This window comes from Thermotalea metallivorans (genome assembly GCF_001562415.1).
GTDB classification, from domain to species: Bacteria; Bacillota; Clostridia; order Peptostreptococcales; family Thermotaleaceae; genus Thermotalea; species Thermotalea metallivorans.
This window is the reverse complement of the sequence record NZ_LOEE01000041.1, coordinates 1-57,671: the sequence shown is the minus strand read 5'-3', so window position 1 is coordinate 57,671 and position 57,671 is coordinate 1. Positions and strand designations below refer to the sequence as shown.

Annotated in this window: 53 protein-coding genes and 1 riboswitch; of the genes, 47 read left to right on the top strand and 6 right to left on the bottom strand. The window is 42.8% G+C overall.

Annotated elements, in window-relative coordinates:
- Window positions 1–8 precede the first annotated feature (8 nt).
- Window positions 9–1,118, top strand: a complete 1,110-nt coding sequence (locus AN619_RS09630; protein WP_068556495.1) for an aminopeptidase — start codon at window positions 9–11, stop codon at window positions 1,116–1,118.
- 136 nt (window positions 1,119–1,254) lie between these two features.
- Here AN619_RS09630 and AN619_RS09625 read toward each other — a convergent pair whose 3' ends face one another.
- Window positions 1,255–2,472 (bottom strand): 2,3-bisphosphoglycerate-independent phosphoglycerate mutase, encoded by a 1,218-nt coding sequence (locus AN619_RS09625; protein ID WP_068556494.1) that lies wholly within the window; start codon window positions 2,470–2,472, stop codon window positions 1,255–1,257.
- Between the two features lie 353 nt (window positions 2,473–2,825).
- Here AN619_RS09625 and AN619_RS09620 point away from each other — a divergent pair, with 353 nt between their 5' ends.
- Window positions 2,826–4,412: a methyl-accepting chemotaxis protein gene (locus AN619_RS09620; protein WP_068556493.1), complete on the top strand. Its 1,587-nt coding sequence runs from the start codon at window positions 2,826–2,828 to the stop codon at window positions 4,410–4,412.
- Window positions 4,413–4,738: 326 nt separating this feature from the next.
- Here the strand turns inward: AN619_RS09620 and AN619_RS09615 are convergent, their stop codons facing one another.
- A complete protein-coding gene (locus tag AN619_RS09615; protein WP_068556492.1) occupies window positions 4,739–6,109 on the bottom strand; it encodes a nucleobase:cation symporter-2 family protein in 1,371 nt (456 codons plus the stop codon).
- Between the two features lie 422 nt (window positions 6,110–6,531).
- Here AN619_RS09615 and AN619_RS09610 point away from each other — a divergent pair, with 422 nt between their 5' ends.
- The gene (locus tag AN619_RS09610; RefSeq protein ID WP_068556491.1) at window positions 6,532–8,220 is read left to right on the top strand and encodes a PucR family transcriptional regulator; all 1,689 of its coding nucleotides are present in this window, start codon (window positions 6,532–6,534) and stop codon (window positions 8,218–8,220) included.
- 20 nt (window positions 8,221–8,240) lie between these two features.
- Here the strand turns inward: AN619_RS09610 and AN619_RS09605 are convergent, their stop codons facing one another.
- A complete protein-coding gene (locus AN619_RS09605; protein ID WP_068556490.1) occupies window positions 8,241–8,933 on the bottom strand; it encodes a cyclase family protein in 693 nt (230 codons plus the stop codon).
- 363 nt (window positions 8,934–9,296) lie between these two features.
- Between AN619_RS09605 and ftcD the strand changes: the two genes are divergently transcribed.
- The 19 genes from ftcD (at window position 9,297) to ade (AN619_RS09510) (ending at window position 27,215) form a co-directional block, all read left to right on the top strand.
- The gene (gene ftcD, locus AN619_RS09600) at window positions 9,297–10,202 is read left to right on the top strand and encodes a glutamate formimidoyltransferase (protein ID WP_068556489.1); all 906 of its coding nucleotides are present in this window, start codon (window positions 9,297–9,299) and stop codon (window positions 10,200–10,202) included.
- A 73-nt stretch (window positions 10,203–10,275) separates the two neighbouring features.
- Window positions 10,276–11,691 carry an allantoinase AllB gene (gene allB, locus AN619_RS09595; RefSeq protein WP_068556488.1) on the top strand — a complete coding sequence of 472 codons (1,416 nt, stop codon included), beginning with the start codon at window positions 10,276–10,278 and terminating at the stop codon, window positions 11,689–11,691.
- Window positions 11,692–11,883: 192 nt separating this feature from the next.
- Window positions 11,884–12,486, top strand: a complete 603-nt coding sequence (locus tag AN619_RS09590; protein WP_068556487.1) for a cysteine hydrolase family protein — start codon at window positions 11,884–11,886, stop codon at window positions 12,484–12,486.
- Window positions 12,487–13,071: a UbiX family flavin prenyltransferase gene (locus tag AN619_RS09585; protein WP_330382066.1), complete on the top strand. Its 585-nt coding sequence runs from the start codon at window positions 12,487–12,489 to the stop codon at window positions 13,069–13,071.
- Window positions 13,072–13,090: 19 nt separating this feature from the next.
- Entirely contained in the window at window positions 13,091–14,443 is a 1,353-nt protein-coding gene (locus tag AN619_RS09580) for a UbiD family decarboxylase (protein ID WP_068556486.1), read from the top strand.
- Window positions 14,444–14,538: 95 nt separating this feature from the next.
- Complete coding sequence (locus AN619_RS09575; RefSeq protein WP_068556485.1) at window positions 14,539–14,805, top strand: BMC domain-containing protein; 267 nt, start codon at window positions 14,539–14,541, stop codon at window positions 14,803–14,805.
- A 17-nt stretch (window positions 14,806–14,822) separates the two neighbouring features.
- Entirely contained in the window at window positions 14,823–15,134 is a 312-nt protein-coding gene (locus tag AN619_RS09570) for a hypothetical protein (RefSeq protein ID WP_068556484.1), read from the top strand.
- A gap of 56 nt (window positions 15,135–15,190) precedes the next feature.
- The gene (locus AN619_RS09565) at window positions 15,191–15,514 is read left to right on the top strand and encodes a BMC domain-containing protein (protein ID WP_068556483.1); all 324 of its coding nucleotides are present in this window, start codon (window positions 15,191–15,193) and stop codon (window positions 15,512–15,514) included.
- Between the two features lie 2 nt (window positions 15,515–15,516).
- A complete protein-coding gene (locus AN619_RS09560; protein ID WP_068556482.1) occupies window positions 15,517–15,792 on the top strand; it encodes a BMC domain-containing protein in 276 nt (91 codons plus the stop codon).
- Window positions 15,793–15,873: 81 nt separating this feature from the next.
- Complete coding sequence (locus tag AN619_RS09555; protein ID WP_068556481.1) at window positions 15,874–16,680, top strand: hypothetical protein; 807 nt, start codon at window positions 15,874–15,876, stop codon at window positions 16,678–16,680.
- A gap of 22 nt (window positions 16,681–16,702) precedes the next feature.
- Complete coding sequence (locus AN619_RS09550) at window positions 16,703–16,993, top strand: EutN/CcmL family microcompartment protein (RefSeq protein ID WP_068556480.1); 291 nt, start codon at window positions 16,703–16,705, stop codon at window positions 16,991–16,993.
- A 25-nt stretch (window positions 16,994–17,018) separates the two neighbouring features.
- A complete protein-coding gene (gene ade / locus AN619_RS09545) occupies window positions 17,019–18,830 on the top strand; it encodes an adenine deaminase (protein ID WP_068556479.1) in 1,812 nt (603 codons plus the stop codon).
- Window positions 18,831–18,937: 107 nt separating this feature from the next.
- Window positions 18,938–20,263: an NCS2 family permease gene (locus tag AN619_RS09540; RefSeq protein ID WP_068556478.1), complete on the top strand. Its 1,326-nt coding sequence runs from the start codon at window positions 18,938–18,940 to the stop codon at window positions 20,261–20,263.
- Window positions 20,264–20,532: 269 nt separating this feature from the next.
- Entirely contained in the window at window positions 20,533–21,876 is a 1,344-nt protein-coding gene (locus AN619_RS09535) for a 5'-deoxyadenosine deaminase (protein WP_068556498.1), read from the top strand.
- A gap of 34 nt (window positions 21,877–21,910) precedes the next feature.
- On the top strand, window positions 21,911–22,804 hold the full coding sequence (locus AN619_RS09530) for an FAD binding domain-containing protein (RefSeq protein WP_068556477.1): 894 nt from the start codon (window positions 21,911–21,913) through the stop codon (window positions 22,802–22,804).
- Window positions 22,773–23,261, top strand: a complete 489-nt coding sequence (locus AN619_RS09525) for a (2Fe-2S)-binding protein (protein WP_068556476.1) — start codon at window positions 22,773–22,775, stop codon at window positions 23,259–23,261. The genes AN619_RS09530 and AN619_RS09525 overlap by 32 nt, the downstream gene beginning before the upstream one ends.
- Window positions 23,248–24,504 (top strand): xanthine dehydrogenase family protein molybdopterin-binding subunit, encoded by a 1,257-nt coding sequence (locus AN619_RS16485; RefSeq protein WP_068556475.1) that lies wholly within the window; start codon window positions 23,248–23,250, stop codon window positions 24,502–24,504. Before AN619_RS09525 ends, AN619_RS16485 begins: the two co-directional genes overlap by 14 nt.
- A gap of 4 nt (window positions 24,505–24,508) precedes the next feature.
- Window positions 24,509–25,516 (top strand): xanthine dehydrogenase family protein molybdopterin-binding subunit, encoded by a 1,008-nt coding sequence (locus tag AN619_RS16480; RefSeq protein WP_068556474.1) that lies wholly within the window; start codon window positions 24,509–24,511, stop codon window positions 25,514–25,516.
- Complete coding sequence (gene ade / locus AN619_RS09510; RefSeq protein WP_157064973.1) at window positions 25,500–27,215, top strand: adenine deaminase; 1,716 nt, start codon at window positions 25,500–25,502, stop codon at window positions 27,213–27,215. The genes AN619_RS16480 and ade (AN619_RS09510) overlap by 17 nt, the downstream gene beginning before the upstream one ends.
- A 74-nt stretch (window positions 27,216–27,289) precedes the next feature.
- On the opposite strand, the gene AN619_RS09505 is transcribed toward ade (AN619_RS09510), so the two are convergent.
- From AN619_RS09505 to AN619_RS09495, 3 genes are all read right to left on the bottom strand, one after another.
- Window positions 27,290–27,472 (bottom strand): aspartyl-phosphate phosphatase Spo0E family protein, encoded by a 183-nt coding sequence (locus AN619_RS09505; protein WP_068556472.1) that lies wholly within the window; start codon window positions 27,470–27,472, stop codon window positions 27,290–27,292.
- Between the two features lie 457 nt (window positions 27,473–27,929).
- Window positions 27,930–28,169, bottom strand: coding sequence for a hypothetical protein (locus AN619_RS09500; RefSeq protein ID WP_068556471.1), 240 nt, complete (start codon window positions 28,167–28,169; stop codon window positions 27,930–27,932).
- 420 nt (window positions 28,170–28,589) lie between these two features.
- Window positions 28,590–29,291, bottom strand: a complete 702-nt coding sequence (locus tag AN619_RS09495; protein ID WP_068556470.1) for a BON domain-containing protein — start codon at window positions 29,289–29,291, stop codon at window positions 28,590–28,592.
- 294 nt (window positions 29,292–29,585) lie between these two features.
- Window positions 29,586–29,673: riboswitch (cyclic di-GMP riboswitch) on the top strand.
- Window positions 29,674–29,879: 206 nt separating this feature from the next.
- Between AN619_RS09495 and AN619_RS09485 the strand changes: the two genes are divergently transcribed.
- The 25 genes from AN619_RS09485 to AN619_RS15965 all read left to right on the top strand — a co-directional run bounded on the left by AN619_RS09485 (window position 29,880) and on the right by AN619_RS15965 (window position 57,391).
- The gene (locus tag AN619_RS09485; RefSeq protein WP_068556468.1) at window positions 29,880–31,931 is read left to right on the top strand and encodes a methyl-accepting chemotaxis protein; all 2,052 of its coding nucleotides are present in this window, start codon (window positions 29,880–29,882) and stop codon (window positions 31,929–31,931) included.
- A 31-nt stretch (window positions 31,932–31,962) separates the two neighbouring features.
- Window positions 31,963–34,668, top strand: a complete 2,706-nt coding sequence (gene hpdB, locus AN619_RS09480; protein ID WP_068556467.1) for a 4-hydroxyphenylacetate decarboxylase large subunit — start codon at window positions 31,963–31,965, stop codon at window positions 34,666–34,668.
- Between the two features lie 4 nt (window positions 34,669–34,672).
- Window positions 34,673–34,939: a 4-hydroxyphenylacetate decarboxylase small subunit gene (hpdC, locus tag AN619_RS09475; protein WP_068556466.1), complete on the top strand. Its 267-nt coding sequence runs from the start codon at window positions 34,673–34,675 to the stop codon at window positions 34,937–34,939.
- A gap of 145 nt (window positions 34,940–35,084) precedes the next feature.
- Window positions 35,085–36,029, top strand: a complete 945-nt coding sequence (gene hpdA / locus AN619_RS09470; protein ID WP_242867375.1) for a 4-hydroxyphenylacetate decarboxylase activase — start codon at window positions 35,085–35,087, stop codon at window positions 36,027–36,029.
- A gap of 223 nt (window positions 36,030–36,252) precedes the next feature.
- Window positions 36,253–37,074, top strand: coding sequence for a diadenylate cyclase CdaA (gene cdaA, locus AN619_RS09465; RefSeq protein ID WP_198153277.1), 822 nt, complete (start codon window positions 36,253–36,255; stop codon window positions 37,072–37,074).
- The gene (locus tag AN619_RS09460; protein ID WP_068556465.1) at window positions 37,067–38,329 is read left to right on the top strand and encodes a CdaR family protein; all 1,263 of its coding nucleotides are present in this window, start codon (window positions 37,067–37,069) and stop codon (window positions 38,327–38,329) included. The genes cdaA and AN619_RS09460 overlap by 8 nt, the downstream gene beginning before the upstream one ends.
- A gap of 81 nt (window positions 38,330–38,410) precedes the next feature.
- Entirely contained in the window at window positions 38,411–40,129 is a 1,719-nt protein-coding gene (locus tag AN619_RS09455) for a sigma-54 interaction domain-containing protein (RefSeq protein WP_068556464.1), read from the top strand.
- Window positions 40,130–40,321, top strand: a complete 192-nt coding sequence (locus AN619_RS09450; RefSeq protein WP_068556463.1) for a hypothetical protein — start codon at window positions 40,130–40,132, stop codon at window positions 40,319–40,321.
- A 144-nt stretch (window positions 40,322–40,465) separates the two neighbouring features.
- On the top strand, window positions 40,466–41,548 hold the full coding sequence (buk, locus tag AN619_RS09445; RefSeq protein WP_068556462.1) for a butyrate kinase: 1,083 nt from the start codon (window positions 40,466–40,468) through the stop codon (window positions 41,546–41,548).
- Complete coding sequence (ptb, locus tag AN619_RS09440) at window positions 41,549–42,460, top strand: phosphate butyryltransferase (RefSeq protein WP_068556461.1); 912 nt, start codon at window positions 41,549–41,551, stop codon at window positions 42,458–42,460. It begins immediately after the preceding gene.
- A 22-nt stretch (window positions 42,461–42,482) separates the two neighbouring features.
- On the top strand, window positions 42,483–43,559 hold the full coding sequence (gene buk / locus AN619_RS09435; protein ID WP_068556460.1) for a butyrate kinase: 1,077 nt from the start codon (window positions 42,483–42,485) through the stop codon (window positions 43,557–43,559).
- 100 nt (window positions 43,560–43,659) lie between these two features.
- Window positions 43,660–44,334, top strand: a complete 675-nt coding sequence (locus AN619_RS09430; protein WP_068556459.1) for a nucleotide-binding protein — start codon at window positions 43,660–43,662, stop codon at window positions 44,332–44,334.
- Window positions 44,335–44,448: 114 nt separating this feature from the next.
- Window positions 44,449–44,679 carry a 4Fe-4S binding protein gene (locus tag AN619_RS09425; RefSeq protein ID WP_068556458.1) on the top strand — a complete coding sequence of 77 codons (231 nt, stop codon included), beginning with the start codon at window positions 44,449–44,451 and terminating at the stop codon, window positions 44,677–44,679.
- 13 nt (window positions 44,680–44,692) lie between these two features.
- Entirely contained in the window at window positions 44,693–45,754 is a 1,062-nt protein-coding gene (locus AN619_RS09420) for a 3-methyl-2-oxobutanoate dehydrogenase subunit VorB (protein ID WP_068556457.1), read from the top strand.
- On the top strand, window positions 45,754–46,500 hold the full coding sequence (locus AN619_RS09415; RefSeq protein ID WP_068556456.1) for a thiamine pyrophosphate-dependent enzyme: 747 nt from the start codon (window positions 45,754–45,756) through the stop codon (window positions 46,498–46,500). Before AN619_RS09420 ends, AN619_RS09415 begins: the two co-directional genes overlap by 1 nt.
- Window position 46,501: 1 nt before the next feature.
- Complete coding sequence (locus AN619_RS09410; protein ID WP_068556455.1) at window positions 46,502–47,044, top strand: 2-oxoacid:acceptor oxidoreductase family protein; 543 nt, start codon at window positions 46,502–46,504, stop codon at window positions 47,042–47,044.
- A 217-nt stretch (window positions 47,045–47,261) separates the two neighbouring features.
- Entirely contained in the window at window positions 47,262–47,759 is a 498-nt protein-coding gene (locus AN619_RS09405; RefSeq protein WP_068556454.1) for a hypothetical protein, read from the top strand.
- A gap of 24 nt (window positions 47,760–47,783) precedes the next feature.
- Entirely contained in the window at window positions 47,784–49,403 is a 1,620-nt protein-coding gene (locus AN619_RS09400; protein WP_068556453.1) for a carbon starvation CstA family protein, read from the top strand.
- Between the two features lie 360 nt (window positions 49,404–49,763).
- Window positions 49,764–51,110, top strand: a complete 1,347-nt coding sequence (gene glmM / locus AN619_RS09395; protein ID WP_068556452.1) for a phosphoglucosamine mutase — start codon at window positions 49,764–49,766, stop codon at window positions 51,108–51,110.
- Window positions 51,111–51,695: 585 nt separating this feature from the next.
- Entirely contained in the window at window positions 51,696–53,525 is a 1,830-nt protein-coding gene (gene glmS, locus AN619_RS09390; protein ID WP_068556451.1) for a glutamine--fructose-6-phosphate transaminase (isomerizing), read from the top strand.
- Between the two features lie 980 nt (window positions 53,526–54,505).
- On the top strand, window positions 54,506–54,787 hold the full coding sequence (locus AN619_RS09385; protein WP_077713001.1) for a metal-sensing transcriptional repressor: 282 nt from the start codon (window positions 54,506–54,508) through the stop codon (window positions 54,785–54,787).
- 18 nt (window positions 54,788–54,805) lie between these two features.
- Window positions 54,806–55,852, top strand: coding sequence for a DMT family transporter (locus AN619_RS09380; RefSeq protein WP_068556449.1), 1,047 nt, complete (start codon window positions 54,806–54,808; stop codon window positions 55,850–55,852).
- 123 nt (window positions 55,853–55,975) lie between these two features.
- Window positions 55,976–56,482, top strand: coding sequence for a LysE family transporter (locus AN619_RS09375; protein WP_083525068.1), 507 nt, complete (start codon window positions 55,976–55,978; stop codon window positions 56,480–56,482).
- Between the two features lie 68 nt (window positions 56,483–56,550).
- Window positions 56,551–57,042: a Csac_0668 family 2Fe-2S cluster-binding (seleno)protein gene (locus AN619_RS09370; protein ID WP_068556448.1), complete on the top strand. Its 492-nt coding sequence runs from the start codon at window positions 56,551–56,553 to the stop codon at window positions 57,040–57,042.
- A 205-nt stretch (window positions 57,043–57,247) separates the two neighbouring features.
- Entirely contained in the window at window positions 57,248–57,391 is a 144-nt protein-coding gene (locus AN619_RS15965) for a hypothetical protein (protein ID WP_157064972.1), read from the top strand.
- Window positions 57,392–57,671 lie beyond the last annotated feature (280 nt).

The following is a 57,671-nucleotide window of genomic DNA, read 5'->3' as shown; positions in this document are numbered from 1 at the left end:
ATGGCATTATGGTAGATATAAGAATACAGAAATTAGCTCATCTTTTGGTGCATTATTCTCTAAGATTGAGGGAAGGGGATCGATTTTGTATAGAAGCTTCAGATCTTGCACTGCCCTTGGTGCAGGAGGTGTATGGAGAAGCATTGAAGGCTGGTGCCTATCCGGAAGTACAAGTTTCCCTACCTGGAATCAAAGAACAGCTTCTCAAATACGGAAACCAGGCACAGCTGACGTATGTATCTCCGGTGGATAAATTGATTTTAGGTGAGTATGATGCGCTGCTGACCATATGGGGAAACTATAATACAAAATTTTTATCAGGAATTGACCCAAAAAGGATCTCTGCCCATAGAGCTGCTAAAAAAGATATCTTAATGACTTTTTACAAACGGATAGCTGAGGGGAAAGCAAGATGGTGCGGTACTCAATTTCCTACCCATTCCGATGCCCAAGAGGCGGCCATGTCTTTGCGTGAGTACGAAGATTTTGTCTATGGAGCAGGATTGTTAAATGAAGATAATCCTACGGAGAAATGGAAAGCAATTTCAGAAAAGCAACAAAAAATATGCGATTATCTGAATACCAAAAAGAGTTTGCATATTTTATCAAAGGATACGGATTTAACAATGAGCATTGAGGGAAGGAAATGGATTAACTGTGATGGAAGAGAAAATTTTCCCGATGGAGAAGTATTTACAACGCCGATTCGCGACAGTGTAGACGGAACCATTCGATTTACTTTTCCTGCCATCTACTCTGGCAGGGAGGTAGAGGATATTACGTTAACCTTTTCAAAAGGGAAGGTTGTTGAAGCAAAAGCGGCAAAGGGAGAAGATTTCCTACAGGCAATTTTGGATACAGATGAAGGGGCAAGGTATGTAGGTGAGATTGCTATTGGAACGAATTATGGAATACAACAATTTACAAAGAATATTCTGTTTGATGAGAAAATCGGAGGGACTGTACATTTGGCTGTGGGTGCAGGCATAGAGGAAACCGGCGGAACAAATGAATCCGGTATACATTGGGATATGATCTGTGATATGCGGGATGGCGGGAAAATTTATGCGGATGATGAGTTAATCTATGAAAATGGGCAGTTTATCATAGCCTTTTAAGTGTTAAAGTCAGGTGGTAACCTGACTCAGTCTGGAAATTATGTCCTTTCCTAAATTGTAGATAGATCATAATTTCCCTCATGTGTTTCAACAAAGTCTTCCTTTAAATCTTCTAACGGAAGACTTTGTTATTTTTTTATGCACCAAATTTATCTAGGCGTTTTGCATTGGATAGCAGTAGTCCCATGAGATACTTGCTTTCAAAGAAGCCCAATCCCCCTGTATTGCATGCGTTTTCATGAAAGACCTGTACGTCGTCCACACCGCAAAACTGACTGTGGATCAATACCGGCACCGGATGCCAACTGTGGGAGCGCATGGCACAAGGAGAAGAATGATCTCCCGTAATCGCTAAGACTTCAGGTTTATGCTCCAATAAAATAGGCAGGGCTTGGTCGACCTTTTCAATGCAGCTTACTTTTGATTCAAAGTCCCCGTCTTCTCCTGCCTGATCCGTACCTTTAATATGAATGAAAAAAAAGTCATATTTTTGCCGATATTTTACATAAGTCTGAAATAGGTTTTCTATGGAATCAGGGGCAGGGAGCAAATGCATGCCCAGCAGGGAAGCGATTCCACGGTACATGGGATAAGACGCAATGGCGGCAGATTCCAAAAGATATTTATCTCTCATAGAGGGAACTTTTGGTTTTGCAGAAAAACCCCGCATCAAAAAAGCATTGGCAGGCTTTTTATCTTTTAAGCGTTTATGGCCTTCTTTTATAAACTTATTTACAATTCCGGCCAGAAACTGGGAAGGAGGATTCTGTCCTTTTGCTTCAAGGGGAGCCTTTCCTTCCCTGAAAGGATCTGTATCATTAATGAAGGCACCTAATTCTTTTTTCTTGCTTCTGAAAACTGTTACAAAGCGATGGCCTTTACCGGGTTCGATGATGATTTCCACACCGTCAATTTCCTGGATTTCTTTCAATAGGTTACATAGTTCTACAGTCGTTTCTGTAGGGATTCTCCCGGCCCGTCTATCACTGATAAGTCCGTTTTCATCCATGGATGCAAAATTGCATCTTGCCGCTATATCGCCGGGTTTTATTTCAAAGCCTAATCCTATGGCTTCCAATACTCCTCGACCAATTGTACAGGTTAGGGGATCATAACCGAACAGGCTAAGATGCCCGGGACCGCTGCCAGGTGTGATGCCGGGGAGAATAGGGATACAACGGCCTACGGCAGAGGCTGCGGCCAATTTGTCCAGATTAGGGGTTTTGGCATATTCCAAGGGTGTTTTGTTTTCAAACTTTGGACTTCGAATATCCCCCAATCCATCCATTACAACGAGTACAATGGTAGAATTATTTTTTTTAACGGTATTAGCAATGATCTGATCATAATTCACAGGAATCACCTCATCATTTATCAGTATTTTCTCTTTGCTATTGTCTTGTGTAGTATATGGAATCTATAGATTATCTTTGTAAAAGTATAAGAAAACTATACCTAGCAAAGAAAAATTTCAGAAATAAAAAATAAGAAATTTTTAACCAGCTTCCAGTGATCCGTCGGCAGTCATTACCACTGGAGTTACCAGTACTGACGGCCGGCAACTGGCAGCTGCCAACAAGGCATTTGCTGCACAAAAAAATTATCCAGATAAAGACACAAATCAAATTTTTAGCGTTGTATCTCTATAAAAGGAGATTTTCGATTTTTATCGAATAAGTAAAAAAAATATACATAAGGGGGATGACCATGATCCGTAGAATAATGGGGTTGTTTCTGGTTTTTATCGCCGTATTGAATGGATATTATTTTTATTTATCCAAAAGTATTCTAGGTGTATCCATTGGTATTGTTTTGAGTGTGGGGGCAGGGATATTGTTTTATAGTCTATTGATGCCTATAAAACAGATATTGGAAGACAGCAAAAAAATACTGGACATCCATGTGCATCAAAAAATTTCATCGAAGTATGAAAAAAGTGCTTTAGGCCCTGTCATTCAAGCGCTAAAAAAATTACAGATGAACAATCGGGCTTTGATTGGAAAATTGCTGACAGCTTCCGACAAAATCTATACTTATTCCAATGATATTCGGAGCTATTCTAAGGAAACAGAAGAAGGATCCAAGGAGGTCAATCAGGCTGTATTAAAGATAGCAGAACAAATGGAAAGACAAGCCACAGATGCGGGAAAGACAAAAGAGGACATATCGGTGATTTACAAAGATATGCAGGAAATATCAGCCTTTGCCAATACTTCAAAGGAAGAAGCAAAAAATATGGAATATGTCATCAAGGAAAGTTTATCTATCTTTGAAGACATAACGGAAAGATTGCAGAATGGCTCCAATACCAGCAGATCTTTGGCCCTCGATATCAAACAATTAGAAAATCAAGCGAATCGAATTGTAGATATTGTAGATGTGGTTACCAACATCAGCAAGCAGACAAGCCTGCTAGCATTGAATGCAGCCATAGAAGCTGCCAGAGCCGGGGAAGAAGGAAGGGGCTTTGCTGTGGTAGCAGATGAGGTAAAGAAATTGGCCAATGAATCCACCACATCGATTGAGGGAATCAAAGGACTGATTGAGGACATCATAGCACAGATTAAAATCATTGTAGAGAAGATGAACCATGAATTGGTTGTGGTAGATGAAAATATACAATTGGCTTCCCAGGCAAAGAAGAAATTTGGTGATATTCAGACAGCAACAGATACGACGGCAAAAGCCATCGATCATATTATCGCATTGACGGAGAAGGAGGTACAAAAAATAAAAAATATAGACTCTTTCATGAAAAATGTTGCAGATGCAGCCCTTGAATATAGCGCTACGGCGGAGGAAACAACGGCTGTAGCCCAGCATCAGGCGAAGGTTGTCCAAGAAATCCATCAATCCATTGAGAAATTCAGCAATATGGCCAAAGAACTAAAAACCCTGATTATGGCCTATGCCCAAGAACTTCGACTGGATGAAGCAAGCAGCAAGCATGTAGAAAATGCGCGAAGGGCATTGGAGGAAATCGCGAAGAAAAACAAATTGGGACAGCTGACAAGGCAAAGATTGCGGGAGATACAGGAACGATATCCCTACTTGGAGCTGTTGGCGGTAACGGGGGCAGACGGCATTGTCAGAACGGCTACTGTCCAGCTTGATGACAATGTGAAGGATGTGAGACATAGAGAGTTTTATATGGACGCTGTTAGAGGAAAAGTTTATATATCAAAGCCCTATATTTCTTCCATAACCGACGACTATTGTGTCACCATTGCCTTGCCCATAAGGAATGAGAATGGCAGCATTGAGGGAACGTTAATAGGGGATGTGACTTTGTAGAATACCCAATTTTAAAGTTTCATTTATACTTTCATGGAAATTAGCTTTTTTATAGCACATAGGGAATTATGTACTTTTATAAATTGTGGATAAGCCATAATTTCTATCATGTGCTTTAACAAAGTCTTCCTTGCAATTTTCCAACGGAAGATTTTGTTCTATCGCAGCTATTTTCAGTTGCCGGTGGCTGGTGTCGGGCAGCTACAATAAAAATGTATTGAATAAAGCAGCAGTATAAAACTTCAAAATTTCATACCTATAAGATAAGCATATAAAAAGCTAGGACAACAAATCTTTGGCCTAGCTTTTTCCTTTTGCAAAAGAAATTATTCTTCTACAATAACAGGAGGTATTTCTATGGATTTTTCTTCAGATCCGTAAGCAAGTTTAGATTCTTCTTTTAGAAGGATATTCAATACCAAAGCAGAGATGGTACCGGCACTGATTCCGGAGGAGAAAAGACTTTTCAGTGCACCGGGAAGATGGGCGATAAAATCGGGCCTGACGGTGACACCGAGGCCTAAACCGATGGATACGGCCAGGATCAATAAATTTCGATTGTTCATTTCTACTTCCTTTAAGGTTTTGATACCTGATGCAGCTACCACGCCAAACATGATGATTCCCGCACCACCCAGCACAGGGTTGGGCATGATGGCAATCAAAGCACCAAATTTAGGAAATATACCCAACAGCATGAGGATAATGCCTGCTACCACCACAACAAATCGGCTGGCAACTTTTGTTAAAGGAATTAGTCCTACATTTTGACTGAAAGATGTATTGGGGCCGGCACCAAAGAAGCCTGCAATCAAGCTGCCTACACCATCTGCCAAGATGCCCGCTTCAATTTCTTCACTGGTCAGTTCCCGTTCGGAGGCTTCACCAATAGCCATGAGAACGCCGACGGTTTCTATGGTGGTGACCAGATAGGCAGTGATGAAGGGGATAAAGGCAGCCAAACTGAAGGTTACGCCGTATCTAAAGATGGTGGGCAAGGCAACCCAACCTGCTTCCCGAATGGGGGCAAAATTGAGCATACCCAAAGGATAGCTGATCACATAGCCGAAGATAAGGCCGATGATGACAGCGGCAGAGCTGATGATGCCTTTGCCATACCGGTTTAAAAACATGGTGACAACCATCACGGCCATGGCCACAGCAACGTTTTTGAGGCTGCCGTAATCAGGAGCACCGTATCCGCCTGCAGCCCAGTCAATGGATACCGGAAGAAGAGTTAAACCGATGAGTGTAACGACGGTTCCGGTAACAATGGGTGGGAAAAATTTTCTTAAGGGCTTGATGAATCTGCTGAGTATAATTTCTATAAAGGAGCCCAGTATGGTTGCGCCGAATATGGCCGGCAACCCTCCGGCCATTCCTACAGCAATAGAAGGTCCTACAAAGGTAAAATCGGTACCCATGACACAGGCAACCCTTGCACCGCATTTTCCAATACCTTTTGCTTGAATGAAAGTAGCAACGCCTGCCATAAACAACGCTGCACTGACCAGGTAAGCCAAGTCGGCTACAGGTAAACCCAGTACGCCCCCTACTACCAGGGGAACTGCCACAATGCCGCCAAAGGCGGCCATAATGTGCTGAAAAGCCAGGAGAATACTTACTTGCAGGGGTGGAACATCCTCAATGCGATAGAGAATTGTTGCACCACTCTTTGCGATTCGGTTTTTGTCCATAGAAATCACCCTCCAATTCGATAATAAAGTTAAACAGAAACAATAAATTGAAACGATACCCCCTTTTGTTTCAATTTCATGAAGGAAGAGAAGAAGAGGACATTAGTATAAACATATGAAAGATACAAAAATATTTTCAGAATATTTTTCAAATACCTTCGTAAAAAATTCATAATTTTCCAAACGAAGGGATAGAAAAATTCCTATAAAAAATGAGGGAAGGACAGCCGCAGTTTCCTAGAAAACAAGAAAAGAAACCTTTGTGGAAAAAGCATAAAAGGCATAGGGGGAAAATGGATTCAAAATGAAAGCGTTGCATATGATGGAAATTCACAAACAAAGAAGGGATTTTGGAATATATCCAGAAAATTAATATAAATCATCAGATTTCAATAAGGGTATATGGGTTAGGGGTGTGAAACATGATATTAAAAGAAAGTGGGATTACCATCAGACAGGCTATGGAAATGGAGTGCATGGACAAGTGCAAAATCATTGCCGGTCACAGTGGTATCGATAATATTATTACGAGGGTAAATATCATGGCAGACCCAGATATTCTCCATTGGGTGAGCGAGGGGGAACTGCTGCTTACGACGGCCTACTCCTTTAGGAAAGATGATATTGAACTACAGAAAAAATTGATTACGGAATCCAGTAAAAAAAAGTTGGCGGGGATGGGCATCAAGATCTATCCTTATATTGACGGCCTTTCAAGGGAAGTAATTGATCTTGCCGACCACTTGGGTTTTCCTATTATTGATCTTTATTATGCAACTGCCTTTACGGATATTATGACACCTATATTTAAAGAAATTTTTAACAAGCAGGCTGCTTTGCTACAGAAAGTTGAAAATGTTCATAATGATTTGATGGGTGTTGTTCTCAAAGGGGGAAGTGTGAAGGAAATCATAAAAACTCTCAAGCAGACAATCAAGAATCCCATTCTTGTCAGGGACCATTATTTTGATGAATATATCTATCACATGGATAGACAGGACGGCTGCGATTATGGAAAACTGATAGAAAGAAGTAATATATTTTTTGAAAGCAATCCTGAAAATAAAAAAATTGATGCAAAGACAGAAAAATGGGACCAGGTGGAAGATCGCGCCATGCGAAAGGTCATAATTCCAATTATCGTCAAGGGAAATGTGCAAGGACACATTCTGGTCTGGGAAGCCTATAGGGAAATCAGTAATTTTGACAAAGTGGCACTGGAATCGGCTTCTCCCATTATTGCATTGGAATTTCTCAAAAAAAGCTCCGTCTATGAGGTAGAACACCGATATAAGGTAGAATTTTTTGAAAGCTTGATTTCTAATGATGAGAAGAGAAAAACGGCTGCGGTCAGCAGGGCGAATATTTATAAACTGGACAGCAACGGGTATTATACGGTCATCCAGATTTGTCTCCTAAAAATCTGGGGACAGGAAAAAAGAAAAAAGCAAGAAACGGCTGATGATTTAAAGGCAAGACTGATACTAAATCTAGAAAAGGCTCTGATCCATGAACAATGGCATGGGATGATCATTGGAAGGGAAGATAAAATTTCTATTCTTACCCTGTGGCATGGGGAAAAGGACGCCCAACAAAAAATAAGGCAATATGGAAACAAGATCTGCCGGTTGGCAAAGGAATTGTTTCCTGAGAATAATTTTGTCATGGGCATTGGCAGGCCGTATAAGGGTTTGGAGCAGGTCTACAAGAGCGTAAGAGATGCGGAGCGGGCCATAGAAGCGGGAATGCTTTTGGGGAAGGAGCAAATCGTTTATTTCGAAGATCTGGGAGTATACAAGATTCTATGTCAGGAAAGTCTCAGGGAGGAACTTTGCAGTTTTTATCAACAGACATTGCTGCCCTTGGTGGAATATGATCAAAATAAAAATACAGAGCTTGTAAAAACATTGCAAATTTATTTTGAAACCAACGGAAATCTAAAAAAAATGTCAGAATTGCTTTTTACTCACTATAATACGATTCTTTATCGAATTCAGCGAATTAAGCAGATTACGGGCAGAGATATAGATAACGCTGAAGACCGGTTCAATCTTGAAACAGCTCTAAAAATCATGAAAATATTAAGATGTTCTTCGCAGGCTCCCTTTTGAAAAAGGGAGGTCCTGCTCTTTTATTCTTCCACAAGGGCAACAGCACGGATGGGAGAGCCAGATCCATCCCTTATTTTCAGAGGCAGCCCAAAATATAGAAATCTCCGGTTCACCACCTTATCCAGGTTGCAAAGATTTTCCGTATTGGTGATGTCGTATTCGCCGCAAACCAAGTGTCCTGAAAAGTCCAGGTCTTCCGGGTGATCAATGGCGGGGGCATCCACGCCAATATTGACGACTCCTTGTTCGGCTAGCCATTTTGCTCCGGCGTAGCTTAGTCCTGTGTAGGTAGTTTGCCATTTGTCTGTCTGGAAGTGGTGATCGTAGTGGCCGGTGTATAAAAGGACGATATCTCCCTGTTGGATGGTCTGACCGGATTTTGCCACGGCTTTTTGCAGGTCCTCCGGTTCAATATACCGGGTTGGAGGCACATGGGACACATCAATGCAGATGGCGCTTCCCCAAAAATAATGCAAAGGCATTTTGTCGATGGTCAATCCCGAGGGTTTATATTCCCATACAGCATCACAATGGGTCCCTCCGTGCTCGCTGATAAGAAGGTTTCTCGCAGAAAAGCCGAGTTTTGTGCTGCCTGTTGTCCGCATATTTTCTTCATGGGTCATATTGGTCATGATGAATGTCTTTTGATGCATCGGGAAAACGGACATTCCTTGATAGATTTCTTGAGAAAGATCAATTAATTTTAATCCCATAGGTCTTCTCCTTTCTTTTTATTTCTGTTTCCGTACTCCATGTACTATAAAGTATTAGATATGGTGAAATAAATTCCTGCTTTCCAGTTTTTTTGCTGTTTTGTGATGCTGGAAAAGAAATAGGAAGACGGGGGCAGTGGAGGGATTGGAATCCTCTGACTTCAACTGTCAAAAACAAAAGAAAATCATAGGAAAATTCCGAAAAAATTATAGAAAAAAAACAAAATGATCTGTATATGTACTCCTAGAAGTCTTTGTCTTTTATAGAAAGACTACAAAGGGTTTTGAGTATATTTTGAGAATTCAATCAATATATAAAATTATGAAAATGACAAAGACAGAAACAAAAGGAGGATCAGGATCATGAATGACAAGCAATACATATTGGCTGTGCCCAATTTCAGCGAGGGAAGAAGAAAAGAAGTCATAGAGGCCATCGTAGATACAGTTCGAAATGTGGAGGGTGTCAAACTGGTAAGCTATGAACCGGAGTACGATTTTAATCGGACCGTTGTCACCTTGATCGGAGAACCTCAGCCATTAAAAGAAGTACTCCTTGCCATGGCGGGGAAAAGTTATGAATTGATCAATATGGAGGAACAACAAGGAACTCATCCGAGGATCGGAGCCCAAGATACGATTCCAATTTTCCCTTTTAAAAATATCACGTTGGATGCTTGTCGCTCCCTGGCGGAAGAAATCGGAGAAGAAATCTATAAAAGATATCAGGTACCGGTGTATTTTTCGGGGGTCAATGCAAGGAATGAAGATAGAAAAGCCCTTTCTTTCATCCGTAAGGGACAGTATGAAGGTTTAAAATTGGTAGTACATACCGACGAACGCAAGCCCGATATCGGACCTGCAGCCCTCCATCCCACGGCAGGAGCCACCATTGTCAGTGCAGATACGGAAGGATTGACCGCCTATAATGTATTCCTGGCTACCGAAAATTTAGACATTGCCAAGGCTATTGCAAAAGGTGTCAGGGGACCCAGCGGGGGATTCTCTACAGTCCGAGCCGTAGGAATTAAATTTCCGGAAAGGGAGGGTACTGTTGTATCTATGAATATGTTTGATTGTGGTGCTACTCCACTGTATAGGGTGTATAACTTTATCAAGCAGGAGGCTGCAAGGTATGGAGTAGCCGTAACGGGATCAGAGATTGTGGGGCCGGTGAAATTGGATTATCTGTTAAATTCATTAGAGTATTTCCTAGGGCTTGAAAACTTCAGAAAAGATCAAATCCTGGAAACTCATTTGATGGGATAGAGGGATCTGTAAGAAAAGGTTTTCAAACAAAAATTTCATAAAATATTTCTATGGAAAAAGAGGGGGATTTCAAATGCAAGTGGATGTAATGATTAAAAATGCAAGAATACCGCAAGGGAATGACACAATTTTGACCAATATCTTGATCGTAGATGAAAAGATTACAGGGTTTGTACCGAACACGGAGGGAATCGAAGCGGCATCGGTTATTGATGCAGAAGGGCACTTAACCATACCGGGGTGTATTGATTCCCATACGCATATCAACGACCCGGGCTTTACCCACAGAGAAAATTTTTTAACGGGAACTTCAGCGGCAGCCAGCGGTGGTGTGACTACCATCATTGATATGCCCTGCTGTTCTGTACCCTCCGTTAGAAGCATCGAAAATCTTGAGCATAAACTGAATGCCATCAAGGATAAAGCTATCATCGATTATGCCATGTGGGGAGGCGTGACGGGAGAAGACGTCAGAGAAGGGTGGCTGCATCATGTAAAAGAACAGGCAGACTACGGCGTAGTTGCTTTCAAGGTATATATGACACCGTCGGTACCCACCTATCCGAGGGTAACAGATCCGGAAATGTTGGAGGCTTTTAGGGCTGTGGCAGAGACAGGGTTGCCTATTGGTATCCATGCAGAAAATTTTGCCATGTGCGATTACTATGTAAAGAAGTTCCAAAACGAAGGCCGAATGGATGGTCCGGCTTGGGCAGAGGCCAGAAGTCACCTGGCTGAAAAGGTAGCCATTGAACTGGGAATTAGTTTTGCTGAGGAAACGGGAGCCAGACTTCACATCGTGCATATGAGTACAGGAATCGGAGCAAAACTGGTTGGAGAAGCAAAAAAGAGGGGTGTAGATGTAACAGCAGAAACATGTCCCCACTACCTGACTTTAAATTATAAAGATGCCATGACGGAATTCAAGCAGTTTGCAAAGATTGCACCGCCCCTCCGGTGCAAAGAGGACAATGAAATCCACTGGGAAGCACTAAGGGATGGAAGAATTGACTTTGTGGCTACAGACCATGCACCTTATGAGATTCCTACAGAAAAGGAAGCGGAAGGAATGAATATCTGGACTGCTTTCCCAGGGATTCCGGGGGTAGAAACCATGGTACCGGTGATCGTTAGCGAAGGTTACAACAAAGGAAGGCTTTCTTTAAGCAGGATGGTAGAAGTTTTAAGCACTGCCCCCGCCAAGCATTACGGCATATATCCCAAGAAGGGGGCCATGCATATCGGTTCTGATGCAGATTTTACAATCATCGATCTGGAGAAGGAATGGGTCATTGATAAAGACAAGATGTACACCATGGCCAAGTACACACCCTTCCATGGGTTTAAGTTGAAGGGCAAACCTGTGAAGACCGTAGTTCGAGGAAAACTAGTATATGATGATAAGGTGGGCATTGTCGGCCGTGAAGGGCACGGGCAATTCATCAGGAGACAGAGCATTCAGAAATTAGATAGAATTCTTAAGTTCTAGGCCGGCTGCCATACAATGCTAAAGCGGAATCTATGTTTTATGAGGATGATCTTTTTTGTGCAGTAAATGCCCTGTTCCCAGTTACCAGTTGCAGACTACCAAATACTGGTAACTGGTGACGGGCAGCTTCAACAAAAAACATACGGAAGGATTTGTTAAACATCCAATCAGAATAAAAGGGGGAAGTTGAAAATGGCTAGACACGCAATTTTGGTCATAGATATGTTGAATGATTTTATTGGGGAAAAAGCGCCATTACGATGTCCCGGCGGAGATGCCATCATTCCCAATCTGCAAAAGCTCTTTGGGTGGGTAAGAAGCCGCAGGGATGACAATGTGCAGCTGGTGCACATTCAAGAAGCTCACCGGAAAAATGATGCCGATTTTCGTGTAAGACCTGTCCATGCAGTGAAGGGAACATGGGGTTCGGACTTTATACCGGAACTTTATCCCCAAGGAGATGAGTATATTGTTCAAAAGAGGAGACACAGTGGCTTTGCCTATACGGATTTAGACTTGTATTTAAGAGAAGAAAATATCGATACCGTTGTGGTGACAGGGGTCTGGACCAATGTATGCGTAAGAAGCACAGCCTCCGATGCTCTTTATCATGCCTATAAGGTGATTACATTAAGTGATGGATGTGCCTCTAAAACAGAGGAAATGCATGAATACGGCTTAAAGGATTTAAGCATATTTACGAAGGTGATGACCATTGATGAATATATCGAAGCATGGGAAAAAGGAGAAGATCCATGGATCGGTGGAGGAGACAGAGAAAACAGGGTGGAATAGTTGCAGAAGAAAAGAGGGATTGACAGCATGAGATTTATCGTAGGAATTACCGGCGGTAGCTGTGCAATCTATGGGGTTGCACTGCTGAAGGCGCTGGAACAATTGAAGATAGAGACACACTTGGTTGTATCCAGAATGGGTGAATATGTTGTGGAACATGAATGCGGGATCCGGTTGGAAGAATTGAAAAGCCTGGCGGCTTACCACCATGATAATTACGATTTGGCGGCACCCATTGCTAGCGGTTCTTTCAAGGCAGATGGCATGATTATCGTCCCCTGTTCTATGAATACCTTGGGGGCAATCGCCAACGGCATATCCAATAATCTGGTTACCAGAGCAGCGGATGTTACCATAAAGGAGGGCAGAAAGCTTATCCTTTTACCGCGGGAGACACCCCTCAGTGTCATTCATCTGGAAAATATGCTGAAATTGGCAAGAATCGGGGTAAAAATTATGCCTGCTGCCCCTGGCTTTTATCACCAGCCTCAAACCATTGGAGATCTTGTCCATATAATGGTGGGGCGGATGCTGGATCAAATGGGCATAGACCATCACTTATGCAAAAGATGGGGTGAAGATTAAGGAAGAAAGGAGGGGGGAGATGGAGCGTCAAATGCTTAGGGCCAGTTTGGAAAAACTGGAACAAAAGGGATACCTGATGGTTTGCAATGTACCGGTGGATCCTAAATTTGAATTGGGGGCAGTGCTGAAGTATTTTAAAAATGAGCAGCCCATATTATTCAACAAAGTGAAAGGGAGCAAAATCCCTATCGTAGGGGGATTATTCGGCAATCGGCAGATTTATTATGAAATGCTTCAAATGGAACATCAAGAGAGGTTCCAGCGGATTGCCGATGCCATTGCCCGTCCGAAGCCTGCCAGGCTTTTAAAGGGCGGTCCTGTAACGGAAAATCTTATTACGAGGAATATTGATCTGCCAAGCCTGATGCCGATCCCTACTTTTCATGAAAAGGATTCTTCCAGCTTTATCACGGCGGGCATCATGGTGGTAAAAGACCCAGAGAACGGAAAAAGATATATTTCCGTACGGAGATTTCAGATCAACGGAGGAAACAAAATCAGCGCTTTGATTGCATCGCCCATGCTGACAAGGCAGTTTGAAAGTTTGGAAAAGCAAGATAAAGCTTTGGAAGTGGCTATTGTCCTAGGTTATGATTATTCCCTCTTATTAGCCTCACAAATCAGTAGTGAAACCTATGGTGTTGATAAATACGAGGTTGACAGTGCCTTGCGTGGGGAGCCCTTGGAACTGGTGAAATGCCATAGTGTTGATTTGGAAGTACCTGCCCATGCGGAGTTTGTACTTGAGGGGGTTATGTCGCCCCATCAACGGGAATGGGAAGGACCTTTCGGAGAATTGATGGGCTATTACGGACCCAGGGGAAGTCATCCTATCATTGAAATAAAGACCGTGATGCATCGAAACAATCCTATCTTTCAAACGACTTTTCCCTGTAGGGAGGAACACCTTTCCAACGGCATGATTAGGGAACTGGAGTTGTACAGTGATGTGAAAAGAATGGCAGATGTAAGGGACGTAAATGTTACCATAGGAGGAGGTTGTCGTTTTCATGCTGTGGTTTCTATTCACAAAACAGCGGAGGGCGACGGGAAGAGTGCCCTGATCGGAGCCCTCAGCAGCAGCAAAGACCTCAAACATGTGGTGGTGGTGGATGAAGACATTGACATCTTTGATCGAGATGACGTGGAATTGGCCGTAGCCACCAGAGTTCAGGCTTCTAGGGATGTGATCATTATCCCGGGGGCATTGGGATCAGGATTAGATCCCTCCCATCATATCCGGGGTGTAACGGACAAAATGGGCATGGATGCCACCAAGCCTTTAGGAGAAGAAGGATTGCGGTTTCAACGGGCACGAATTCCTCAGTATGAGAACATAGATATCAAAAAATATTTCCCCCATGGGGGATGATGATAGGGAACAACGGGAAAGCTGTACCATGGGAAAAAGTGGTTGGGTAGGATCGATGCAAGGACAAATTAGAAATGGAAAAGGTGGTCCAAGGTATGAAACAAGCCTTAGGGATATTTGAAGTAAGGAGTATGTTGGCGGCCGTCCAAGCAGCCGATGCCATGGTGAAGGCGGCCAGCGTAAAAATTGTAGATTTTCATTTTGTGGGTTCGGGAATTGTTTCCGTAGTGGTAGAAGGAGAGGTGGCAGCTGTAAAGGCAGCTGTTGAAAATGCCATGGCTTCAGCAGGACACTTGGCTGAAGTGATTTCTACTAATGTAATTCCCCGGCCCCATGATGAGGTATCAAAAATTCTTAAATAGCTGAACGGGGTGTTGCTATGGCAAATCCATTGGCAAAGTCAATCCTAGGGAATATTGCCAACAAAATGGAGAAGAAATCAGGAGGAAATGGCGATCATTCTGTAATTCTTGACGGAAAATATGAAACCCTCCTTAAAGAATTGATTCATAAAGAAATGAAGGGCAGGGATGCCCATGGGAACACGAGTGCAAAACCTTTACAATGGGAGGAGTATCTGGGCTACTTCCAGGGGGAAAACAAAAGGACGGAAGTTCGGGAAAAAATAAGGAAAAAGGGTCTGATGACTTTGCAGGAGTACGGCAGTCTGTATCTGAAAAACCGGAAGTGAGGAAGAGGTGGCTTCCGTAGGGCAAATGACAGGTACTATTGGGCAGGAGGTGTGAAATGAAAGGCACAGCTTTGGGGCTTATTGAAACGGTAGGGCTGACGGCGGCGGTTACTGCCTTGGATGCGGCATGCAAGACTGCCGACGTGACTCTTGTGGGGTATGAGAAGGTAATCGGGGCAGGAAAGGCTGTCAGTGTGGCGATACAGGTTGTGGGGGAAGTGGCTGCCGTACAGGCTGCAGTCAATGCAGGTGCTGCGGCCGGGGGAAGAGTAGGAAAAGTTCTGGCTGCCAGAGTTATTCCACGACCCCATGAGGAAGTAGATCAATTGATCAAAAAGTTTGAAAAAAATTTGAAGAAGGAAGAAAAAAAGGAGGAATAAGGATGAGTCAAGCATTAGGTATGATTGAAACAAAAGGTTTGGTGGGAGCTATCGAAGCGGCCGATGCCATGGTAAAGGCAGCCAATGTAACCCTGGTGGGCTATGAAAAGATTGGTTATGGGTTGGTGACGGTGATGGTAAGGGGAGATGTGGGAGCAGTAAAGGCTGCTACCGACGCAGGTGCAGAGGCAGCAAGGAGCGTGGGGGAGCTTCATTCCGTCCATGTTATTCCAAGGCCCCATGCAGAGGTGGAAAGGGTTATTTTAAAGTCGGAGTAACGGCTGTATTTTGCCTAAGGAATGGAGAAGAGCTATGGGACAGTGCTGTATGAACCGTATCCTGTATGAAGGGGTGTTGCCATGAAAGAAAATTCTCTAGTGAGAGAAATCCTGGCGGGTATATCCGATCGTATGACGATAGAAGAAAATAAGGGAGTTGACCGGGGGAGCAGCCGAAGTGGAAAAGGCAGACGGGTTTTTGTGATTTTTGTGGGATACAGCCAAGATATAGAGCAAACATTTTATACCTTAAGGCAGCTAAAACGATACGGGTACCAACTGATGATCGCACTGTCCAAAGAGGTAGAAAGAAAATTGGGAAAAGAGAAATTTCAAAGAGCTTTGTATCCCCAGGTTATTTTTACGGAAGAGGAAAAGGACCGGTGCTTGGAACAGGCAGCGTCTATGGACATTCTTCTTGTACTGAACCTGAATCAGCTTACAGTGGCAAAGTTAAGGGCAGGGCTTCAGGATACGATGGAAACATGTTTCATCTGGCAGGCATTGTGGGAAGGAAAACCAGTACTGGCAAGGGAGAAGGATGTAACCTTATTCCAAGGAAAACCTTCAAAAAATGACAGACTCCTGAGGATAGCAGAAGAAAATCTAGTATTTCTGAAAGAAGCCGGTATCAGAATGGTAGAGGACCCGTGCAGCCTGAAGGCAATCACAGAGGCGGGGATCTATGAAAATTTTGATGTAGGGGAAAAAGGGGAACAGGAATTACATTTTTCAGGAGATTTAAAAAAAAGACAAGTGATTACAGAAAAGGATATATTGGCGATGGTAGGAAAAACAAATCGGATATACCTGTCCCCCAATAGTGTTGTTACGCCCTTGGCACTGGATACGGCAAAACAAAAAAATATTGCATTGATCAGACCTTAGGGCTCCATAGGGAGGAAAAACTATGAAAATCGGAAAAATCATCGGAACGGTGGTAGCTACCAGAAAAGATGAAAGATTGACAGGATATAAGCTGATGATTACCCAGGCCCTGGATGTCAAGGGCCAGCCGGAAGGGGATGCAATCATTGCTGTGGACACGGTGGGAGCGGGCATGGGAGAGCTTGTGATATTTACAACAGGTACGGCAGCCCGGTATGCCGCAGACAAGCCCCAGTCCCCCATCGATGCAGCTATTGTAGGGATTATAGACAATATAGATCTTGATGAGGATCTCCTGAGGAGAAGAGAATAAACATAGAAAAGGAGGGGGATCGATATTGGATGCGTTCCATATAAAAAAGGCCATGGAGTATAAGGGACTGATCGATGTTCTCATGGGAGGCAATGGATATGCGGATATAGTCTTAAGGGGAGGCAATGTCATCAATGTTCTGACTAGAGAAGTTTATGTGGCGGATGTGGCTATCAAAGGAAAATATATTTTGATGGTAGGGGATGCAGAGGAATTGATTGGGGAGGATACAATACTTCTAGACATGAAGGGAAAGTATATCTCTCCCGGCTTTATTGATTCCCATATGCATTTTGAAAGTAGCATGCTGACAATTTCTGAGTTTTCCAGGTTGTCTATCCCTTCCGGCACAACTACTTTAATCGCCGATCCCCATGAAATCGGAAATGCCTTAGGACCCATAGGAATTCGTGCGATGGCAGAGGAGGCCAGTATTGTACCCAATCATGTACATCTGGTAGTGCCTGCCTTGACTCCAGATTGTCCCAGCCTCGAGACAGCAGGCTATGACATTACTTCCAAGGACATGGAGGAAATTTTGAATTATCCTAATGTCATCGGCATTGGTGAACTCCAAGGTTTCAGCAATGCAAAGCATGTTTACACCCATTCCCCCGAAATTATCACAGATCTTGTGGCATCCACCATGTATGGGAGGAGTATAGGAAAGATAGTGGATGGAAATGCTCCAGAACTGTTTGGGCGTGAACTGGCGGCCCATATCATTGCTGCGGGGGGAAGATGTTCCTGCCATGAAACTACTACCAAGGAAGAATGTGTAGAAAAATTGCGACAGGGAGTTTATGTATTCATGCGGGAGGGTTCTACTCAAAAAAATATGGCAGAGTGTATACGGGCCGTTACGGAGGAAGGATTGGATTCAAGACGTTGCATTCTGGCAACGGATGATATGGTGGCAGAGGATTTGGAGAAATTGGGACATATGAATGAAATCGTACGAAGAACCATTGCTCAGGGCGTAGACCCTATAGAAGCCATACAAATGGTGACTATCAATCCGGCGACCTATTTTGGCTTAGAGGACAGAGGATGTCTGGCACCGGCAAAGCTGGCGGATATTGCTGTTATTAGCGATCTAAACCATATGGTGGTGGAAGGTGTTTTTCTGGAAGGAAAACTGGCAGCCTTTCAAGGGAAACTGCTGCTGGATATTCCCAAATATACCTATCCTGATGCAGTGAAACAATCGGTGAAAAGGAAGCCCCTATCAGAGGAAGCGTTGTATATTCAAGGGGATGGGACAAAGGCTGTTGTCCGGTGCATTGAATTAATCCCGGATCAAAATCTTTCGGAATGTCTGGAAGTGGAGGTCAATGTACAGAAGGGAATCGTACAGCCGGATCTGGGCAAGGATATATTGTATATCGCTTGTGTAGAAAGATATGGAAGAAACGGCAACATAGGAAAAGCTTTTGTCAAAGGTTTCGGATTAAAATCCGGTGCTTTCGCCGAGAGTGTGGCCCATGATACCCATAATATTATTGTGGTAGGAACAAATATCAAAGATATGGTTGCTGCCGTAAATCATGTAATTCAAATGGGAGGAGGAATCGCCGTAGCAAAAAATGGGAGGATTATTCATGATTTAAGACTTCCCGTGGGGGGATTGATTACGGATGAATTGACAGCCCATGAAGTGAGCGAAAGGATTGCAGCATTGGAACGTACAGTAAAAAACGAATTGGGGGGAAAGGTCCATGCACCTTTTATGCATTTATCTTTTTTAGCCTTATCCACCAGTCCCAAATGGAAAATTACAGATAAAGGTTTGATTGACGTCAACCGTTTTCAAGTATTGCCCCCGGTAAAACAGTAAATCAAGTTTCCCCAGACAATATAAGCCAATAAAAAAAAGAAAGGAGTGGTGGCAGGAAAAGCTTTCTCTTTCAAAGGGAAAAAAGCAAACCTGAAGGGGGTAAAGAAATGAACGCACAGGTAAAAGCCCAGCACGACGGATTTTTGCAGAAAACCTTTAAGCTTGCAGAGCATAAGACAAACGTAAAGACAGAAGTGATGGCCGGGATCACCACTTTTATGACCATGGCCTACATCATTATTGTAAATCCCGGCATCTTAAGTGCTACGGGAATGGATAAAGGGGCATTGTTTACGGCCACCTGTCTATCCGCAGCCTTGGCCACATTCATTATGGCTTTCTATGCCAATTATCCTTTTGCTTTGGCACCTGGTATGGGATTAAACGCATTTTTTGCCTTTACTGTTGTTTTGGGCATGGGCTATTCGTGGGAATTTGCATTGACAGCGGTTTTTATTGAAGGGATTATCTTCATCCTGTTGACATTTTTCAATATACGGGAAGCCATCATCAATTCCATGCCCATGAACATCAAGCATGCCGTAAGTGTAGGGATAGGGTTGTTTATTGCCTTTATTGGTTTATCCAATGCCGGCATTGTGGCAGCTAGCGAAGCAACCAAGGTGACTTTAGGAGATATGAGCAGTCCTACAGTGCTTCTGGCCCTGATCGGGATACTTATTACGGGAATTCTTTTAGCGAAGAATGTAAAGGGAGCCCTATTGCTGGGGATTATCGCTACAACCATCATCGGGATTCCCATGGGTGTTACACCAATGCCCACAGGTTTTATCAGTCCACCTCCATCCATTGCACCCATTGCCTTAAAATTTGATTTCAGCAAAGTATTTACCTTGGATATGGCTGTGATCATGTTTACATTTTTGTTTGTAGATCTTTTTGATACCCTGGGAACTTTGGTAGGGGTAGCGTCTAAGGCAGAGATGCTGGACCGTGAAGGAAGATTGCCTAGGGCAAAACAAGCCCTGTTTGCCGATGCCGTAGGAACGACCTTTGGGGCCATCGTAGGTACCAGTACGGTCACAACCTATGTGGAAAGTGCAGCAGGTGTGGCCGAGGGAGGAAAGACAGGACTGACGGCCCTGACCACAGGTATATTGTTTTTGCTGGCCCTGTTATTCTCTCCCATACTCACCATCGTACCCGGTGCTGCAACAGCTCCTGCCTTGATCCTGGTGGGGCTCTTCATGATGTCTCCTATCATGAAGATCAATCTGGATGATTTTACGGAGGCCATACCGGCATTCCTGACCATCCTTATGATGCCTTTGACCTACAGCATTGCAGAAGGGATCGTATTCGGTATTCTGTCATATGTTTTCTTGAAGATTTGCACTGGCAGGACAAAGGATCTTTCCGTGGCCATGTATGTCTTGGCAGTCCTGTTTATTCTCAAATTTATTATGAAGTAAAATGATCCCCTATCCCGGCAAGGGATAGGGTCAGGTTAAAGAAAAGCTATGGGATAGGCAAGTACCCTTGAGATTTAGGCTTCGTCCCGAATCAGAAAGCCGCTTTTTTCCTTGTTTTTTTATTTGAAAAAGGGGCGCTGGTCTGAGCAGGAAGCCAAATCTCAAGGGTTTGTCTACATGCAAACCCTATGGTCTTCTATGATGAATGGGGGCATCGTCCTCCAAGCATGATAGATCATCATATGGACAAAAGGGGAAGGGGAGAAAAAATGCCAGCAAAAACCATACTGATTCAAAATGGGACCCTTGTCACCATGAACAAAGCAAGGGAAGTAAAAAAAGGAGATATTTTTATCAGAGGGAATCTGATTGAGACCATAGGAAGGGATTTAAAAATTCCCGCCGATGAAATGATAGATGCCCAAGGATTGGTAGTTATTCCCGGGCTGATTCAGACCCATATTCATCTGACCCAGAGTTTGTTCAGGGGGCAAGCAGACGATTTGGAACTGCTGGATTGGTTGAAAAATAGAATATGGCCCCTAGAGGGAATGCATACGGAGGAATCCAATTATATCTCGGCTAAGTTGGGCATTGGGGAGCTGATCAAAGGGGGAACTACCGCCATCATTGATATGGAAACTGTAAATCATACGGAAGCTGCCTTCCATGCCGTGCTGGAAACGGGATTTAGAGCCCATATGGGAAAATGTATGATGGATTATGGACAAGGGGTGCCTTCCACTCTCATGGAGGATACGGAGCGATCCATTCAGGAGAGCGTAAGGCTTTTACGGGAATGGCACGGTAAAGGGAACGGCAGAATCCAATATGCCTTTGCCCCGAGATTTGTGGTATCCTGTACAGAAAAACTGCTGTTAAAGGTCAGGGACCTAGCCAGGGACTATGACGTCATGGTACACACCCATGCCTCAGAAAATCAGGGAGAAATTGCTCTAGTGGAAAAGGACAGAGGCATGCGGAATATAACCTATTTGCATAAACTTGGTCTGACAGGAGAAAATCTGGTGCTGGCCCACTGTATTTGGTTGCATGAGGAAGAGATGAGGATTTTGGCGGAGACAGGAACCAAGATCGCCCATTGCCCCAATTCCAATCTAAAATTAGCTTCAGGGATTGCAAAAATACCTGAACTCCTGCAGATGGGCGCCCATGTATCCATCGGTGCAGACGGGGCCCCATGCAATAATAATCTGGATATGTTTGCAGAAATGCGCAGTGCTGCCCTGATACAAAAAGGACGGCTTTTTGATCCCACAACGATGCCTGCACAAAAGGTATTTGAAATGGCTACTATCGGTGGGGCAAAAGCCATGGGATTGGAAGATGAAATCGGAAGTCTTGAGGAAGGGAAAAAGGCAGATCTGGCCATTGTAGATGTAAAGGGGATTCATATGGTACCTTTCGAAAATGTAGATATTGTATCCCAATTGGTGTATTCAGCTACGGCCCAAGATGTAAGGACGACCATGATCGATGGGAACGTAGTGATGCGGGATCGAAAACTCATCACCATCTGCGAGGAGTCTGTCATCCAAGAGGCCAATCGGATCATCGGACAGCAGCTGAAAAGGGCAGGGATTCAAAAATAGAGAGAAATCCACGGATAAAGGGGATGAAAAGGCAATGATCGGACAGTGTATCAGGCCGTCGAATCTAGAGGAAGTGTTGGAAATATTGGATGGGCAAAGAAACCAGGTGCAGCTGATTGCAGGGGGAACGGATTTCGTCATATCCCTCCGTCAAAAGGGATGTGGAAAGCATATGCTGGTGGACATCTCAAAGCTGAAAGAACTGCGGTTTATTCAGATGGAAGATAGAGAAATCATCATAGGAGCCGGAACACGGTTTGCGGATATTGTAGGGCATCAAGGGATGAAAAACCTTTGCCCGGGATTATGGAAAGCCTGTCAATGGATGGGTTCCCCGCAAATCCGGAATATGGGGACCATTGGAGGGAATATTTGCAATGGTTCTCCTGCTGCCGATGCAGTCCCACCCCTGTTGGCCTTGGATGCCCAGGCAGTGATCAAGAGGAAGGATATGACTAGAACCGTGGCGTTAAAAGATTTTTATCTGGATAAGGGAAAGGTTGCCCTGGGAGATTCGGAAATTCTCTATGCCGTCCGGTTCCTAAAACCCAGGGAAAAGGAGCATATGGACTTTGAAAAATTAGGTTTCAGAAAAGCCCTGGCCATAGCCCGGGTTTCCTGTGCCGTATTTTTATCCTTGGAAGGAGATGCTACTATCCGGGAAATTCGCATTGCTACGGGTGCCTTGGGCCCATATCCCCAGCGGGAAACCCAAGTGGAGCGAGGATTGAAGGGAAAGAAAATAAGCGAAGAGCTCCTCCGGCAGGGGATAAAAGAAATGGCTGGCCTTGTGGAAGCACGCTTGAGGGGAAGGAGTTCCGCCCTGTTCAAGGGGGAGGCGATACAAGGGTTATTTCGGAGGGCTTTTTACGGAGCTATGAAGGGGGTAAAGGGATATGGTGCACATTCGTCTTACGGTGAATGGTAAAACCTATGGTTTGGATGTGGAGGAGGGCGTGCGGTTAATTGATGTGCTTAGGGATCAACTGAGGCTTACAGGAACAAAGGAAGGCTGTGGGGAAGGAGAGTGTGGCGCCTGTACGGTAATCATGGACGGCAGGACAGTCAATTCCTGTTTGGTAATGGCTTTCCAGGCCGATGGCAGTGACATTACGACCATCGAAGGCATTGCCAAGGGGGGCACCCTTCACCCCATACAAAGGGCGTTTCTGGAAGTGGGTGCTGTTCAGTGCGGATTCTGTACACCGGGAATGGTTTTATCGGCCAAGGCCCTGCTGGATAAAAACCCGGAACCTACCAGAGAAGAGATTCGTGAGGGCATATCCGGCAATTTGTGCCGGTGTACCGGCTATCATAAAATTGTAGATGCCATTGCCTTGGCTTCGTCATACATAAGGGGGGGAAAGGAAGATGGAACCTCTTAATATCGTAGGGAACAGGGTGATACGAGTGGATGGCAGGGCAAAGGTCAAAGGAGAAGCCCTGTATCCCCAGGATATTTACCTAGAGGGTATGCTCTATGGGAAAACCCTCCGATCGGAGAAACCCCATGCTTATATACAGGTGGAGATAGAAGAAGGAGAAAAAACGCCGGGTGTTGTCAAAATTTTGACGGCCAAGGATGTAACGGGCCAGAATCATCATGGCGTATTATTCAAGGACCATGAGGTTCTTTGTTCCGAAAGGGTACGCAGAATCGGAGATCCCATTGCCTTCGTTATTGCAACCAGTGAAAAGGCAGCTTGCGAAGGCCTTGCAAAGATAAAAGTCCGGTACACAGAATTGCCCGCCGTATTTGATCCCGTGGAAGCCATAGCAAAGGATGCACCCAAAATTCATGGAGAAAGCAACATCATCTACCACTATCGATGCAGAAAAGGAAATGTGGAGGAAGGTTTCAAAAACTGCCATGTCATTGTGGAGAGGGAATACAAGACATCCATGGTAGACCATGCATTTCTTCAACCGGAGGCAGGCGTTGCCTATTGGGACCAAGAAGGAAATATTGTGGTATGCGCAGCAACTCAGTACCCCCATTTTGATCAGTTGGAAGTGGCAGAGGCGTTGGGACTGCCTAAGGAAAAAGTAAAGATCATCAATCCTGCTGTGGGGGGTGCCTTTGGGGGGAGAGAAGATATTACGCTGCAGATTCATCTAGCCCTTGGCGCCTATCTCACCGGGAAAGCGGTGAAAGCTGTCTATTCCAGGGAAGAATCCTTTTATGCCCATGCCAAGCGACATCCCATCATCATGCGGTATAAAACGGGTGCCAGTAAAGAAGGAAAGCTGTTGGCTATGGAGGCAACGCTGATCGGTGATACGGGGGCCTATGCTTCTTGGGCGGTCAATGTCATGCGCAAGGCAGGCGTCCATGCCACAGGGCCTTATGAAATACCCAATGTAAAAATTGACAGCTATGCTGTCTATACAAACAATCCTTTCTGCGGTGCTATGCGGGGATTCGGGGCAACCCAGGTACCTATTGCTTCAGAGCAGCAAATGGATATTCTCGCTCAAGCCCTCGGTATGGATCCTGTACGATTCCGCCTGTTCAATTGCTTTCGGGTGGGCAGTGAAACAGCCAACGGACAGATTCTTCATGAAAGTGTTCCCCTGGAACGCTGTATAGAAGCAGTGGGACAGAGATTGTTTCATGGATTGAGGTGAAAGGATGAAAAAGAGAGGAAAGGGAATGGCTGCGGCATTTTACGGAACAGGCTACGGCAACGGATTTCCCGATGTATCCACGGCAAAGGTGCAGATGAACAACCGAGGACAGGTAAGCGTCTGCATTGGTGCTACGGAGGTAGGACAGGGAGCAAAAACCATTCTGACCCAGATTGCTGCGGAGGTATTGGGGCTGGAAATGAAGGATATCCGACTCCTGTGTGAAGATACGGATACGTCTCCCGATGCAGGAACGGCAGCGGCCAGTCGGCAGACTTACAACTCGGGCAATGCGGTAAAAAAGGCAGCGGAAGCTTTGAAAAATATTTTGTTGGAACGGGCACAGAAACATCTTGAGCTTCCTTCTGCCCATGGATTGGCGGTAGAGGATCGACAGGTTTATTTAAAGGCTTATCCGAAAAAGAGGGTGCATTTTCGGGAACTGGTTGGAGAAGAACCCATCCGGGTAGAAGCCAGTTTTGTTGCCCAGACGACGCCGGTGGATGAAGAGACCGGTGCCGGAGCACCCTATTGGCCCTATACTTTTTGTTGTTATGGCGTAGAAGTAGAGGTGGATACAGAAACGGGGATTGTGGAAGTGGTCAGAGGCGTATGTGCCCAGGATGTGGGCAGGGCCATTAACCCTGAGCTGATCGAGGGCCAGATCGATGGCGGGTTTGCCATGGGGTTAGGCTACGGGTTGATGGAAGATTTGCATCTTGTCCAAGGAGAAATTAAGCACAATCGATTTGCCAATTATTTAATACCCACAGCTTTGGACATGCCGGAACTGGAGAAGATGATCATAGAGGACCCGGAATCTACGGGCCCCTTTGGTGCTAAGGGAATCGGAGAACCGGTAATGATTCCTGTGGCACCGGCGATTCTGAATGCTATCTATGATGCCATAGGCATTCGATTTTATGAGATTCCCGTTACACCGGAAAAAATATTGGCAGCGATCAGGAAAAGGAAAAAGGAGGGAAACTGTGGCAATGACTTTGAAAGATAGGATTGATATAGCAGCGGGAAGGAAAAAAGCACCTCTAGTATTGAAAAACTGCCAGATCATCAATGTATTTACGGAGGAGATTCTTTCGGGAGATATAGCCATCGATGGAGATACCATTGCAGGCATAGGAGTTTATGAAGGAGAAGAAGAAAAGGATATGGAGGGGAGATTTGTAGCACCGGGACTGATTGACGGCCATGTGCACATAGAATCTTCCATGGTAACTCCAGGACAATTTGCCAGGGCTATTGTACCCCGAGGGACAACCACGATCATTGCAGATCCCCATGAAATTGCTAATGTATGCGGCTTAGAAGGGATTCGATATATTCTGGAAGAAAGTGAAGGACTTCCCTTGAATGTATATGTGATGCTGCCCTCCTGCGTCCCTGCCACATCCTTTGAAAATTCAGGGGCAATCTTGGACGCAGCCGCCCTAAAACAGCTCATAGGTCATCCAAGGGTACTGGGGCTTGGGGAGCTGATGGATTATCCTGCTGTGATCCGCGGAGAGAAAATGGTTTTGGATAAAATTCAGATAGCAAAGGATAAATTCATTGATGGCCATGGCCCCGGCATTACAGGCCATGCTTTAAATGCCTATGTCATGGCAGGAACAAAAACGGAACACGAGTGTTCTACCCAAGGGGAGATGCTGGAGCGGCTGCGACTGGGCATGTATATCCAGATTCGAGAAGGTTCAGCGGCGAGAAATCTAGAAAATCTGATCCGTGGGGTGACGAAGGAAAACCTCAGAAGATGCCTTTTCTGCACCGATGATCGCCATCCTGAGGATATCCTTGTCAACGGACATATAGATAACAACATTCGAACAGCCATCAAAAATGGTTTTTCTCCCATTTCAGCGATAAGAATGGCTACCCTCAATGCTGCCGAATGCTATGGGCTGAAAACTCTGGGTGCCGTGGCTCCGGGATATAGGGCAGATTTGATTATTATCGATGATTTGCAGCAGTTTAACGTAGTAGAGGTTTACAAAGAAGGGAAAAAAGTGGCAGAGAACGGCAGGGCATTATTTCAGGTGGAAACCCGCTATAATTCTGCTGTTTTGAATACGGTCAACATAGGCAAAGTGACCAAGGAAAAATTAGAGATCCTAGTTGCTTCAGATATTGCCCACGTGATCAAAATCCTTCCCCATAGTTTGCTGACAGAAAAAGTAATACGAAAAATAGAAACGGAAGAGGGAAAATTTAAATTTCATAACCGGTTGGATATACTGAAAATGGCTGTAATTGAGCGTCACAGAGCCACAGGAAATATAGGGCTGGCTTTGGTGGAGGATTTTAAACTGAAAAACGGGGCCATTGCTTCCACGGTAGCCCATGATTCCCACAATCTTGTGGTGATCGGAGACAATGATGGGGATATGATGACGGCCATCGAAGAGATCGAAAGATGTGGTGGGGGTATTACCATTTGTTCAAAGGGGAAGGTCCTAAAGACCCTGCCCTTGCCGATTGCCGGATTGATTTCTGATCAAACCATTGAGGAAGTAGATGCACAACTCAAGGAAATGATGGAGATGGCTCGAAAATTAGGAGTCAATGGAGATATTGACCCCTTCATGACCCTGTCTTTCTTGGCTTTGCCGGTGATTCCTTCCGTCAAGGTGACGGACATGGGATTGTTTGATGTGGATATTTTTGACTTTATTGAATTAAGCATCAAAGAATGAAAAAACAATGGAGCAGGAGACAGACAGAATCTCCATTTGCCTCCTGCTTCATTGTATAGAAATAGGATAAAAGTTTAGGCTTGGAAATTTTGTTTTTGCATATAATGAAGAATCAACCTGTCCAATTGCTGGCTCAGTTCGACGACCTGAGACTTTGTTAGGGCAGTCCTGTCACAATTGATCAACTTATGCAAATCTTTCCGAGCGGTTTCAATGTTTTTTTCAATTGCTTTCAAATCTTCTAAATTGCTTATCATACAATCCTCCAATGCATAAAAATAAATTTATATTATCAAGAGCATCGTTGCTTGGTATTCGAAAAGCCAATGGTTTGCGTTAGGCACTTTTTTTATATTGTATCTATCGACATATGAAATTTTCAATATAGAAAATAATAATTTCATAAAAATCATTAAATAAAAACAAAGAAAATAAACAAAAAGCAAACCTTCTTGAATGGATTGGGAAGGTTATCTGCTGAACAGCTATAACCGGGTGCGACGATGCCTTTTTTCCATATACTGAATGATATACCTGGTGATGAAAAAAGTGATAGGAAAGAGCAATACAAGCTGTAATACAGGTATCAAGCCTACATGGGTGTTCGAAAACAGGGGCATGACATCGGAATAGGCCCACCTTCCTGTGTATAGGGCACTGATCTCAAAATAAAAGCTTAAAAATAATGGGTACAGCATGACAATACTATATTCTTTATTCTTTTGCCTGCCATTTTTTTAAAATCCATTCGGGATTCTTATTGACAAAGGACAGCAGGGCATATAAAGCGACGGGCATCATGACATCGCCAAGGGTAGGGCTGAACATGAGAAAAGTACTCGATGCCTTTTCACTCATGACATAAAATATCTGGCAGGCTGTGTATTCCCAAATATACTGCAATACAAAAGCTGCCAGTACTACCGCCAGAAAGGTTTTCGTAAATTTTTTCATAACGAAACCTCATTTTCCATTGGAAGCAAAGAGGTAATCTATATTTTTGAATCGCAGCCTATGACAGAAATGATGAAACCATATGCGGAGTGCAATATAATATCATAAAAATAACCCAAATATATTATACGGCATATTGGGAAAAATACAATAGTTTTCCAAATGTTTTTTTATTTTTTTGATTCCTTAGTTTTTAAAGGAATATAATGTTTATCAACCTTTGAGATCTCGGTTTTGTTACCAATGGTTGCGAACGAATGTCTGCTAGCAAATTAGTCCATAAGGGTACATCCTTGGCAGCAGATGACAGACGGTAACTGGCAGCTGGTGACTGGATAAAAGCGGTGCAGGTCTGAGCAGGAAGCCAAACCGCAAGGATATATTCACAAATTCAGACAGCCTTCAAGGCTGTCTTCTATACTATGATTCTTTTCTAATTTTCAACCGATTAACTACCTTCCGTACCCCTTCTACGCCCATGGCAATTTCCTTTGCCAGTTCCATTTCCCGCCGGCTGTTGACAAAGCCCTCTAGGGTAACTTTCCCATGTTCTACGGTGTGAAGGATATCGGGATAATTTAAGTCCGTTGTGCTGAGGGCTTGGGTAATATGGCTGTTGACGGATGCATCATCATAGGATGTGGTATCGGAGATTTCGATGTTGTTTACCACATCTTTAATGCCCCTGACTTCCGAGGCTACAGCCATGGCTCCATGGGCATCTCTTAAAGTTTTTGCCGTACCCATGAGGTTGGCCACACCGTCTTCTACCTTTACGCTGACCCCAAGGAGGCTTTCACTGCGTTCTCCGCGCGTAAGGCGATGGATGATTTCTTTTTCCATATGTTTATCGGTGATATTGCTGTCCATGGCAACGGTGATTTTATTTTCGATTTTTCTAACGCCTTTGACGGATTTTGCAATGCTTTCAGCCTTTTTCTTCTCAGCAAGGACGTCTACCATGCCGTACATATGGACGTAACCATCCTTGCAGAAAAGGTTGATATCCATGGCGCTGGCCTGCATTTTTTCTTCCAATTGATCTTTGATCTGATCCACGATGAGGTCATCCTGGCTGGGAAGTTTATCGTGGATGATTCGATTTTTTCTCTTTTCATTCATCTTTTTTCACCCTTTCCTTAGTCTTGAAACTATTTTTCCACAAATGGAAGGAAATCATGTAACAGATTGTTGGATGATTCAGTCTTGGAAAGCAATTGAAGTATTGGCTGATGGAAAATTTTGCAGAAGAAACAAATGTAGAAATGTGAAGAAAAATGTCGAAAAAACAAAAAAATTGACAACAATTTCACTGTGTGGTAAACTTATACTGTATAAATGTTTACACAGGGAGCCATCACAAAAGGAACAGAGGCTTTTTCTATGAAAAATAAAATATCTAAAAAAGCACATCCATGCTGATAAAGGCAAACTTATTGAAAAATAAGGACGCAAAGCCATGGGTCTAAGGAAGCGACGCTTCTATGATTGCCAGGTTGCCAAAACAGGGGTTGACATTGATTGCGCCATACTGTGATGAAGGCACCGATATATTCATGGTGCCTTTTGTGTGTGTAAATTTGACAAAAAAATAACTATGTTGAAAAAGAAGGTGATAAAAAACAAAAGTCCTTTAGAACAAAAAGAATAAAGTGTGTGGTTTATGTATTGCCGATAATTCTAAAAATTTTTGGAAGAGGAGTGGAGGCCGTGAAAAAGAATTTTAGCATTTTTGCCAAGCTGATTATTTTTTCTTTGATGATTGTGGTCATTCCCTTAGCCATTTCCAACTATATGGCTGTTACTAAGTTTTCCGATGCCCTGAATCAGCAATCCCAAAGCGTGATGCAGACGTTGGCAAAGGAAAGGGCGAAGCTGCTAAATGAGATCATGGAGGGAACCAAAAAGCGATCCCATATCATATCCCAGAATATGAAAGCCCGCAATATGTTGAAAGAAATAAAAAATTCTAACGGTATGGGAGGAACTGCCATAGAGGACAGCAAAAATGAAGTAATCCAATATTTAGCGGATATTTTTGAAAAAAGTGACGGACTTTATGAGAATATCTTCTTTGCCGATAATACGGGAAAAATTGTCGTAGATTCTATTGGCGGAGGATCTGTAGGCGTCGATTTGAATGATTATGGGTATTATAAAGAGGCCTTGGAAGCAAAAGCCCAACGATTTTCCGATGTGCTTCTTTCCCCTGCAACGGGAAGACCTGTAACGGTTTTAGCTACGCCCATCTATGACGAAAATAATGAACTGATAGGATCTTTCAATGCAGCTATAGAATTTAACAAGATGACAGAGCTTTTGATCAAGCGGAACGAAGGAGAAAAATTCAACTATTACTTACTCAATGAAAATGGATTGGTCATTGCCCATGAAAATAAGGATTTTATATTTCAGTTGGATTTCAGTAAAGAAGATGAAAACCTCCAAAAAGCCTTCGAGGAAATGAAAAGGAAGGGACATGGCACAACAGCCTATCGCTTGAAGGATGCAGAAAAAATAGCAGCTTTTAACAGGTATGGAGAGAAAAACTGGTTCATCATCGCAGCCATGGAAATCAAAGATTATATGGCACCCATCAAAGCAATGCAGAGAAATATTGCCGTTATTTTCCTCATATGCTTAGGGGGTGCAGGCATTGTAACCTACATCGTGAGCAGATCCTTGTCCAATCCTTTGAAAAAATTATCTGTACATATTGATGAAGTAGCGAAAGGAAATCTAGGGGTAAAGATCGAAAATATAAAATCCAGGGATGAAATTGGCAGATTACGTGACAGCCTGCAGATCATGATCGGCAATTTGCGGGAGATCATTGGCAGCATCGTAGGGCAGGGAGAGCGAGCCAAGGCCATTTCAGAAAAAACGAGAATAGCATTCGACGAACTGCAGGCAGCCGTAGAGAGTATTTCTGCTACTATTGAGGAAATATCTGCTGGCATGGAGGAGTCTGCTGCTTCCGCCCAAGAAATCACTGCATCTACAGAAGAGGTGAATGCCGCCGTTGCTATTATGGCCCAAAAGGCTCAGGAGAGTGTAAAGGATACGGCTGCCATGAGCCGAAGGGCGGAAGAATTAAAGGAAAATGCCGTGAAGCTGAAGGAAAATACAGGGAAGATTTTAGACAGCACAAAACAAGGATTGGAAGAGGCCATCACAAAATCAAAGGTGGTTGACAAGATTGGAGAGCTTACCGGCGCCATTATGGCTGTTTCGGAGCAAACAAATCTGTTGGCGTTAAATGCTGCCATAGAGGCTGCAAGGGCAGGGGATGCTGGGAAAGGATTTGCCGTGGTGGCAGAGGAAGTGAGAAAGCTTGCAGAGGAATCTTCCAAGACGGCTGTCAACATCAAAGACATTATTGAACAAGTAACCATGGCCGTAAAAGATTTAACGGACAGCTCCAATCATCTGTTGGCCTTTGTAGACCAGGACGTGAAAAACAATTATGACTTTTTGCTAAAAACGGGGGAACAATATAATGCCGATGCCCGCAAGATTGCCTCCATCATGGAAGATTTTCATCGCACGTCCCAGGATATCAACGGTATGGTAGGGCAAATCGCTACGACCATTGGTGAGATTGCGGCGGCGGTCAATGAAGGGGCAGCGGGAACGACTAGCATCAGTGAAAACATCAGCGATTTGGTCAACAAGACCAATGAAATCCGGGAAATGTTCCAAGAGAATGTAAAAAACTCCCAAGAGCTTCATGATATGGTAAAGCAGTTTGAGATTTCATAGAGAAAGAATGTGAGTCGAAGGGGGATAACGCATGAGAAATGGAGAAAAGATCATGGAGATACTTTCCCAAAAAGGATTGTCGGGAAAGATGCAAGGCAGTGAAGGAATGACCGAACGGGAAATAAAGAAGCAACCAAAGGAAAGAACAAAATTTTTGAGAGATATTTACTACGATACTTTATCCACTGCCAATACAGAATTCCCTTACTGGTATACTAGAAGATGGAATGAACTGGACGGGGAGATTCCTGTCATCCGGCGGGCGGAAGCATTAAAGTGTGCTTTTTCCCATTTAACACCCACCATTTATCCCAGGGAAAAATTAGTAATGCAGAAGACCAATTATTACAGGGGATCTTTTCCTATGCCCTGGCTTTCGGAAGGGTTTTTCGTGGCCAAGGAGGATGAATTGTATCAGGACGCATTAAACAGGGGAAGTGCTAGTGCTGACGAACTTAGCAAGTTTGGCTCGGGAGGAGGCAATGTTACCCAAAGCTTTGGGAAGGTTGTTTCCATCGCTGGCAAGTTCGGTATGAGGCAAGAAGAAATTCCTGTGCTGACGAAATTATCCAGGGAATGGGTGGGCAGATCGGTGGAAGATTTGGGGCATAAATATGAGCAGATGGTACCCGACTATCCCATCAAAGAAAATATCATGAAAACTTTAATTTGCATGTTTGATTCCGGCTATACCCTGCCCCAGGGAAGAGAAGTCATCAACTATTATTATCCTTTGCAGTACGGGTTTGATAAGATTATTGAAATGGCAGAAGAATGTAAAAGAGCCGTGGCGGGAAATGCCGGGGGAGACGGTCTGATCGGGATGGATCGTTTGTATTTCTATGAAGCGGTGAAAATTGTGGTGGAAGGCTTGCAAAATTGGATTTTGAACTATGCTAAAGAAGCCCAAAGGCTTGCCGGCATCACAGAGGATGAACAGCAGAAGAGGGAATATGAGGAGATTGCCGAATGTTTGCATTGGATTGCCCATCACCAGCCCAGAACCTTCCGAGAAGCACTGCAAATGATTTATACCCTGCATATTGCCGTGCTCAATGAAGATGCCATCTCAGGATTATCGCCGGGAAGGGTAGGGCAGGTGCTTTATCCGTGGTTTGAGCAGGATATGGAGGCGGGAAGAATCACAGAGGATGAGGTTTTGGAGCTGTTGGAACTTTACCGTGTGAAGATGACCTGCATCGACTGTTTTGCTTCCACGGGAGTTGTGGGCGGCGTACTTTCCGGAAATACCTTTAACAATCTGAGTTTAGGAGGATTGACGTGGGAAGGAAACAGTGCGGCTAACCCACTGGAAATGCTCATCCTTGAAGCAGGGATGACCTGTGAATCGACCCAACCCACCCTATCGATTCTTTATGATGAAAAACTGCCGGAGGAATTCCTGCTAAAGGGCATTGAATGTAATAAAACCGGTGTAGGGTATCCAGCTTGGATGAACAATCAAATCGGCATTCAATTCCTTCTGGATCAATATGGTGGAGAAGGAATGGATGTAAGGGAGGCAAGGGCTGTGGCCATCGGCGGGTGTTTGGAAACCTCCCCCTGCTGTTGGAAGGAATTGACCTTGAACGGCAGGAAATATCAGATTCCCGGTGGTGCGGGACAACCTACCAGCGTAGGCGTACATTTTATTGCCAATCCAAAAATCCTGGAGTTGGTTTTGACCAACGGGAAGGATTATCGAACCAATATTCAGGTGTATCCGCCCCATAATAAAAAGCTGGAAACCTATGAAGAACTATGGGAGACGTTCCAGGGGTACTATATCCTTACCTGTGACTGCCTGACAAAGACCAACAATATCCAGCATGATATATGGCGTAAAAATAATATGTCTATTGTCAATTCTTTCTTGAAGCCCGATTGTCTGGACAAAGGGCAGCATATTGGCAATATGGGGTACCGCTATAATGCCACCTACAATATAGAAAGCTGTGGAACAATCAATATGGTCAATTCCCTGGCAGCCATCAAAAAATTAGTTTATGAAGAGAAAAAATATACTTTGGAAGAATTGACGGAAGCCCTGCTAAATAATTTTGGCTTTAAGAATGCCGAGGAAACGGGCAGCTATTCCATGAAAGATCAGATAAAACTGGAAAATGTAACGAAGTACGATGATATTTATAATGATTGTGTGAAAGCGCCAAAGTATGGCAATGCAGATCCCTATGTGGATGAGATTTTGAAAATATATGAGGATTGGTTCTGTGAAATGACCCGGACCTTTGAATCCCTGTACGGGAAAAAGATGTATCCCTGTCAAATCTCCGTATCGACCCATGGAGCCCAAGGAAGGGCTACCTTGGCTTCGGCAGACGGCCGTCTGGCAGGCACAACCTATGCTGACGGTTCTATGTCAGCCTATCCGGGTACAGACAAAAATGGACCTTATGCCTTGTTCCATTCTGCTACGGTGTGGGATCATGCCAAATCACAAAACTCACAGATGAATATGAAAATCCACCCCAGTGCCGTCAGTGGAAAGGAAGGTTCCAAAAAACTGCTGGATCTTACCCGAGCCTATATGAGAAAGGGAGGCTTCCACATACAGTATAATATTGTAGATTCCAAAGTACTAAAAGATGCCCAGCAAAAGCCTGAAAACTATAGGGATTTGATGGTAAGGGTGGCAGGGTTTACACAATACTGGTGTGAGATCGGAAGGCCCATACAGGATGAAGTAATTGCCAGAACGGAATATGAAGGGGTGTAGAGAAATGGAGAAGATGAATGGAAAACATGATGACTGCAGAAATTTTGCCCCTGTAGATGCAGCCAAGGGAATTTGCAGAAAAACCAATACCATGATTTTTACTGATACGGATGTATGCGATGCCATGGAGATGATGCCCAAGTGCAAAAACTGCAGCAATTTCCAGGGAGTCGATAAAGACAATATTGGTACATGCGTAGGTTTGAAAAAACATGGATGGACCTATGGGGAACTGATAGCCGTCACTTGTGAAGGATATCGTCAAGTATAGGAATTGTAGATCAATGGGAGCGATGCAGAATTTTCTGCATCGCAGTCTTTTTCTATGGTCAAAGGAATCCTTATGGATCTTCATGGGAGAAAGAGGAAAGGAGATTCTCTGCAAAAGATTGACCTATGGTGAAGGAGGCAATATGGTGAAAGGGAAAACAAAGGGATTGATATTTGACATACAAGGCTATTCTGTGCATGACGGGCCAGGCTGCAGGACAGTCTGTTTTTTTAGCGGTTGTCCCCTATCTTGCCCATGGTGTGCTAATCCGGAAAGTTGGAGTTTGAGACAAAATTTGATGTTTCTAAAAAGCAAGTGCCCAAACCCAAAGGGATGCTTGCGCTGCCAGGCTGCCTGTCCCAAGGGGGCTATATCCTTTGATGGGGAAGACCATCTGCGAATTGATAGAAGGGCCTGTATTGCCTGTGGGACCTTTGCGTGTACGAGGGTTTGCTACCGGGAAGCCTTGAAAATTTGCGGGAAATACTATACTGTGGAGGAACTGATGAAAATCTTTCAAAGGGATAGGCAGTTTTGGGGGAGTCAGGGAGGGGTGACTTTTAGCGGAGGAGAGCCCCTTGTGCAAAAAGATTTCTTGCTTGAGATGCTGAAAAAATGCAAAGAGACTTATATTCATACGGCCATAGAAACCACCGGATACGCCCATCGGGAAGATTTTCTCCAGATCATGCAATATATTGATTTTGCATTTATTGACATCAAACATATGGATCGGGAAAAGCATAGGGAAAAAACAGGGGTATACAATGACATCATTTTGGAAAACATTGAGGCTTTGGCCAACGCAGACTGGCAAGGCAGGCTGGTGTTGCGAATGCCCGTAATACGGGATTATAATGACCATGATGAACATATAAGGGAAATAATCCAATTCATGAAAAGTACGGGATTGATTGAAATTAATATTTTACCATTCCATCGGATGGGAGATGTTAAGTGGAATCAGTTGGGAAAAATCTATGCCTACAGGGAGGAAGAGGCGACGGCGACAGAAGTCTTGGAGCATATTCAGGATTTGTTTTTGGAGGAAAATATTGCCTGTTATATAGGCAGTGAAACGGCCTTTTGAAAAAATATGGGTAATCCAAATATTTCAATGGAATGATCTTGAAAAATCAGCACAAACATGGTGAAAAATCATGTACAATAAAGTTAAGATAAAGAAGTTTTTGAAATACTTTTGTGTTCTGCTTGAAGGGATTCAGACATATATAATACAATAATACTAGGCATCATGTGTTTGGAAAATGAACGGAAAATAAGCATGATTTTTGCTTCGAGAGGTGTTTGGATTGAAACAGGTCTTAGAAATGTTTTTGGATATAGGGATCAGAGATATCATTGACATGGCCATTGTAGCATTTGTTTTTTATAAACTGTTTATGCTGATTCAGGAAACAAGGGCCGAGCAGCTTATTAAGGGTCTTTTGGTGCTGTTGATTGCCACAAAACTCAGCGAATGGTCCCGCCTTTATGTAACCAATTGGATATTGAAAAATACCATGACGCTGGGAATGATTGCCCTGCTGATTGTATTTCAGCCGGAGCTGAGACGGGCCTTGGAGTATATCGGCAGAAGTAAGTTCTTGACAAAGTCCATCGTGGAAATTGCCGATGAAGAATTGAATGAAAAACTTGATGCAGTAGTGGAGGCCGTGGTTTCCTTATCGAGGCAGAAAATCGGTGCATTGATTATATTTGAACGGGAGACGGGAATTGGGGATGTGATTGAAACGGGTACATTCATCAACGGGGATATATCTACGGGGCTGCTGATCAATATCTTTATTCCCAACACACCCCTCCATGATGGTGCTGTCGTGATTAGAAAAGATAAAATCATGGCAGCGGGCTGTGTGTTGCCTTTAACGGAAAACCCAAATTTGAGCAGGGAACTGGGGACAAGGCACCGGGCAGGCATTGGCATTACAGAAAGATCTGATGCGGTAGCCATTATGGTTTCGGAGGAAACGGGAGCTATCTCCGTGGCCATGGATGGCAAGCTTACAAGATTTCTGGATGGAAAGACCTTAAAGAGAGTATTAAAAAATGCATACAAACCGGAAAATGAAAAGCCTTTATTCAATTGGAAATGGAGGCAGAAAGATGAATAATTTTTTCAAAGATTTTGCAGAAAAAAGCAGGTTCTTTCGAAGAAATACCACACCTAAAATCGTGTCCATCATTTTTGCCCTTGTGATGTGGCTTTATGTCATGGGGGAAGTGAATCCCGAAATGATCAAGGAGCTTACCAATGTGAGAGTGCAGCTGCTGAATGTGGAGGAGCTGAAAAAATCAGGACTGGTGCTTATTGGTCAGGAGGATTATACGGTAAACATAAAGATCGGGGGCAGAAGGAATGAAGTCTACCATGTGGGACCTCAAGACATTGCCGTAAGTGCTGACCTGAGGGGTTTTCGCAAGGGCGTGAATAGCGTTCCCTTGGATATCAGTGTACCAGCCAGCATCAAGGTGCTGGATGTATCACCAAAACAACTGAAGGTTACCTTGGATGAAATTGTCAAGCAGCAAAAACCGGTAGAGATTGAAGCGGTGGGAATACCGTCAGAGGAGTTTGATCCGGGAGAAGCTGTCCTTTCTTTGAAGGAAGTGATTGTGGAGGGACCCGAGTCTCTGGTGAACAGCGTGACCAAAGTTGTAGGGGAAGTGAATTTTCAAAATCGGACAGAGGATTTTAACGGAAAAATTCTCCTAAAGGCGGTAAATCAAGATGGGAAGATAGTAAATGGCGTTGAAGTAAAGACAAAATTCGTGGAAGTAACGCTTCCTCTGTATAGCGTCAAGAATGTAAAAATTGCACTAGATTTACGGGGGAAACCTCCCGAAACATATCAAATGACCGATGTGGCGGTAAAGCCTGAGGTTGTTGGACTGAAAGGACCCAGGGAGCTGCTGAAATCCATTGATGAGATCAAGACGAAGCCCATCGATATAGACGGGCTGACGGGTTCTGTGGAAAAGGCTGCAGAACTGGCGATACCCGAAGGGGTTACCCTCTTTAAGACCGATAGGCAGCCTGTGGTGGTCATTACCATAGAAGAAATCGGGCAAAAGGAATTTACCTTTAAAAAGGATGAGGTGTTCATAGAAAATCTGGATGGCAAGTATAGGGTCTTCTTTGATGAAGGAGTGGATACTCTTCGGGTGAAGGTGGAAGCGGCGAAGAACATCCTCAATTCTCTGACCAAAAACGATATTCAGCTGCGCATCAATGCCAAAGGCTTGGGAGAAGGCAGGTATTCCCTGAAAGTCATTCCTGTGGCATCAAGGCAGATGAAAAGCATTTCTGTGATACCGGAGAAGATTGATTTTGAACTCAAGCTAGAAAAAGAAACAAACCAACCATAGGCAAACCATAAAAACAAGATGAAGGATGGGTAAAGCAGCCTGGAGGAAGATCCAGGCTGTTTTCGAAGGGGAGCGTAGCCAATGAAAAGAGAATTGGAAGTAATACTGGATTCTACCCATGATGCCATGATTGCCGTAGATAAGCATGGCATTATTACCCTCTTTAATCGGGCAGCAAAAAAATTGACAAAGCTGGAGGGTATCCATGTGTTAGGGAAACACATCACAGAGGTTGTTCCCAATACAAGACTGCCTTATATATTAGAAACAGGAGTGTCGGAGTTAAATCAACAACAGGCATTGGGGGAAATTACCATTGTCACAAATCGGATGCCTGTGAAGGATGACTATGGGGAAATTATCGGTGCTGTGGCAGTATTTCGTGATATTACGGAAGTACTGGAGCTGGCGGAACAGATTACAAATTTGAAAGAAATGCAGAGCATGCTTCAAGCAATCTTTCATTCCACCCAGGATGCCATCTCCGTAGTAGATGATCAAGGAATCGGTGTAATGGTGAATCCTGCCTACACGAAGCTGACGGGACTGCCGGAAAAGGATATTATCGGGCAGATGTGCACGGTGGACATTGCAGAGGGGGACAGTATTCATCTGGAAGTGTTGAGAACGAAGATGCCTGTAAAGAATGCAAGACTCAAGGTGGGGCCGGGCAGAAAAGAAGTGGTGGCAGACGCGGCACCTATCATCGTAGACGGAGAACTGAGGGGCAGCGTGGCAGTTCTCCATGACATTACGGAGATCAAGCGGCTTACCCATGAGTTGAATCAGGCAAAGCAGATTATACGCAAGCTGGAGGCCAAATATACTTTTGACGATATTATCGGTGAAGATGCCCAAATGAAATCGGCTATTGAAAAGGCAAAAAAGGCAGCCGTAACACCGGCTACGGTGATTCTGAGAGGAGAAAGCGGTACGGGCAAGGAATTGTTTGCCCATGCCATTCATAATGCCAGCAATCGAAAATACGGACAATTTATCCGTGTGAACTGTGCCGCCATCAGTGAAAGTCTCCTGGAAAGCGAACTCTTTGGTTATGAAGAAGGTGCTTTTACAGGAGCCAGAAAGGGAGGAAAAAAGGGATTATTTGAAGAAGCCAACGGCGGAACGATCTTCCTGGATGAAATAGGGGAGATCAGCCTCAACACCCAGGCAAAACTTTTAAGAGTCCTCCAGGAGAAGGAACTGGTGAGGGTGGGGGGCAGCAAACCCATTTCGATTGATGTAAGGGTGATCGCCGCCACTAATCTGGATTTGGAAAAGGCTGTGCGAGAAGGAAAATTCAGGGAGGATTTATATTATCGATTGAATGTGATTCCTATTTTAATTCCTCCCTTGAGATTTCGCAAACAGGATATCCATCTTCTGGTACGGAGACTGATCACGAAATACAACCAAGAGTACGGCAGATTTGTTCAGGATATATCGCCAAAGGCCTTAGAGATTTTAATGAATTATGATTGGCCGGGTAATATACGGGAATTAGAGAATTTTATCGGCCGTGCCATGATTAATATGAAGTTTAACGAAACCATGATTCGGTCAAAGCATCTGCCTAATTTTGAAATCAAGATGTATCGGCAGCAGCATCCTATGGAACTGGAAAAATCTATGGAAACCTACGAGGGAACCCTTCAAGAGGTAATGGATCAGGTGGAGGAAAAATATATCCGCCAAATTCTTGCCCAAAATGGGAATCATAAGAACAAGACGGCAGAACAGCTGGGAATCTCTATCCGAAATTTATACTATAAGTTAAAAAAATATGAAATAGAAGAGTGAATGCAAAAAATTGCACACAAAGCTTTGTGTGCAATTTTTTGCGTGCATTTTTTTGCAAAAAAACAGAGAAAAGGAAAGAAAGCAAAGAAAAAAATTTTGTTGGAACAAGACGAAATAAGTAAAAACAAAAAAAGAAATAATATAAGGGAAAGAAAAAAACAAATGAAGAATTTTGGCACGCAAATTGAATAGTTCATAGCCGATAATGACAAAGTCTCCTGTTGAAAGGTTTAAAAGAAGACTTTGATGAAACACATGATGGAGATTATGGCTTATCTACGGCTTATGAAAGTACATAATTCCTATATGTTATAAAAAATGCGGGGTGAAAAACAGATGTCAAGAGAATATGTTTTGGTGATCAATCCGGGCTCTACATCTACAAAGGTGGCAATTTGTAAAGGAGAAGAAAACGTTCTCCAAAAGAATTTAAGCCATTCTCCGGAGGAACTGGAAAAATTTCCGAAGATAGCAGATCAGTATGAATACCGGAGAGATATTATTCTTCAGTGGATGAAGGAAGAAGGCTATACAACGGCACAGTTAAAGGCTGTCGTAGGCAGAGGCGGGCTGCTGAAGCCGATGCCGAGCGGCACCTATATGGTGACGGATGCCATGATTGAGGATTTGAAAATAGGTGTTCAAGGAGAGCATGCTTCTAATCTTGGAGGAATGATTGCCAAGAGTATTGCAGACCAAGAAGGAATACATGCGTATATTGTAGACCCTGTGGCAGTAGACGAATTTGACGACGTGGCAAGAATTTCAGGGATGCCTGAAATCAAAAGGCGTTCTTTATTACATGCATTAAATATAAAAGCCGTTGCCCATCGGGTGGCAAAGGAAATGAACAAAGATGTAAATGAATTAAATCTGGTAATGGCCCATCTGGGTGGCGGTATTTCTATCGTGCCTTTAAGAAAAGGAAAAATGGTGGACGCAAACAATGCCAATGAAATGGGACCCTTCTCCCCGGAGAGGACAGGGGGACTTCCTGTGGGAGATTTGGCAAAAATGTGTTTCTCGGGGAAATATACCTTGGCAGAGATAAAGAAAAAGATCAGCGGCAAAGGGGGCTTGGTGGCCTATTTGGGAACCAATGATGCAAGGGAAGTAGAAAAGATGATTGCCAGCGGCGATGCAAAGGCCAAATTGATTTATGACGCCATGGGTTATCAAATCGCTAAGGAAATCGGTGCCATGGCAACGGTGTTGGAAGGAAAGGTGGATGCCGTTGTCCTGACAGGCGGAATTGCATATTCCCAGATGCTGACTTCCTACATAAAGGAAAGGGTAGAATTCATTGCGCCGGTGATCATCAAACCCGGTGAAGATGAAATGATTGCTTTAAATGAAGGTGTAAACAGGGTATTTAGCGGCCAGGAAAAAGCAAAGATTTATGAAGAAGAGGTGAAATAAATGATCCGACATTTCGATGATATATTAAAATACGCCAAGGAAAGGGGTCCAAAAACCATTGCTGTGGCCGTGGCTCAGGACTTAGAGGTGCTATTGGCCGTAAATGAGGCAAAAACCTTGGGCATTGCCGATGCCATCCTTGTGGGAGACAAAGAAAAGATTGAGGAAATCGCGGAAAAGCATTCAATTCCAACGGAACAGTATGAAGTCATTGACATTAAGGACATCGCAGAAGCATCCAGAAAGGCCGTAGAACTGGTTTCTACAGGCAGGGCTCATATGGTGATGAAGGGTCTGGTGGATACATCCATTATTTTAAAGGCAGTCCTTGATCCTGAAATCGGATTGAGAACGGGCAATGTATTAAGCCATACGGCTGTGTTTGATGTGCCCGGTTATGACCGATTAATCCTCGTAACCGATGCGGCTATGAATATTGCACCGGATCTGAATGCAAAAAAACAAATCATTGAGAATGCTGTACAGGTAGCCCATGCCCTAGATCTGGATGAGCCGAAGGTGGCCATTGTGTGCGCGAAGGAAAAGGTAGATCCAAAGATGCCTGCCACGGTAGATGCCCAAAAACTCGAAGAAATGAACAAAAATGGGGAAATCAAAGGATGTATGGTAGGAGGACCTTTTGCATTGGATAATGCCGTCTCTGTGGAAGCTGCTGCTCACAAAGGCATTGAGCATCCCGTGGCCGGAAAAGCGGATATCTTGGTGGTGCCGAATATCGAGGCGGGCAATGTGCTCTACAAGTCCATGGTATTCTTTTCCAATACAAAAAATGCCGGTGTCATTGTCGGCGCCAAAGCACCTATTGTCTTAACATCAAGGGCTGATAGCGATGTCACGAAGCTAAATTCTATTGCGTTGGCCGTATTAATGGCAGCGAAGGCCGCAAAATAAGGAGAAAGAGAGGAATCAGACAATGTCAGAGATTTTTAGAATTCTTACGATTAACCCCGGTTCCACTTCTACAAAGATTGCTATTTTTGACAATGAAAAGCCGGTAATGGAAACGACGTTAAGACATCCTGCTGAAGAAATTAATAAATATGAGAAGATTTTTGATCAGTATGAATTTAGAAAAAATGTTATTTTGGAGACTTTAAATGAAAATGGCATTAACTTGACAAAGTTAAGTGCTGTGGTGGGCAGAGGCGGCTTGTTAAAACCCATTCAAGGTGGTACCTATAAAGTAACCGATAAAATGCTGGAAGATTTAAAGGTAGGCGTTCTGGGAGAACATGCTTCCAACTTGGGCGGAATTATTGCCAATGAAATTGCAAAACAACTGAATATTCCTGCCTTTATTGTTGATCCTGTGGTAGTAGATGAAATGGATGATGTGGCAAGAATTTCAGGCATGCCTGAAATTGAAAGAAAAAGTATTTTCCATGCACTGAACCAAAAGGCGGTGGCCCGTCGTGCTGCAAAGGAAATGGGCAAATCTTATCAGGAAGTAAATATTATCGTGGCCCATCTGGGTGGAGGCATTTCCGTTGGCGCCCATCATATGGGCCGTGTCATTGATGTAAACAATGCCCTAGACGGAGAGGGACCATTCTCACCGGAAAGAACAGGAGGACTGCCCGTAGGAGATTTGGCCAAAATGTGTTTCTCCGGCAAATATACATTGGATGACATCAAGAAAAAAATTAAAGGAAAAGGCGGCCTAGTGGCTTACCTCGGCACAAATGACGGCAGGGAAGTAGTCAAGATGATTGAAGAAGGCAATAAAGAGGCTGAGCTGGTATACCAAGCTATGGCCTATCAGGTGGCGAAAGAAATTGGAAGCTGTGCTGCTGTGCTGAAGGGCAAAGTGGATGCCATTGTGCTGACGGGTGGAATTGCTTATGACAAGACTTTTGTAAAATGGATTCAGAATAGGGTAGAATTCATTGCTCCAGTGATCATATATCCGGGAGAAGATGAAATGATTGCCTTGGCTGAAGGAGGTTTAAGAGTATTAAGAGGAGAAGAAGAAGCCAAAATATATGAGTAAATCAACGGTTCTTGGTGTACGGTATAGGGGCAGCGAGTGTTGCTGAATAACCGCTGGCCCCTAACCGCTGACTGCTAACCGCATTCCGAAAGGTGAGAGCATGCTGAACGATAAAAGAATTCGCGTGATCATTGGTCATTATGGCAGTGGAAAAACAGAATTTGCTGTAAATTATGGGGTAAAACTAGTCCAGCAGGGAAAAAAAGTAGCCTTGGCTGACTTAGATATTGTCAATCCCTACTTTCGCAGTAGAGAGAGACAGGAAATGCTTGAAAAATTTGGCATCACCTTTATAGGCAGCGCCATTGACAGATCCATAGGATCTGACTTGCCGGCCATTGCGTCTTCCGTTTTGGGTCCCCTGCAGGATAAATCCTATGAAGTGATTTTGGACGTAGGGGGCGATGCTGTGGGGGCTAGAGCTCTGGGCAGATACCACAGCTATTTTAAAGAAGGCGATTATGACATGTTCTGCGTCCTGAATGCCAACAGGCCTGAGACCCAGGATGTGGAAGGTGCCATACAGCATTTAAAAGCAATTGAAAGGGTTGTAAGAGCACCTGTTACAGGACTGATCAACAACACCCATTTGCTGCGGGAGACTACGGTAGAAGAGGTGCTAAAAGGACAGGAATTGGTGAAAAAAGTTTCAGAAAAACTGAACATACCGATCCGATATGTCAGTACTTTGGAAGAGGTTGCCCGACTGCTTCCGTCTGATATAGGGGGAGAAATTTTTCCTATGAGGATGTATATGCGTGAGGATTGGATGTAGAAGGGACTATGGAATTTTGCAGCCGAAACTGTCTGAAAGTTGAGTAGGACTGGCAGGGCTCCAGAAAATGAGCAGCAGAAAACTGGATAGGAAATTAAAGGAGGGTTGAATACTATGGCAAAGGCAAGAGGAAAGGTAACATTCAGAGAAGATTTATGTAAAGGTTGCGAATTGTGTACGACAGTTTGCCCAGTAAATATTATTGAAATGGATAGAGGGAGAATCAACATCAAAGGTTATCATCCTGCAACAGTAAAAGAAATGGACAAATGCATCGGATGTGGAAACTGTGCAACCATCTGTCCTGATGTTGTGATTTCTGTGGAAAGAGAAATGGAGAAATAGGGAGGGAAAACGAATGGCGAAAGTATTAATGAAGGGAAACGAAGCAATCGGTGCAGCAGCAATCAAAGCTGGATGTAAGTTTTTCTTCGGTTACCCGATTACACCACAAAATGAATTACCAGAGTTCATGTCAAGAGAATTACCAAAGGTGGGGGGATGTTTTGTACAGGCAGAAAGTGAAGTGGCTGCCATCAATATGGTATACGGTGCAGCAGGTGCCGGTGCTAGAGTTATGACATCCTCATCATCCCCAGGGATTGCATTAAAGCAAGAGGGAATTTCCTATATTGCAGGTGCTGAGCTTCCTTGTGTAATTGTAAATATTTCCAGAGGAGGTCCGGGACTAGGAGGTATCCAACCATCTCAGGCAGACTATTTTCAATCCACGAGAGGTGGCGGGAACGGCGACTACAGAATGTTGGTATACGCTCCTGCTACCCTTCAGGAAGCAGTAGATCTGGTCATGGAAGCTTTTGATGTAGCCGATTACTATAGAAATCCGGTGATGGTAATTGGAGACGGTATGATTGGACAAATGATGGAACCCATCGAATTCACCGAACCTAAGATGAGAGAGCTTCCTCCGAAGGATTGGGCTACCACCGGAACAAAGGGAGAAAGAAAGCCGAACATTATCAATTCATTGGCATTAGATCCGGCAGAGTTGGAGAAGCACAATATCAAACTAAAAGCAAAATACAATGAAATGGAAAAGAATGAAGTAAGATATGAAATGTACAATATGGACAATGCAGAAATTGTAATCGTATCCTATGGAACAACTTCAAGGGTTGTGAAGAATGCCATTGCGGCATTAAAAGCAGAGGGAATCAATGTTGGCTTAATCAGACCGATTACATTATGGCCGTTTCCCACAAAGGCATTTGATGAAATTCCTTCAACGGCAAAGGCTTTATTGTCTGTTGAAATGAGTATGGGACAAATGATTGACGATGTAAAAATTGCAAATAACGGCAGATTACCCGTTCATTTCTATGGAAGAAGCGGTGGTATGATCCCGACACCGGATGCGATTGCAGCAAAAGTGAAAGAAATCCTAGGGGGTGCAAGATAATGACAGTAGTATTCCAAAGAACAAGCGGTTTAACTGAAAAGCCTTTCCACTATTGTCCTGGATGTACCCACGGTGTGATCCATAGATTAGTAGGGGAAGTGTTAGAAGAATTAGGGGTGTTAGGCAAAGCAATAGGTGTTGCACCTGTGGGATGCTCTGTGCTTGCCTATGATTATTTCAACTGTGACATGCATGAAGCTGCCCACGGCCGTGCACCGGCAGTTGCTACAGGAATTAAAAGAGTACACCCTGACAAGGTCGTATTCACGTATCAGGGAGATGGAGACTTGGCTTCCATCGGTACAGCGGAAATTGTTCATGCAGCCCATAGAGGAGAAAAAATTACCACAATTTTCGTAAACAATGCTATCTACGGTATGACGGGAGGACAAATGGCACCGACAACATTAATCGGACAAAAGGCGACCACTGCTCCTTACGGTAGAGATGCAAACCATGCCGGAATGCCTTTACGAGTAGCTGAAATGCTGGCTACCATTACAGGCGCCGTATTTGTGGAAAGGGTGGCAGTAGATACTCCTGCAAACATTCGAAAAGCAAAGAAAGCAATTAAAAAAGCATTCGAAGTGCAGTTGGAAGGCAAAGGGTTTGGAATCGTTGAAATTCTATCTACTTGTCCCACCAACTGGGGCTTAACGCCGACGGAAGCAATCAAGTGGTTGCAGGACAATATGATGCCGTACTATCCATTAGGAAATTTCCGTACACCAGAGGAGGCGAAGTAATATGGCAACACAACAAGTAATCTGTGCTGGATTTGGTGGGCAGGGAGTTATGTCCATGGGGCAGCTTCTTACTTACGCAGGCATGCTGGAAGGAAAAAATGTATCATGGCTTCCATCCTACGGGCCAGAAATGCGTGGAGGTACTGCAAACTGCAGTGTCATCGTATCAGATAGCCCAGTGGGCTCTCCTATTGTAACGGATGCAACGGCTGCCATCGTTATGAACTTGCCATCCCTGTTAAAGTTTGAAAAGGATCTTGTAAAGGACGGTATTCTGCTGATCAACAGCTCATTGATTGATAAAAAAGCTTCAAGAAATGATATCAGGGCCTACTATGTACCGGCCAATGAGATTGCCAATGAAATCGGCAACAGCAAAGTTGCAAACATGGTGATGCTGGGGGCATTCATTGAACTGACCAAGACTGTAGAAGTAGATTCTGTAATCGCTGCATTGAAAAAGGTTTTTGGACCATCCAAAGAACATTTGATTCCGATGAATCAGGAAGCCCTTGAGAGAGGCGCAGCGGCAGTAAGAGCTTAATAATGAATGAAGAAAAGACGTACAGAGATGTGCGTCTTCTTTTTTTTACTATAAAACCATTCAGCATCAAAATTCTACCACTGAAACCTAAAATTGTGCAGTTCATGCAAAAGTACTTTTTGCGTATTCAAAATATTTATAAAATTCTATTAATAATACTGTGCAGGCTGGCATAAATGTAAAACAGATGGACTCGCAGGGATGAGGGTGATAAAGGATGAAGACTGCAGAATACCTGGATTTACTGGAAAGCAGATATCGGAAATATTTTGATATAGAAAAAAATACGATATACCAAGGGATGAAACTAGACTTATTTGCTAGGTCTTTTATTCGAAATGAAAGATATATCGCCAGCAAGAAGCTGACGATATATGCCTATGAAAATAACGAATATTGTTTTATAAAACAATGGGAAATTCTAAAGGAAGATCAATTGCATCAATTCATGGATTTGCTAAAATCCGCAATCGATGATTATGTGATCCCCCATGAAGAGCATATGTCCAGTATTATTACTGGCGTTTTGTTATCGGAAAAGGAACCGGATAGGGAGTTGCAAAGGCTTGTAAAAAAATTCAAGTTTCATAAATCCTTTTCCTTTGGTTTCAAGGGATGGGCAGATATCAGGTTGATTCTGGTTGCCTTGGACAGGGGGGAGGTGATTGCCAATAAAAAGGGAGAGGAGGTTTTAAAATTTTATAAGATATTTTAAAAAATGATACAAAGGGGGATATCTATGAACTCATTATGGTTAGTTATTGGTAGTATTGTGATCTTTAGTATTGCCTATGTGACCTATGGGGCATGGCTTGCAAAACAATGGGGTGTGGATCCTGCCAGAAAAACACCTGCCCATACAAAGGGAGACGGAGTGGACTATGTGCCTGCAAAAGCCCCTGTTTTACTGGGACATCACTTTGCTTCTATTGCTGGCGCAGGACCGATTGTAGGGCCCATTCAGGCAGCAATTTTTGGTTGGGTCCCTGTGATGCTTTGGATTGTTATCGGAGGAATTTTCTTTGGCGGTGTACAAGATTTCAGCTCCCTGTTTGCTTCTGTACGTCATGATGGCAAGTCCATTGGAGAAATTATCGAAGCAAACATGGGTCGAAGAGGAAAAAAACTGTTTGCTGTTTTTGCATGGTTAACCCTATTGCTGGTAGTAGCAGCTTTTACCAATATTGTTGCCAATACCTTTGTCAGTGTTCCGGAGGCAGCCTCTGCATCGGTTTTATTTATAATTCTTGCCATTGTTTTCGGTTTTGCCGTCTATAGGAGGGGCGTGCCTTTGGGGGTAGGCAGTATCATCGGTGTTGCCCTATTGTTTGCCTGTATCATCTTAGGGAATATATATCCGTTGGTATTAAGCAAAAATACATGGATTGCCCTTTTGATGGTGTATATCTTCTTGGCATCTGTTACGCCCGTATGGATTCTTTTGCAGCCGAGGGATTATCTCAATTCTTTCTTACTCTACGCCATGATCATTGGTGCCATTATCGGCTTGGTAGTCTATAGGCCAACAGTGGAATTGGCTGCTTTTACAGGATTTACGGTTAATGGACAATATTTATTTCCCTTGCTTTTCGTAACAGTAGCGTGTGGTGCCATTTCAGGCTTCCATGCCTTGGTAGGCTCCGGTACATCTGCCAAGCAAATCGATAATGAAGCCGATGCAAGAATTATTGGTTATGGCGGTATGCTTATTGAGTGTGTATTGGCTGTAGTCGCAATTATTACTGCGGCTTATTTGACAAAGGATAAGCTGGGAGAGTTATTAAAGGCCGGAGGGCCGGTGAATGTATTCTCCGATGGGATCGGTGTATTCATGGCTCAATTTGGTATTCCTTATACAGCAGGCAAATCCTTTGTAGCCCTAGCCGTATCAGCCTTTGCACTAACTAGCTTGGATACAGCCACCCGATTGGCAAGGTTTATCTTCCAGGAGTTTTTTGAGAATCCCGCCAAAGAAACCCAAAGCATCCTAACCAACCGCTATGTATCAACCATCATCACTGTTTTATTGGGCGGATGGCTGGCAGTGGGCGGCTATGCAAAAATATGGCCGATTTTCGGATCCGCCAACCAATTGCTGGCTGCTTTGGCTCTGATTGCCGTGGCAGTATGGTTGAAGAATACCGGAAGAAATTACAGCATGTTTACGATTCCTATGACTTTTATGTTTATTGTTACCATGTCTGCATTGATCCTGCTGACGAAGGCCAACATAGCAGCCAAAAATCCGGTTCTTGTGGTATTCCCCATATTGCTGTTGATCTTGGCTGTGATCTTAGCATTTGAGGCTTTCAGAATTTTAGGCAGCAAGAATCCCGCAAAACCAAAGGTAAAAGCATAGAAAAAATTTAAAAAGGCGGAGAGGAGTCCGCCTTTTTAAATTTTTTTGGATAAAATGGGAGTAAGGTGGGGACATAAAAATTCTTAGAATCTGATCATCTGTTTCAAAAACCAGAAAATATATAGAAAGCTGGAAAAAAATAACTGAAAAAAATAAAAAAATAGTAGAAGGAATCAGGCACTAAAAAGAAGAAATATTTATAGGACTAAGGTCTTGTTTTGGAAAATTTCTTTTAAAAATGGATCAAATTGAACGGGACATAAAAATATGATAAAATAAATAAGATTTACTAGAAAAAAGTTTGAGGACAGATCGCTGCATAAAAGATAGAGAGAATAGAACGGGAGGGAAGCTAAACACATGGGTAAGTTGTTTGGAACTGACGGAGTGAGAGGGGTTGCCAACACAGAGTTGACAGCAGAACTGGCTTATCAGCTGGGTAGAGCAGGAGCCTATATATTGACAGGGGGAAAAAAGAAAGCCAAAATTGTGATCGGAAGGGATACTAGAATATCGGGAGATATGTTGGAAGCAGCCTTGGTGGCAGGAATTTTATCAACAGGCTCCGATGCGCTATGTGTAGGTATTGTACCGACACCTGCCGTAGCCTATTTGACTAGACATTACGGCGCCGATGCTGGTGTAGTGATTTCTGCATCTCATAATCCCGTGGAATATAATGGAATTAAATTTTTCAACAGAGACGGTTATAAGCTGCCTGATGGGGTAGAAGAACAGATCGAGGATATGATCCTGAACGGAAAGACGATAGATTTGCATCCCACAGGAGGACATCTGGGCAGAAAGGTTGAAATAGATGATGCAATCAAGCAGTATGCAAACTTTTTAAAAGGAACAATCAATGTAGATTTAAGAGGCCTGAAGATTGCGGTAGATTGTGCCAATGGCGCTGCCTATGTGGCAGCACCTTCCTTGTTGTCAGCTCTAGGCGCGGAGTTAAAAATTATCCATCATAAGCCTGATGGATTCAATATTAATTTAAAATGCGGGTCTACTCATCCGGAGAATATACAAAAGCTTGTGGTGGATTGGGGAGCCGATGTAGGATTGGCTTTCGACGGAGATGCAGATCGCTTGATTGCCGTAGATGAAAAAGGACAGATTGTGGATGGAGACAAGATTCTTACCATATGTGGCTGCAGTCTGAGGGAAAAAGGAAAGTTGGCCAAAGATACGGTGGTAGCTACAGTGATGAGTAACATCGGCTTGGATATCGCTTTAAAGAAGTGCGGATGCAAGGTGGAAAAGACCCAAGTAGGAGACCGGTATGTGCTAGAAAAAATGAAGGAAGAAGGCTATGTGTTGGGAGGAGAGCAATCGGGGCATATCATTTTTCTGGAGCATAATACTACCGGGGACGGTCTTCTGTCTGCCTTGCAGCTACTTTCTGTGATGAAGGAAAAAGAACAGTCGCTATCGAAGCTTGCCGGTGCTATGACTACGTATCCTCAGGTGCTGGTGAATGCCAAAGTAAATAATGGGAATAAAACAAAATATATGGAGGACGAAGTGATTGCGCAGGAAATTCGAAAACTGGAAGAATTGATGGACGGAGAAGGTAGAGTATTGATTCGTCCTTCCGGCACAGAACCTTTGGTAAGGGTGATGCTGGAAGGTAAAAATGAAAGCCAGTTGAAGACATTAGCCCACAATTTAGCAAAACTGATAGAAGAAAGATTGCAGTAATAGGCAATTTATTTGGCGTGGCAGCATAGAGTGTAATATAACAAAGTCTTTCGTTGAAAGATTTTAAGGAAGACTTTGTTGAAACCCATGACGGAAATTATGACTTATCCACAATTTATAAAAAGACATCATCTCTTATGTGTTATAAAAAGAGCCCGATGTCTCGGGCTCCTGCTTTCCTTAGAAGGTAGGAATTGAGTGGGTAGGCACCAAAGATTGACAAAAATGAAAATTTGTATTATACTAAGTTGTCATCAATCGTTGAAAGGGGTGATGCCTATCGAGAAAAAGATGCGGTAGAGATGTGAAAAACAAAAGCGCCAGGACTTAAATCAAGGTCGGACAATAGTGATTTAAGTTGACGAGGACAGGGTTTATCGAGACTTCGGCGGATGCCCTGCGGTGTATCACCACCGATAGAGATCTTACAAAGACTCCAAGTGATTGGAGGGACAAATAAGATCGGGTGAAACAACTGAAAATGGGAATAGAATGTAGCAAATTTCGAGAAAAAGGCTACACAGGTATTTTATTGCCAATTTTCAGGAATATGGAAAATTTATTTCTGAAGGGAGACAAAAAGAAATGTGTGGTATCGTTGGATATATCGGTAGCAGAGAAGCAACATCTGTATTGATTGAGGGATTGTCAAGATTAGAGTATAGAGGGTATGACTCTGCGGGAATTGCGGTCCATGACGATGGGGAAATTAAGGTTAGAAAATTTAAGGGAAGATTGAGTGTATTGTCAGATCATTTGAAGCAGGAAATGATTACGGGAACGGTAGGTATCGGACACACCCGATGGGCTACCCATGGGGAACCGTCAGACAGAAATGCCCATCCACATACCAATGTGGCTGGAAATATTGCGGTGATTCATAACGGAATCATTGAGAACTACATGAAGATCAAGGAATGGCTTATCGAAGAAAAAGGTATTGCTTTCAAGTCGGATACGGATACGGAGGTCATTGCCCACTTGATTGACCATTACTATGAGGGAGACTTATTGAAAGCTGTATTTAAGGCCATCGAAAAGATGGAAGGGGCTTATGCCATTGGTGTGATCTGCAAGGAAGAACCCGACAAAATTGTAGCCGTAAGGAAAGATAGTCCACTCATTGTAGGACTCGGAAAAAATGAAAACTTTATTGCTTCTGACATACCGGCTCTACTGAAATATACAAGGGATATGTATCTTATTGAAAATGATGAGGTCGTGTTACTTACCCAGGACGAAGTAAAAATCTTCAATGAGCTAGGACAGCAAATGGACAGGGAAGTATTCCATGTGACATGGGATGCAGAGGCTGCAGAAAAGGAAGGGTATGAACATTTTATGATCAAGGAGATCCACGAGCAGCCGAAGGGGATAATGGAAACCTTGATGAGAAGATTGGATAAGGAAGACAATATTGTGCTGGACGGTATTAAACTGACTAAGGAAGATTTGGATAAAATTAGCAAGATTTATATCGTAGCCTGCGGTACGGCTTATCATGCAGGACTTGTGGGCAGATACGCCATCGAGAAATTTGCCAAGATTCCAGTAGAGGTGGATGTGGCGTCGGAATTTAGATACAGGGATCCATTTGTGGATGAAAATACACTGTTTATTGCCATCAGCCAATCGGGAGAGACGTTGGATACCCTAGCAGCCCTAAGAGAAGCCAAGAGAAAAGGGGCAAGAATTCTGTCTATAGTCAATGTAGTGGGAAGCTCCGTGGCAAGGGAATCCGACGATGTATTCTACACCTGGGCTGGTCCAGAAATTGCTGTGGCATCGACAAAGGCCTACACAACCCAGTTGGTGGCCATGTACTTGATTGCATTGCATATGGCCATGACAAAGGGGACCATGGATAGGACAAAATACAATAAAATCATCCATGAGCTAAAGACTATGCCAGAGAAGGCCCAGAAGATTTTAGACAATTGCCATATGATTCAGAAGCTGGCCGATGCACAGTTTAACAATGAAAGCGTATTCTACATGGGGAGAGGCTTGGATGTGAACGTAGCTCATGAAGCCTCATTAAAACTGAAGGAAATCTCGTATATCAATTCCTTTGCCATTGCAGCCGGGGAATTGAAACATGGGACCATCGCATTGATTGAAGATGGCACCATGGTAGTAGCCCTAGCCACCCAGGATCATCTGTATGACAAGATGCTCTCCAATATCCAGGAGGTCAGGGCAAGGGGTGCCTACGTGGTCGGCGTGGCCAAGGAAGGCAATAAAGAGATTGAGAAGTCAGCAGATGTAGTGATGTATATTCCTGATACCATGGATGAACTGACACCGATCCTGAGCGTCATACCGCTGCAGCTTATGGCATACTATATCGCCGTAGCAAGGGGATGCGATGTAGATAAGCCGAAGAACCTGGCGAAGTCTGTAACGGTAGAGTAATTTTAAAATATGTGGTGTATATGTTGTATAACTCTAAAAAACTCGTGTGACGAATAAAAAAGTCGTGTTAAAAATAAAAAAGTTGTGTTAAGAATCATGGTGAAAATAGGGTAGAAAACCTTATTGGAGCCATGATTCTTGTTTTAGGTTGAGTAGGGTTAAGGAGTAAGGTATAAGGCTAAAGGTATTGATTTTAAAGGATTTGAAGGGAGTATTGATGAAAGATATTGATTAAAACTTTCTCCTTTTTCCTTTTAACTTTTCCCTATTCCTGACACGACTTTTTTATCTAAAATGAGAGGGAAAATAGGAAGAAAATAGGAGATAGGGATAAGGAAATAGGGTGATTTTTGACATGACTTTTTTATCTGGAAAGAAATAGGGAAATAGGGTTAAGGCGAGAAGGGGCAAGGGGTTGAGGGGGGTGGGGGTTTGACATGAGTTTTTTATGTGTATACATAGTTAGGATTAAGTTTCATTCAAAAAAGGGAAAGGGATAAGGGTTGAGAATAAAAAAGTTGTGTCAGAGATAAAAAACTTGTGTTGAAAATAATAAAGTCGTGTCAAATAGATAATAAAGTTGAGTTACATCTGAATAATAAATTCAAAAACCTCGCAGTAGATGCGGGATAACTCCTGTTTTACTGCGGAGTTTTTTATTTTTTGGGGGAAGGGTTAAGGGATTAGATTTTTCATTAGAGTTTTGATTAGAGCGATATATTGCTTAGAAATTTGAAACTACTGATTTTAAAGGAATTGAGAGAGGTATTGACTACTATATTGAAGATAATATTGATATAACAACTTAAAAGGTGGAATAAAATCTTTAACCTTACCCCATGAACCTTATTCTCAAAAACATAGATAGTAAATATCATCATAGATGCCATTAAGAGTTTAATAATAATATTGGAATCTGAATGAAATAATGATATAATTTTAATAACCCCCCATGGGGGATATTGATGGGAGGATTGTATATGAATGAAGTACATAAGCACAATCATGAAAATACTAAAGCAGTTATTAATAGATTATCTAGAGCAATAGGACATCTAGAATCTGTTAAGAAAATGGTAGAGGATGGAAGAGATTGTAGTGAGGTTCTTATTCAAATTGCAGCAGTAAAATCTGCCGTTAATAATATAGGAAAAATTATTTTACAGGACCATATCAATAACTGCGTAGTAAATGCAGTAGAAACTGGAGATAAAAAGGTAATAGAGGATTTAAATAAAGCCATAGAACAGTTTATAAAATAGATTTGAGAGGTATTTAGAATGGAAGATAAACAATATAAAGCAAATTTTTTTGCCATACTGGCAGCAGCATTATACGCTATTAGTTCACCTGTATCCAAACTTTTGTTAAAGGAAATACCACCTACATTGATGGCATCTTTTCTATATCTTGGTGCAGGGTTAGGAATGTCTATTGCTGACCTAATTAAACATAAGAAATATAAGGAAAAGACTGAGGCAAGATTTACAAAACAAGAACTTCCATATACTATTGGCATGGTTATGTTAGATATTGCAGCACCTATTTTTTTAATGATTGGACTTACAATGACATCTGCTGCTAATGTTTCATTACTTAATAATTTTGAAATTGTTGCTACATCCCTAATCGCTTTAAAAGTATTTAAGGAACCCATAAGTAAAAGACTATGGAGTGCTATAATTTTGATTACTGTGTCAAGTATCATTTTGTCTGTAGAAGACATAAGTAGTTTTTCATTTTCATTTGGTTCTATTTTTGTATTACTGGCAACTATCTGTTGGGGACTTGAAAATAACTGCACAAGAAAGTTATCTTTAAAAGACCCAATACAAGTTGTTATAATTAAAGGATTTGGTTCTGGAATAGGTTCTTTACTAATTGCACTGACATTAGGAGAAAAAATAAATAATATATCTTATCTAATAGTAGCCTTAATATTAGGATTTTTTGCTTATGGCTTAAGTATATTCTTTTATATTTATGCCCAAAGATACTTAGGAGCAGCAAAGACAAGTGCTTATTACGCAGTATCTCCATTTATTGGCGTAGGGTTATCACTGATAATTTTTAGAGAACTACCAACATCCTCATTTATTATTGCATTATTTATTATGATTGCAGGTATGTATTTTGCGTCCACAGAAGAACACAATCATAAGCATCATCATATTGTAATAACTCATGAGCATAGTCATAATGATGGTCATCATAATCATAGTCATAATGAAACTATTATCGGTAGACATACTCACATTCATACTCATGAAGAATGTACCCATTCACATAGACACACTCAAGATATTCATCATAGTCATGCTCATTAAACTAAAAAACTCATGTTGTATAACCCTAAAAACTTGTGCCACGAATAAAAAAGTCATATTACAGATAAAAAAGTTATGTTAAAAATAATAAAGTTCTATTAAATAGATAATAAAGTTGTGTTAATGACAGTATTGGGACATGGAATCCTGGAACTTATTTTAATTATCATTATGGCATTCGGACTTAAAGATTTATTCTCTAGTCCTACAGTTGCAGGATTTATCGGATTATTTGGCGATGTTTTTCTTGCATGGATGGGGTATGGAATGATAAAGTCTGGTATAAATAAGTCAGTTTCTTTGGAAAATCAAAGAGCAGGGAATAGTGCAGGAAAGAGAAATCTGATATTGGTAGGAGCGCTTGTAAGCGGTACTAATCCTTACTTCATTCTCTGGTGGGCGTCAACAGGGATGGAGTCAATACATCAGTCTTATGCTTTGGGATTAATTGGCGTTTTGTTCTTTTTTATAGGACATATTTTATTGGACTTTGTATGGTATACAGCAATATCCACAGCATTTTCCAGAGGCAAGAAACTGATAAGTGATACTGCATATCGCTGGATTATTTTGTTGTTAGGCATATTTATTATAGCATTTTCAATCGGATGGAAGATGCTGCAGATGTAATGATATAATTTTTGGGTAGATTTAATGAAAAAGATGTATTTTATAATTTATATCGGAGGGAAGTAAAAATGACAAATGAAAAAATAAATACCTGCTGCTACTGTGGTGGAAAAGAGCCATCTCATAAAATAGAAAATGACAATACATGTCCTGTATGTAAAACAATGGGAATCAAAGTAAAAAATATTACAGTAAAGCATTTGGTGATTGATACCCTTGCAGAATCGGTCGGAGATATGGATTATTATATATGTGTAAATGAAGAATGTAATGTTGTTTATTATAATCCAGAATCAGGCGTTAAGTTTGATAAGCAGCAAGTAAAAGTACCAATATGGTTTAAAAAAGATGCTAATCCCAAATATGCCTGCTACTGCAGCAAAGTTACAGAGGAACAGGTAATAGATGCCGTAATAAAACATGGTGCAAAAACAGTTAAGGATATTATAGAAATCACAGGGACGATGAAAAACAGCCAATGTGAAAAGAATAACCCCTTAGGGAAATGCTGTCACAATATAATTCAGGAAGCAATAGACAAGGGGTTATCTATGAAATAAGTGCAGTTATATTTAATGCTGCATAGAGGATATGTAAATTTTTTAGGAGAGAAAGACATATGGGAATTGATATGTATGAAGAACTAAAAAAGATGAGTTAATAGCAGAGATACATTGTATACTGCAAATTGTGAAGAAATTAAAGGGGATGGGTTTTACTGTAAAACAAGTGCTATAAACCATTGAATTACCTCAGGATGCAGTAATGAGGGTTTTTGATGATAAAGAAGATATTAGAAAAATAGCAGAGGATACTGTAAATCAGCAAATAGCAGAAAATGACGGTAAAATCCCAGAAGGGCGAAACTTTTTGCAAATTGCACAGTACCCATTTTGCAAAAGTAGGTAAATTTCATTTGTAAAAAAGCAATTTATAATTTTTGATAAACAATATGGTAGTATCAACTAATACAGAGTATTATTATTTATTAAAGAAAAAACATATAATTGACTTAACTTTTATAATGTGCTAAATTTAATTTGTGAATTTCAACTTAAATAATACACCACTTTACAAGTAATGTAGTGATTTAAAAATAATTCCATAAAATAACAAAATCAGACACCTAAATCCTAGGAATACTAATCTTATGACAAACCAACACCCTAGGAGGCGTCTGATATGATTA

What these genes read in the sequence shown, in the direction of transcription:
- AN619_RS09530 (WP_068556477.1), top strand. Translation starts at nt 21,911, where the DNA reads ATGATCGGACAGTGTATCAGGCCGTCGAATCTAGAGGAAGTGTTGGAA.
- allB (WP_068556488.1), top strand. Translation starts at nt 10,276, where the DNA reads ATGCAAGTGGATGTAATGATTAAAAATGCAAGAATACCGCAAGGGAAT.
- AN619_RS09495 (WP_068556470.1), bottom strand. Translation starts at nt 29,291, where the DNA reads ATGAATGAAAAGAGAAAAAATCGAATCATCCACGATAAACTTCCCAGC.
- AN619_RS09375 (WP_083525068.1), top strand. Translation starts at nt 55,976, where the DNA reads ATGACAGTATTGGGACATGGAATCCTGGAACTTATTTTAATTATCATT.
- AN619_RS09500 (WP_068556471.1), bottom strand. Translation starts at nt 28,169, where the DNA reads ATGAAAAAATTTACGAAAACCTTTCTGGCGGTAGTACTGGCAGCTTTT.
- AN619_RS09405 (WP_068556454.1), top strand. Translation starts at nt 47,262, where the DNA reads ATGAAGACTGCAGAATACCTGGATTTACTGGAAAGCAGATATCGGAAA.
- hpdB (WP_068556467.1), top strand. Translation starts at nt 31,963, where the DNA reads ATGAGAAATGGAGAAAAGATCATGGAGATACTTTCCCAAAAAGGATTG.
- AN619_RS09450 (WP_068556463.1), top strand. Translation starts at nt 40,130, where the DNA reads ATGCAAAAAATTGCACACAAAGCTTTGTGTGCAATTTTTTGCGTGCAT.
- AN619_RS09400 (WP_068556453.1), top strand. Translation starts at nt 47,784, where the DNA reads ATGAACTCATTATGGTTAGTTATTGGTAGTATTGTGATCTTTAGTATT.
- AN619_RS09380 (WP_068556449.1), top strand. Translation starts at nt 54,806, where the DNA reads ATGGAAGATAAACAATATAAAGCAAATTTTTTTGCCATACTGGCAGCA.
- AN619_RS16480 (WP_068556474.1), top strand. Translation starts at nt 24,509, where the DNA reads ATGAAAAAGAGAGGAAAGGGAATGGCTGCGGCATTTTACGGAACAGGC.
- AN619_RS09425 (WP_068556458.1), top strand. Translation starts at nt 44,449, where the DNA reads ATGGCAAAGGCAAGAGGAAAGGTAACATTCAGAGAAGATTTATGTAAA.
- AN619_RS09455 (WP_068556464.1), top strand. Translation starts at nt 38,411, where the DNA reads ATGAAAAGAGAATTGGAAGTAATACTGGATTCTACCCATGATGCCATG.
- AN619_RS09630 (WP_068556495.1), top strand. Translation starts at nt 9, where the DNA reads ATGGTAGATATAAGAATACAGAAATTAGCTCATCTTTTGGTGCATTAT.
- AN619_RS09525 (WP_068556476.1), top strand. Translation starts at nt 22,773, where the DNA reads ATGGTGCACATTCGTCTTACGGTGAATGGTAAAACCTATGGTTTGGAT.
- hpdC (WP_068556466.1), top strand. Translation starts at nt 34,673, where the DNA reads ATGGAGAAGATGAATGGAAAACATGATGACTGCAGAAATTTTGCCCCT.
- AN619_RS09590 (WP_068556487.1), top strand. Translation starts at nt 11,884, where the DNA reads ATGGCTAGACACGCAATTTTGGTCATAGATATGTTGAATGATTTTATT.
- buk (WP_068556462.1), top strand. Translation starts at nt 40,466, where the DNA reads ATGTCAAGAGAATATGTTTTGGTGATCAATCCGGGCTCTACATCTACA.
- AN619_RS09540 (WP_068556478.1), top strand. Translation starts at nt 18,938, where the DNA reads ATGAACGCACAGGTAAAAGCCCAGCACGACGGATTTTTGCAGAAAACC.
- AN619_RS09430 (WP_068556459.1), top strand. Translation starts at nt 43,660, where the DNA reads ATGCTGAACGATAAAAGAATTCGCGTGATCATTGGTCATTATGGCAGT.
- AN619_RS09420 (WP_068556457.1), top strand. Translation starts at nt 44,693, where the DNA reads ATGGCGAAAGTATTAATGAAGGGAAACGAAGCAATCGGTGCAGCAGCA.
- AN619_RS09415 (WP_068556456.1), top strand. Translation starts at nt 45,754, where the DNA reads ATGACAGTAGTATTCCAAAGAACAAGCGGTTTAACTGAAAAGCCTTTC.
- AN619_RS09555 (WP_068556481.1), top strand. Translation starts at nt 15,874, where the DNA reads ATGAAAGAAAATTCTCTAGTGAGAGAAATCCTGGCGGGTATATCCGAT.
- AN619_RS09550 (WP_068556480.1), top strand. Translation starts at nt 16,703, where the DNA reads ATGAAAATCGGAAAAATCATCGGAACGGTGGTAGCTACCAGAAAAGAT.
- ptb (WP_068556461.1), top strand. Translation starts at nt 41,549, where the DNA reads ATGATCCGACATTTCGATGATATATTAAAATACGCCAAGGAAAGGGGT.
- AN619_RS09620 (WP_068556493.1), top strand. Translation starts at nt 2,826, where the DNA reads ATGATCCGTAGAATAATGGGGTTGTTTCTGGTTTTTATCGCCGTATTG.
- AN619_RS16485 (WP_068556475.1), top strand. Translation starts at nt 23,248, where the DNA reads ATGGAACCTCTTAATATCGTAGGGAACAGGGTGATACGAGTGGATGGC.
- AN619_RS15965 (WP_157064972.1), top strand. Translation starts at nt 57,248, where the DNA reads ATGAGGGTTTTTGATGATAAAGAAGATATTAGAAAAATAGCAGAGGAT.
- AN619_RS09505 (WP_068556472.1), bottom strand. Translation starts at nt 27,472, where the DNA reads ATGATAAGCAATTTAGAAGATTTGAAAGCAATTGAAAAAAACATTGAA.
- AN619_RS09610 (WP_068556491.1), top strand. Translation starts at nt 6,532, where the DNA reads ATGATATTAAAAGAAAGTGGGATTACCATCAGACAGGCTATGGAAATG.
- AN619_RS09370 (WP_068556448.1), top strand. Translation starts at nt 56,551, where the DNA reads ATGACAAATGAAAAAATAAATACCTGCTGCTACTGTGGTGGAAAAGAG.
- AN619_RS09410 (WP_068556455.1), top strand. Translation starts at nt 46,502, where the DNA reads ATGGCAACACAACAAGTAATCTGTGCTGGATTTGGTGGGCAGGGAGTT.
- ftcD (WP_068556489.1), top strand. Translation starts at nt 9,297, where the DNA reads ATGAATGACAAGCAATACATATTGGCTGTGCCCAATTTCAGCGAGGGA.
- AN619_RS09580 (WP_068556486.1), top strand. Translation starts at nt 13,091, where the DNA reads ATGGAGCGTCAAATGCTTAGGGCCAGTTTGGAAAAACTGGAACAAAAG.
- ade (WP_157064973.1), top strand. Translation starts at nt 25,500, where the DNA reads ATGACTTTGAAAGATAGGATTGATATAGCAGCGGGAAGGAAAAAAGCA.
- AN619_RS09615 (WP_068556492.1), bottom strand. Translation starts at nt 6,109, where the DNA reads ATGGACAAAAACCGAATCGCAAAGAGTGGTGCAACAATTCTCTATCGC.
- AN619_RS09570 (WP_068556484.1), top strand. Translation starts at nt 14,823, where the DNA reads ATGGCAAATCCATTGGCAAAGTCAATCCTAGGGAATATTGCCAACAAA.
- AN619_RS09575 (WP_068556485.1), top strand. Translation starts at nt 14,539, where the DNA reads ATGAAACAAGCCTTAGGGATATTTGAAGTAAGGAGTATGTTGGCGGCC.
- AN619_RS09565 (WP_068556483.1), top strand. Translation starts at nt 15,191, where the DNA reads ATGAAAGGCACAGCTTTGGGGCTTATTGAAACGGTAGGGCTGACGGCG.
- AN619_RS09605 (WP_068556490.1), bottom strand. Translation starts at nt 8,933, where the DNA reads ATGGGATTAAAATTAATTGATCTTTCTCAAGAAATCTATCAAGGAATG.
- AN619_RS09535 (WP_068556498.1), top strand. Translation starts at nt 20,533, where the DNA reads ATGCCAGCAAAAACCATACTGATTCAAAATGGGACCCTTGTCACCATG.
- AN619_RS09385 (WP_077713001.1), top strand. Translation starts at nt 54,506, where the DNA reads ATGAATGAAGTACATAAGCACAATCATGAAAATACTAAAGCAGTTATT.
- AN619_RS09460 (WP_068556465.1), top strand. Translation starts at nt 37,067, where the DNA reads ATGAATAATTTTTTCAAAGATTTTGCAGAAAAAAGCAGGTTCTTTCGA.
- glmM (WP_068556452.1), top strand. Translation starts at nt 49,764, where the DNA reads ATGGGTAAGTTGTTTGGAACTGACGGAGTGAGAGGGGTTGCCAACACA.
- AN619_RS09560 (WP_068556482.1), top strand. Translation starts at nt 15,517, where the DNA reads ATGAGTCAAGCATTAGGTATGATTGAAACAAAAGGTTTGGTGGGAGCT.
- glmS (WP_068556451.1), top strand. Translation starts at nt 51,696, where the DNA reads ATGTGTGGTATCGTTGGATATATCGGTAGCAGAGAAGCAACATCTGTA.
- buk (WP_068556460.1), top strand. Translation starts at nt 42,483, where the DNA reads ATGTCAGAGATTTTTAGAATTCTTACGATTAACCCCGGTTCCACTTCT.